This is a genomic window from Saccharopolyspora terrae (assembly GCF_004348435.1).
Lineage (GTDB): Bacteria > Actinomycetota > Actinomycetes > Mycobacteriales > Pseudonocardiaceae > Saccharopolyspora > Saccharopolyspora endophytica.
Genome location: NZ_SMKS01000043.1, coordinates 1 through 52,050 on the forward strand (window position 1 = coordinate 1; position 52,050 = coordinate 52,050).

A 52,050-nucleotide genomic window follows, 5' to 3' on the forward strand; every position below is an offset into this window, starting at 1 on the left:
CTGGGGCAGCCTGACCCTCTACAAGATCATCCGCGAGCTACAAACCCTGCTCGCCACCTGGTCCGGCACCTGCCCCACCTGCCATCAACACATCCACCGATTACCGACCTAACAAAGCACTACTAGGCCTGCGCGGCCTGCTTGATCGCGGCTCGGATCCGTCCGTAAGTGCCGCAGCGGCAGACGTTCTCGATGCCGTCGATGTCCGCGTCGGTCACCTCGTCGCCCTTGTCGTTGATCAGCGCGACGGCGGCCATGATCTGGCCGGGCTGGCAGAACCCGCACTGCGCGACGTCCTGGTCCATCCACGCCTGCTGCACCGGGTGCGGCTCGTCGCCGTCGGCCAGGCCCTCGATGGTGGTGACCTCGGTGCCGTCGGCGTCGGCGGCCTTGACCACGCAGGTCTGGACTTCCTCGTCGTCCATCAGGCAGGTGCAGGCGCGGCACACGCCGACACCGCAGCCGTACTTCGGGCCGGTGATGCGCAGCTCGTCGCGCATCACCCACAGCAGGGGCATGTCCGCGGGGACGTCGACCTCGACGTCCTCCCCGTTGACCGTGATCGAGTACTGGGGCATGCGAGCTCTCCTCTAGTTGTTGATCGGGAACTGGCGGGGGACGGTTCCGGTGGCGCGGCCGTAGGCGTTGGCGACCGCGGCGGCCGAGGCGGGAACGGCGATCTCGCCGACACCACCGGGCTCACCGGTGGGCGGCATGATGAAGACCTCGGTCCGCAACGGCGCCTGCGCTTGCCGGGCCACCCGGAAGTCGGCGAAGCTGCCTTCGCGCACCGCGCCGCCGTCGATGTGCAGGCCCGCGTAGAGGACGGTGTTGATGCCGTCCATCAGCCCGCCCTGCATCTGGGCCTCCACCCCGCGCGGGTTGATCGCGCGGCCGGGGTCGATGGCCACGTACGCCTCGGTCACGCGCGGCTTCTTCGGGTCCGTCGCGTCGATCTCGACCAGCGTCGCGGTCGTCGACTTGTACTCCTGGTGGATGCCGACGCCCTGCGCGTGGCCCCGCGGCATCGCCCTCCCCCACCGGCCTTCGGCGGCGACCTTGCGCAGCACCGCCTTGGTGCGGTCGTCCTTGAGCGACTCCAGCCGGAACTCGACCGGGTCCTTGCCCAGGTGCTCGGCGATCTGGTCGACCGTGATCTCCTCGGCGACCCGGTAGGCCACCGAGTGCACGCCCCGCATCACACCGGTGTTGGGCAGCTTCACGTCGGTCTCGGTGCCCGAGACCGTGGCGAGGCCGAACTCGTAGGGAACGGTCTGGGTGACGCCGATGACGACGTCGGCCACCGCCTCCTTGGCGGGCTTGCCCATCTCCATCAGCGCGGTGAACACGATGTCGCCGAGACCGTGCGTGAGGTCGGTCCACGCGCCGGAGACCCGGTGGTGGAAGGAGCGCACCTTGCCCGCGCGCACGGACGCCTGAACCCGCTGGTGGGTGGCCGGGCGCATGCGCCCGTGCCGGGTGTCGTCGTCGCGGGTCCAGAAGAGCTTGACGACCTTGCCGGTCGCCCGCGAGACCTGCGCCGCCTCCAGCGGCGCGTCCATGTGGCAGTTGCGGCCGAACGACCCGCCTGCGCGCTTGACGTGCACCGTGACGTCGGCGGTGGTCAGGTTCAGCTCGTCGGCGACGAGCTTCTGCACCTCGATGGGGACGTGCGAGGAGCACCACACCTCGGCGTGGCCGACGCGCACGTCCGCGACGGCGAAACCGGTCTCCATCGGCGCGTGGCTGGTGAAGGCGAAGTCGAAGCGCTCGTCGAACTCACCGCCGTCGGGACTCACGACGTCGGCCGCGCTGCCCGCCTTCTCCTTCAGCACCGCGGCGATGTCCACATCGGACTTGGCGGCGGCCGCGCCGTCTTCCCAGGTGACCTTCACCTTCTTGGCAGCTTCCATGGCCTGCCAGGTGTTCTCCGCGCACACCGCGATGCCGGTGGGGATCTGGGCGACGGCGGCGACTCCCGGCATGGCGCGTGCTGCCGAGTCGTCGTAGGAGGCGACGGTGCCGCCGATCGTCGGCGGGCGCACCACCACGGCCACGACGGAGCCGGGGATCTTGGTGTCGGAGATGTAGGAGGCCTTGCCGGTGACGATGTCGTTGGCGTCCAAGCGGTTCAGCGGCTTGCCCACGATGTGGTAGCGCTCCGGCGGCTTCGGCGTCGCCGGGACCGCGGGGATCGCGACCTTCGCCGCTTCCTTGGACAGCTCGCCGAAGGTGAGCTTGCGCCGGTCCGGCGCGTAGACGCAGGTGTCCTTCGTGGACAGCCGACCGGCCGGGACGCCCCAGCGCTTGGCGGCAGCGGTGACCAGCCGTGCCCGGCCGGCCGCCGCCATCGAGGCCAGCGGCTTGCGCAGCACGCGCACCGAGGTGGAGAACGCGGTGACCTGCGAGTAGGACAGCTCGGGACGCGCGTCGGAGTGCGTGATGGCGATGTCGGTGGGCTTGGCGTCGAACTCCTCGGCCAGGATCATCGCGACCGCGGTGTTGATGCCCTGCCCCACCTCGGTCTTGGGCAGCTCGAACCAGACCTCGTTGTTCTCGCTGATGCCCAGGCGCAGCTGCCCGAAGGTGGGGGTGGCCAGGAGGTTGATCGCGTCACCCATGTCGAACAGGTCCGCGATCGGCGGTACCGGCAGCTGGTTCGGGGCGAACGAGGCGGCGGCCGCCTCGCCCTCGGCCAGCATCTTCCCGACGACGGTCAGCGTGGGCGCCGCCGCCAGGTAGGTGAGGAACCGACGGCGGCCCAGTCCGGGCTTCTCCTCGGTTTCCGCTTTCGTGGCAGGGCTTTCCATCCAGAGACTCCTCTCAACGTCGCCACAGGCCACGACCGCGAACTCCCTCCACGCGAGCAGCATCGATCCGCTCGGCCACTCGGTGCCGCTTTCCGGGCACGACGGATCGCACGAACATCCCCACGCCGCGTTCCAGAACGCTTGCAGGCCCAGGATGTTCGCGAATGCGCTCCGCGAGAGAAGAGTTACATCGCAGTGAAGCTGGAGACCTGTGCCGACTTCTTTCCGTGAAAACCGAACTTGCCAGGCGCGAAGGATGTTTCGAGACACCCATCCGTCCTGTTGCCGGGCGGACCATACCGGGGGCGTTTCAGGACGATGAATCGCCCGCACGACGGCGAACCACTAGTCCGAACAGTGGCGGAGAGATACCACCCGATCCTCAGCGCAATGCAAAACCGCAGCTGGGAATCAATTCGGAACCGGCAAGTCTGGAAATTCGCCGAACGGCGTTCCATTCATCTCCATTCGGAAGATCAACATTGCATCCCCACGGAGATCCGAAAGATTCTGTTCCGTGATGAACTCACGCCGTTAGTTTTCGACTGAAACACTGGTATATGCCAATCGAGAGGCTGCCACCTGCGGTGATTACAGAACTGGCATGTCCAGAAATGGGGCCCCGCACGTCCGGTTGCAGGCGTGCGGACCTGCCTGTTCTCCATTTTGGAATATTCCGAACACTGACATCCGGCACCTGCGCCGCGTGTAAGCAATTGCTTGCTTCCTTTCACCGCAGAATTCCGAGTCCCCTCAATGTCGCAACGACCATCTCTGTCCGGCGTAAAAATCGCACCAATGCGCGGTCGCCGGTTCCCGTCGCGGCGTCGGCGCTGACAAGATCATCTGGTGATGGCGACATCGGTAGTGGATTCGTTGCGGTGGTCCCGAGAGTTGTTCGACCCCGCGATGAGACAGGCGATTTCCGGCCTGCCGAACGAGATGCGGCACGTGTGCGGCTACCACCTCGGTTTCTGGGACGAGCGCGGTGAACCCGGCGACGAGGCGTCGGGCAAAGCGGTCCGCCCAGCCCTGGTGCTGCTGTCGGCCGAAGTGGTCGGCGGCACGGCAACGGCGGCGGTTCCGGCCGCGGTCGCGGTGGAGCTCGTGCACAACTTCTCGTTGCTGCACGACGACGTTCTCGACCGGGACGCCGCCAGGCGGGGACGTCCGACGGCCTGGGCTGCGTTCGGCCTCGGCCCGGCGATCATGGCCGGGGACGCGCTGCTGTCCCTGGCCTACCGGGTGCTCGCCGGATGCGGAGCCGAAGCCGTGCGCGTCCTGCACGAGGCCACGACCGCGCTCATCGAGGGCGAGACGTCGGACCTGGCGTTCGAGAACGCCACGAACGTCGCGGTGTCCGATGTGGAGGACATGGCCCGCAGCAAGACCGGCGCGCTCATCGGGGCCGCCTGCGAGTTGGGCGCGCTGCTCGGTGGAGCCTCCGCCGAGCAGCGCCACGACCTGAAGTCCTTCGGCGAGAAGTTGGGGCTGGCCTTCCAGCACGTCGACGACCTGCTGGGGATCTGGGGCGACCCGGCCGTGACCCGCAAACCGGTGCACGCCGACCTGCGCGCCCGCAAGAAGAGCCTCCCGGTCGTCGCGGCGTTGAACTCCGGGACGGACGCGGGTCAGCAGCTGGCGTCCCTGTACTCCTCCCAGCAGGAGCTGACCGACACCGAGGTCGAACAGCTGGCCCTGCTCGTGGAGAAGGCCGGCGGCCGGGAGTGGAGCCGGTCGGAGGCCGAAGGGCTGATGTCCGAGTCGCTTTCGGCCGCGCGCCGCGCCGAGCACCGCCCGGGGGCGGCGGAGCGGATCGAGGAGGTGGCCCACCTCGTGGTCAACCGGGAGTTCTGAGCTCCCCGCCCCGACGGGAGAACCCTGCCACCACGACGTGCTGGGAACCGGGAGTCAGCTCCCACACCTGGTGATCCGGGACGATGCGCTCCGGGGCGTCGGTCGCCAGGACCACCACGCCCGGGTAGTCGGCGAGCAAGGTCCGCAGCAGGTCGGTTCCTCCCGCGCCCAGTTCGTCGTCGATGTGGTCGAGGACCAGCAGCGGTGGCGTCCTGTGGCGGGCGCGGGCCAGTTGCAGCCGGGCGCGTTCGGGGATCGACAGCGGTTCACCGCCTCGGCGCAGCTTCGTCCGCTCCTCGTCGGGAAGAGCGCGGACGCGCTCGCCGAGCCCGACCGCGTCGAGGTCGGGCATCACGGCGCCCTCCTGCTCGGGTCGCCGGTACCGCACCGCCCTGGCGATCGTGCCGCGCTCCAATGCCAGTCCCCGGGCGGCGTAGCCCACGTGGCGGCGGCGCTGGACCGCCGGGAGGTCGTCGAGGTAGTGACCGGACACGCGCACCCAGCCGCGCGCGGTCGTCCCGATCCCGACCAGCAAGCCGAGGACCGCCGAGACCCGCTCCGGGCTCCCCCGCAGCACCACCCGGGCACCCGGCGCCGCGGCCAGTCCGGGTGCAGCCCCATCGACCCAGAGCTCGTGGACGTGGACCTCGGCCGGCGCGCGGACCTCCCCCACCGGGACGGCTCGCGGCTCCGGCCGGTGCCGGGCCAGGGCGGGAGCCAGGACCCGCCGCGCCGCCAGGTAGGACTGCCGGTACTCCACGACCCGGCCGAGGTCGTGCACCGGCGCGACCAGCACGCCGACGACGGTGATCGCGGTGGCGATCAGCGCGTGCGGGATCCCGACGCCGGTGCCGACGACGACCACGCCGAGCGTGGCGAACGCGGCGGCCGACACCGCCGCCCCGCGCAGGTATCCGGCCACCCGCGCGCGGCGCACGGCCGTCGCGCGCACCCTCCCGCTGAGCTTGTCGATGCGCTTGAGCTCGCGGTGCACGCCACCACCCGCGCGGATCGCCGGCTCCGCCGCGACCGCGTCGCTGACCTGCGCCGCCAGGCGTCCGCGCGCCTGGCGCACCGTCCTCGCCCGCGCGTAGGCCACCCGCGCGAGCAGCCCGAGCACGGCGCCCAGCGCGAGGATCGGCGTCACCACGGCCGCCGCCAGCGCCGGGTGCAGCGCCGCGAGCACCACGAGCACCACGAGCACGCCCGCGATCAGCGGCACTCCGCCCGCCATCGGCGCGATGCCCCAGGCGATCCAGTTGCGGACCGCCGAGAGGTCGTTGGTGGCGCGGGCGATCGTGGTCCCCAGCGAGGGTCGCCGTCCCTCGGCGAGCGCGGCGGTGAGCAGCCCGATGCGGAGTTCGTGGACGTAGTCCTGACCGAGCTTCTCGGCCAGCACCCACTCGGCCACCCGCACTCCGCCCACGCAGCCCACCGTCGCGAGCATGATCGCGAGCCAGAACCACCTCTCGCCCGGGGCCGCCTGCAGCAGGCGCGGCATGCTGATCGCGGTCGTCCCGGCCAGCGCCGCCTGACCGAATCCCGCGCACACGAGCAGCGCGAACAGCCCTCGGCGGCTTCCGGTCAGCAGCCGCGGCATCCTGTCGCTCACAGCACGCCCTTGAGCACGTCGGGCTCGGTGAGCGCGGAAGTCTCGACGACGGGAACCTCCAGCGCAGACCTCACCTCCCGCATCGCCAGCGGCGCCGAGGTCAGCACCCCGCTCACCGCGGCGACCGGCACTCCTCGGCGCCGCAGCAGCTCCACGCCGCCGATGGCCCCGGCCGCGCCGTCGGCGGCGAACACGACGTGGTCGACCACTCGCGAGAACACCGGATCGGCCACCAGTGCGGCGGTTTCGCGCTGGTGGAGGCCGTCGGCGATCTCGACGACGACCACGTCGACGTCCGGCCCGGACAGGCCGTCGACCACCGACAGCAGGAGCGCCCGGACCTGGTCGTGCTCCAGCCGGAACGTGGTGGGGAAACCGAAGTCGGTGAAGTCGAGGACCGCGGCGGCACCGGCGTCGGCGAAGCTGTTCGGATCCCCGCCAGCACCTGTTCCGGTCGCCTTCCCCGCGCACACCCGCAACCCCGATCGCACCAGGCCGCGGACGAGCGAAGCGACGGCGGTGGACTTGCCGGAGTTCATCGACGTGCCGAGCACGGCGATCACCGTCGGTCCGTCCACGCGCGGGGATGGTTCCGGGGTGAGCGCGCGAGGCGCGCAGCGGGAGAGCGTCACGACTCCGCGCGCGTCGGCGAGCAGGCCCAGCGGCTGCAGGACGGTCGCGTCGGAAATCTTGGCGTGCTTGGCGGTCACCACCGCCGCCACTCCCCCGGCCGCGACGAGGTGGACCGGCCGCAGGTCGTCGGGCACCTCGGCCTCGAACTGGTCGGGGGCGTACCGGTGGCCGTAGGCGACGAGCACCTCGTCCCCCGCGAACAGCGCCTGGCGCCGGCTCACCGGGCTCTCCAGCCGCGTGTGCATGCCGAGCCGCTCGACGCGCGCCAGCACGACATCGCCCGGACGCGGAACCACGTCGGGCCCGTCGAGCAGCGCGTATCCGCGCGGTGCGGCCTCGATGCGCGCTGCGACCGAACGAGTGGTGTAGGCCTTCTTCAGCCGGCGCAACCGATCGGGCTGCACCTCGGATGAGACCCCTTGCGCAGGAACAGGATTCGCAACGGCTGGTCCGACACCGGTGGAGACGCTCATGATGCCTTCGCTTCCTCTCGCTGAGCACGGTGCGATCACCGAGCTGCCGACGAGGAGAAAGCTAGGGACGCCACATGAGACGTCCGTGGGATTCAGATGAAGGGGTCTTCCTCCGATGTCGCACGGGGAACGCCCAGGCGAACCACCGCGGACGGCGGCACCACGCCGAGGTGAACCCGGCGGCTCAGCGCTGCAGGCGGGGGTGCGCGCCGACCGTCATCAGGGCGATGTCGACGTAGCGGGCCGCGATCTCCTCGGGGCTCAGCGGGCCGTCGGCGTGGTACCAGCGAGCGACCGACTGGCACATGCCCAGCAGAGCCCGGGAGGTCTCCACCGGGTCGGCGATGGTGAAGGTGCCCTCGCGACTGCCCGTTTCGATGACCTCGGTGAGGACGGTCTCCACGGTCTTGCGGCGGGCGCTGTAGCGGCGCCGGTTGCTCGGCGACAGGTACCGGGTCTCGCTGTCGAGCGCGGCCAGCCGGAACCGGTAGGTCATGTGCAGCACGATGGCTTCGATGACGTTCACGAACTGATCGCGCGGTGACCCCGGGGCCTCGCGCGCGGCGGCGCGCACGCGCCAGGCCACCTCGCTGGTGCCCAGTTCGAGGAGGGCGACGAGCAGCCCTTCCTTGTTCTCGTGGTGGTAGTACAGCGCGGGAACGGTCATGCCGACCCGGCGAGCGATCTGGCGCACGGTCGCGCCGTGGAACCCGCTCTCGCGGAACTCGTCCACCGCGGCGTCGAGGATGGGGGTCAGTTCGAGCGGCCCGAAATCCCGCCACCCGGACGCGGCGTCCGGCTTCGCCGCACTCGCCTGAGCCATCACGTCTCTCCCTCTCCCCGCCTGCCGGTGACCTTACCGGCCGGTGACGGGCACCGGCCGGTTCGGTCGAGCCTCATCGAGCCTGTTCCTGACCTCGTGCGTGCGTGGCGGCGCGGGTGGCGCACACGGGTCAGGAACGCGCGCTCATCGAGGTGCCATCCGGATGGCCCCGTCCAGCCGGATGGTCTCCCCGTTGAGCATGGGGTTCTCGACGACGTGGCGCACCAGGGACCCGTACTCGCTCGGCTCGCCGAGCCGCGACGGGTGCGGGACCTGCGCGCCGAGCGAGGCGACGGCCTCGTCGGGCAGCGCGGCGAACAGCGGGGTGTGGAACAGGCCCGGGGCGATGGTCGTCACCCGGATCTTCAGGCTCGCCAGGTCCCGCGCGATGGGCAGCGTCATGCCGACGATGCCGCCCTTCGAGGCGGAGTAGGCGGCCTGGCCGACCTGCCCGTCGAACGCGGCGACCGAAGCGGTGTTGACGATGACGCCGCGCTCCTCGCCGACCGGCTCGGTCCGGGACATGCGCTCGGCGGCAAGCCGGAGCACGTTGAAGGTGCCGATGAGGTTGACGTTGATGACCTTGGTGAAGTCGGCGAGCGGGAAGGCGCCCTTCTTGCCGACGGTCTTGGCGGCGTTGCCGATGCCCGCGCAGTTCACCGCGATCCGCAACGACCCCAGCCCGTCGGCGGCGTCGAGCGCCGCGGTCACCTGCTCCTCGTCGGTGACGTCGGCGGCGGCGAACACGACGCCGTCGCCGAGCTCGGCGGCCACGGCCTCGCCCTGGGAGGACGGCAGGTCGACGATGACGACCTTCGCGCCCTGGCCGTGCAGTTCCTCGACCGTCGCCAGGCCCAGCCCGGACGCACCCCCGGTCACGAGCGCGACAGCACCTTCGATGTCCACTTTCCGACTCCTCACATGTCGACCGAGCAACCGGACGGCAGCATACTGAGCGAGCGATAAGTAACCAAGCGTTCGTCGTATTGACACCCCGCGCCTGCTTAGCGACCGTTAAGTGGACTTCGGAGGAGGAGCGCCATGGACGCCGTCATCGTCGACGCGATCAGAACCCCGTCAGGCAAGGGCAAACTCGGTGGGCAGCTCTCGGGCGTCCACCCCGCCGAACTGCTCACCCGCACGCTGCGCGGACTCGTCGAGCGCACCGGCATCGACCCCGGCGCGGTCGACGACGTCATCGGCGGCTGCGTCGGACAAGCCGGTGAGCAGGCGCTCAACATCACCCGCAACGCCGTGCTGGGAGCCGGTTTCCCGGAGTCGGTGCCCGCCACGACCATCGACCGGCAGTGCGGTTCGAGTCAGCAGGCCGCGCACTTCGCCGCCCAAGGCGTCCTCGCGGGCACCTACGACGTGGTGATCGCCTGCGGCGTGGAGTCGATGAGCCGGGTGCCGATGGGTACCACGCCGATGGGCACCAACCCCAGGGGCCCGTCGATGGCGGCCCGCTACCCCGAAGGCCTGGTGAACCAAGGCGTCTCGGCGGAGCTGATCGCGGCGCGGTGGAAGTTCGGCCGCGAGGAGCTCGACGAGTTCTCCGCCCGCTCCCACGCCCGCGCCGCGCAGACCGCCGCCTCCGGCGCGTTCGACGACGAGATCCTGCCGGTGGCGGTGACCGGCGCGGACGGCACGGAGCACGTCGTGAGCACCGACGAGACCGTGCGCGCGTCGACCACCGCCGACGGGCTCGCGGGCCTGCGACCCTCGTTCGCGGACGAGGAGCTGGCAAGGCGCTTCCCCGAGATCGACTGGCGGATCACGCCGGGCAACTCCTCGCCGCTGACCGACGGCGCGTCAGCGGTGCTCATCATGAGCGAGGCCAAGGCCGCGGCCCTCGGCTTGCAACCGAAGGCCCGGTTCCACAGCTTCGCCGTCACCGGCAGCGATCCGCTGCTCATGCTCACCGGCGTCGTGCCGGCCACCCGCAAGCTGCTGGACCGCGCGGGGGTGTCGATCGACGAGATCGACGCCTACGAGGTCAACGAGGCGTTCGCGCCGGTGCCGTTGCTGTGGCAGCGCGAGTTCGACGCCGACCCGGCCCGGCTCAACCCGTGCGGTGGGGCCATCGCGCTCGGCCACCCGCTCGGCGCCTCCGGCACGAGACTGCTGACGACGCTGGTCAACCAGCTGCAGGCCACCGGCGGCCGGTACGGCCTGCAGACCATGTGCGAGGGCGGCGGCATGGCCAACGCGACCCTCGTCGAACGCCTCTGAGCGCTCGGGCGGCCTCCCCTGGGAGGCCGCTCAGCCCAGGAGGGGCTTGACCCTCTCGCCGAAGTCGCGGACCCCGCGTTCGAAGTCGTCGAAGGTGAACATCATGCCCTTCACACCGGGGATCTTGGCGACCTCGTCGAGGTGGCGGGCGACGGTCTCGTAGGAGCCGACCAGGGTCGCCATGTTGAGGTTGATGGCACCCTCGGGGAGGTTGATCGTGCGCGCGGTTCCGGTCGGGTCGGCCGAGGTGTCCTGGGCTCCCTGGTCGGACATGTATCCGAGGGCCGCCACGTCCGCGCCCGCGTGGTAGGACTCCCACTTGGCCCGGGCGGCTTCGTCGGTGTCGTCCATGATCAGCATGAACAGCGGCAAGGACCCGACGTCGCGGCCGGTCTCGGCGGCGTGCGCGGCCAACCGGCGGACCGGCTCCTCGTAGGTCCCCGGCGTGTTCACGCCCGGGTTGAGGATGAAGTTGTAGTCGCCCATCTCGGCGCAGAACCGCATGCCGCGGTCGGACTGGCCGGCGCACACGACGTCGATCGCGCCGGCGGGACGCGGCTCCAGGCGGCAGTCGTCCATCTGGAAGAAGCGGCCGTCCAGCGTCGAGGTCCCGTGCTCCCACAGATCGCGCATGACCTGGACGTACTCGGTGGCGTAGTCGTAGCGGTGGCCGAAGTAGTCGTCCCCCGGCCACAACCCCATCTGCTCGTACTCGGCCTTCGCCCAGCCGGAGACGATGTTGATGCCGAAGCGGCCCGGTGCGATGGAATCGATGGTCGTGGCCATGCGCGCCACGAGGGCGGGCGGCAGCGTCAGCACCGCTGTGGAGGCGTAGAGCTTGATGCGCTCGGTGACGGCGGCCAGGCCCGCCATCAGCGTGAACGATTCGAGGTTGTGGTCCCAGAACTCGGTCCTGCCGCCGAAACCGCGCAGTTTGATCATCGACAGCGCGAAGGCGAATCCCTGCCGCTCGGCCTCCTGCACGATCCGCTTGTTCAGCTCGAAGGAGGGCTTGTACTGGGGGGAGTTCTCGGAGATCAGCCAGCCGTTGTTGCCGATCGGGATGAACACGCCGAAGTCCATGCGATCCTCCTGGTCGATTGCACGTCCAGATGCACGAGGCCCCACAACGCGGATGAACCGGCGGCACTCCACCAACCACATCTCACGCCCGCCGCCCCAGTCTGCTGCCGGCTGATCAACGGTGGAGTCGATTCAGCACCACTGAGACTTGGATCACAACGCTTCTCGTCAGGCCACAGTGGACTGTCGCTCACCGGTCGTTCTCGCAGTCGCAGCGCCCGACAGCCGTGATGCGGTCCGCGAGATCCGATCGCTCTCCCGGGTGGGCTGGGGGCGTTTGTGAACCTAGGCTTCAGGCATGTCGATCGCGATCAACGAGGATCACCGGCTGCTGGCTGAGACCGCTTCCGACCTGCTGGCGCGGCGCGAGGCACGTGGTGCCTGCCGCGCGCTGCTGGAATCCGAATCCGAATCCCTTCCCGCGTTCTGGCAGGAGGCGGCCGACCTGGGCTGGTTGGGGCTGCACCTGCCCGAGGAGCACGGCGGCGCGGGGTTCGGGCTCGCGGAGACCGCGGTCGTCGCCGAGCAGATGGGGCGGTCGGTGGCGCCCGGACCGTTCGCGCCGACCGCGATCGCCTCCGCCGTGATCGATGCCGTCGGCGACGAGGAGACCAAGCGGCGGTTCCTGCCCGGCCTGGCCGACGGGTCGGTGCCCGCCGGTATCGCGCTCGACTCCCGGCTGGAGGTCTCCGGCGGGACCGCCTCGGGATCGGCGCCGGCCGTGCTCGGCGGCGGCCTGGCGCGGCTGCTCGTGCTGCCGTCCGGTGACGACGTCGTGGTCGTCGAGGTCGGCGACGCCGTGACCGTGGAGGTACCGGCCAACCTGGACCCGTCCCGCCGCTCGGCCCGGATCTCGCTGGACGGCGCACCGGCCGCGGTCCTGGCCGGGGGACGTCGAGCGCTGGTCGAACTGGCCCGCGTGATCCTGTCCGCCGAGGCCGTCGGCGTCGCCCGCGAGTGCACCGAGCTCGCCGCCGCCTACGCCCAGGAGCGCGAGCAGTTCGGGCGCGTCATCGGCACGTTCCAGGCCGTCAAGCACCACTGCGCCAACATGGCCGTGGCCACGGAGCTGGCCACCAGCGCCGTCTGGGACGCCGCCCGGGCCGCATCGACCGGCGGTGACCAGCTCGCCTTCGCCGCCGCGGCCGCCGCCGCGCTGGCCGCGCCCGCGGCGGACCTGTGCGCCAACCTCACCACCCAGGTGCACGGCGGCATCGCCATCACGTGGGAGCACGACGCGCACCTCTACGTGCGACGCGCGACGACGCTGCTCGCGACCCTGTCGGCCGACGACGCCGCCACCGAGGTCACCGCGCTCACCCGCCAGGGCGTCACCCGGGCCCGGACCGTCGAGCTGCCGCCCGAGGCCGAGGACCTGCGCGCGGAAGTCCGCGCCATCGCCGAAGAACTGGCCGCACTGCCCGAAGACCAGCAGAAGCAACGCCTCATCGAGACCGGCTACGTGATGCCGCACTGGCCCGAGCCCTACGGCCGGGCGGCGGGCGCCGTCGAACAGCTCGTGGTGGAGCAGGAGTTCGCGGCGGCCGGGGTCAAGCGCCCCCACTACGGGATCACCGGCTGGGTCATCCTCACGCTCATCCAGCACGGCACCGAGCAGCAGGTCAGCCGGTGGGTCGAACCCGCGCTGCGCCAGGACGTCATCTGGTGCCAGCTGTTCAGCGAACCGGCCGCCGGATCGGACGCCGCCGGGATCAAGACCCGCGCGACGCGCGTCGACGGCGGATGGCTCGTCAACGGCCAGAAGGTCTGGACGAGCGGCGCGCACAAGGCGGGCAAGGGCTTCGCGACCGTGCGGACCGATCCCGAGGTGCCCAAGCACCAGGGCATCACGATGATGGTCATCGACATGCGGGCCGACGGCGTGGACGTGCGGCCGATCAGGATGCCCTCCGGTGCCTCGGAGTTCAACGAGGTCTTCTTCCAGGACGTCTTCGTCCCCGACGAGGACGTCGTCGGCCCGATCAACGGCGGGTGGACCGTCGCGCGGGCCACGCTCGGCAACGAGAGCGTCAGCATCGGCGGCGGTCAGGGCACCATGTCCACCCCGGCCTCGGCGATGGTCCCGCACCTGGAGGAGCACCCCGACCGGCTCACCGGCGGCGCCGTCCGCATCGGCCGGTACGCCGCCGAGCACCACGCGATGGAGATGCTCAACGTGCGCTCGGCGCACCGCGCCGTCGCCGGAGGCGAACCGGGACCCGAGGGAGCCATTACCAAGCTCGTGCTCTCCGAACTGGGTCACGAGGCCGCGGCCATCATGAACGCCCTCAGCGGGCCCGAGGCGGTCTACCTGGACGGGCCCGGCGCGTTCAGCGGTGCGCTGGCCCTGCTGCACCGCGGGCTGTCCATCGCGGGCGGCACCAGCGAGATCAAGCGCAACCAGATCGGTGAGCGCATCCTCGGACTGCCCCGCGATCCGCTGATCAAGTGACCCACCCGCAGCCCCGGCGGAAACCCGGACGGGCGCAGGGGTTTCGAAGAACCCGGCCGCATCGGCCCAGCAGTCAGGCGTCGACGTGGGGACGCTCCAGCACGAGAGAGGATTCGCATGGCCAAGCAACGAGCGCAGGTCCAGATGACGCCCGAGGAGATCTCGGCGTTCATGGCCACCCGCCGCACCGCGACGCTGGCGACGCTGGGGGCCGACGGGCACCCGCACGCCGTGGCGATGTGGTTCGCGCTCATCGACGGCGTGATCTGGTTCGAGACCAAGGCCAAGGCTCAGAAGGCGGTCAACATCGGCCGCGACCCGCGCGTCACCGTCCTGATCGAGGACGGCCTCACCTACGACGTGCTGCGCGGCGTCTCCTTGGAGGGGCGCGCGGAGATCGTCGACGACCCCGACGCGCTGTGGGCCGTGGGCGTCAGCATGTGGGAGCGCTACCACGGGCCCTACAGCGAGGAGGTGAAGCCGTTCGTGGAGCACATGCTGCACAAGCGCGTCGCCGTCCGCATCGACGTCCACCGCACCCGCTCCTGGGACCACCGCAAGCTCGGCCTCGACCCCATGCCGCTCGGCGGAACCACCGCAGCGCACTACCCGGAATCGGCCGACCGGTAGGGGAATCCCCCGCCGCTGGGCCGGATCAGGGGTGGGGGTAGCGGGTCCGGCAGAAGATCTCGAGGCGTTCCGCCAGGGCGCTCAGCGACGCGGCCGCGTGGTGGCCGGGGTCCCACGCCGCGTGGAGGGTGATGCTGAGGTGATCGCCTCCGGGTTGGGTGATGCGCAGGCCGTGCAGGTCGAAGCGCGGGTCGTCCGAGACGACCGCGATGCCGCGGCCCGCGGCCGCGAGCGCTTGGGCGACCTGCGCGTTGCCGCACTCGACGGGGTCGGCCAGCGCCTGCCCGCCCTCGGCCAGGGCCTGGTCGAGCAGTTGGCGCGGCCGGAATGTCGGGTCCAGCACGACCAGCGGTTGCCCGGCGAGCTCGTCGAGGTCGACGGTCTCGTGGCCGGCCCACGGGTGGTCGCGCGGCACGTAGGCCCACAGCGGCAGGACCGCCAGCGTCCGCGTGCTCCAGAGCGCCGGTGGTTGCTGGGAGACGATCGCGAGATCCGCTCCACGCCGCAAGCGGTCGAGGGCTTCCGGCCCGCTCGACTCCTGCACGGTCGGCAGCGGGTCCTGCGGCCCGAAGGTGGCCAGGAACGGGGCGACGACGTCGGTCAGCGTGGTGGGGCTGGCCGCGATCGTCAGGTGCACCAGCCGTCCCGCCGCCAGCGACTCGGCGGCCGCGGTGGCGGCATCGGCGCGGTGCAGCACGTCGCGCACGACGGGCAGGAATCCGCGACCGGCCGCGCTGAGCTCCAGCCTGCCCTCCCGGCGGTCGAACAACGTCACCCGCAGCTCGCGTTCGAGCAGGCGGATCTGCCGGGACAACGCCGGCTGGGTCACGTGCACCCGCTTGACGGCCTCGCTCACGGTGCCCGCTTCGGCGACGGCCACGAAATACCTCATGCTGCGCAGCTCCACACCTGCGAGTATGCCTGCACGTACTAGGTGGCGTGCGAAACAGGCATTCGACGGCATGCCCTCGCGTGCCGAGGATGGGGTCCATGACCGCCATTCCCGACACGGGTCCTCACCAGAACCGCCACCTCGTGACCGAGATCCCCGGCCCCCGTTCGCGCGCGCTCATGGCGCGCAAGGAAGCCGCCATCGCCCGAGGCGTCGGCACCACGATGCCGGTGTTCGCCGCGCGCGCCGCCGGTGGTGTCGTCGAGGACGTCGACGGCAACGTGCTCATCGACCTGGGCTCCGGCATCGCCGTCACGACCGTCGGGGCGAGCGCGCCCCGCGTGATCGACGCCGTCGAGCAGCAGGTGCGGGAGTTCACCCACACCTGCTTCATGGTGACCCCCTACGAGGGCTACGTCGCCGTGGCCGAACGGCTCAACCGGCTGGCTCCCGGGACGCACGAGAAGCGCTCGGTGCTGTTCAACTCGGGTGCTGAGGCCGTCGAGAACGCCGTGAAGATCGCCCGCGCCGCCACCGGGAGGTCGGCGGTCGTGGCCTTCGACCACGCCTACCACGGCCGCACGAACCTGACGATGGCGCTCACGGCCAAGGCGATGCCCTACAAGCACGGCTTCGGCCCGTTCGCCCCCGAGGTCTACCGCGCGCCGCTGTCCTACCCGTTCCGCGACGGCCCGGACGTCGACGGCGAGGAGGCCGCGCGCCGCGCCATCGACGTCATCGACAAGCAGGTCGGTTCGGACAACCTCGCGGCGCTGATCATCGAGCCGATCCAGGGGGAGGGCGGGTTCATCGTGCCCGCCCCCGGTTTCCTGCCCGCGCTGCAGCAGTGGTGCCGCAGCCGCGGCGTGGTGCTCATCGCCGACGAGGTGCAGACCGGGTTCGCGCGCACCGGTGCGATGTTCGCCAGCGAGCACGAGGGCGTGGTCCCGGACGTGCTGGTCAGCGCCAAGGGCATCGCCGACGGTCTGCCGCTGGCGGCGGTCACCGGGCGCGCCGAGATCATGGACGCCGCGCACGCGGGCGGACTCGGCGGAACCTACGGCGGCAACCCGCTGGCCTGCGCGGCGGCGCTGGCCACGATCGACACGATCACCGAGGACGGGCTGATCCAGCGCGCCCGCGACATCGAAGCGCTCGCCCTGCCCCGGCTCTCCCGCATGCGCGACGCCGACCCGCGCATCGGCGACGTGCGGGGCCGGGGCGCGATGCTGGCCGTGGAGCTCGTCGATCCGACGACGGCGGCACCCGACCCCGAGCTCGCCCGCGCGGTCGCGTCCGCCGCGCACGCCCAGGGCGTGATCGTCCTGGTGTGCGGAACCCACGGCAACGTCCTGCGCTTCCTGCCGCCGCTGACCATCAGCGACGAACTGCTCCACGAGGCGTTCGACGTGCTCTCCGCCGCGTTCGCCGACCTCCGATCCTGAAAGGACGATCACGTGCTCTCCCCCGACACCCTCGACACCGACCGCGCGCTCCACATCGCGGGGCGGTGGCAGGCCGGTCGCGCGGGCCGGTTCGACGTCGTCGACCCCGCCACCACCGACGTCCTGGCCACCGTCGCCAACGGCTCGGCCGACGATGCCACCGCCGCCGTCGACGCCGCCTCCGCCGCTGCCGCGTCCTGGGCGGCGACGCCACCCCGGGAGCGCTCCGACGTGCTGCGACGCACCTACGAGCTCATGCACCGCGACCACGAGGCGCTCGCCCGGCTGATCACCGCGGAGAACGGCAAGTCCGTGGCCGACGCGCGCGCCGAGGTCACCTACGCCGCCGAGTTCTTCCGCTGGTTCGCCGAGGAAGCCGTGCGCGCGGAGGGCCGCTACTCGACCGCGCCCGCCGGAGGCGCCCGCACCCTGGTGACCTACCGGCCGGTGGGCGTGGCCGCGCTGGTCACGCCGTGGAACTTCCCCGCCGCCATGGCGACCCGCAAGATCGGGCCCGCGCTGGCCGCCGGGTGCACCGTGGTGCTCAAGCCCGCTGCGGAGACGCCGCTGACCGCGCTGGCGATCACCCGGCTGCTCGCCGAGGCCGGTGTCCCGGACGGGGTCGTCAACCTCGTCCCGACCGATGACGCCGCCGCGGTCGTCGGCACGTGGCTGGCGGACTCGCGGGTCCGCAAGCTGTCCTTCACCGGCTCGACCCGGGTCGGCCGACTGCTGCTGCACCAGGCCGCGGACCGGGTCGTCAACACCTCGATGGAGCTCGGCGGGAACGCACCGTTCGTCGTCACCGCCGACGCCGACCTCGACGCGGCCGTGGAGGCCGCGATGGTCGCGAAGTTCCGGGGCGGCGGGCAGGCCTGCGTGTCCGCCAACCGGTTCTACGTGCACGCCGACGTCGTCGAGGAGTTCACCGCGCGACTTGGCAAAGAGGTCGAAGCCCTGCGCGTCGGCCCCGCCGACGACCCGGGCAACCAGATCGGCCCGCTGATCAGCTCGAAGGCCGTCGCCGACATCACCGCGCTGGTCGACGACGCGCTCGCGCGCGGTGCCCGCGTCGCCGCTCGCTCCGACGTCCCGGACGGCCCGGGGTTCTTCCTGGCCCCGACCGTGCTCACCGACGTGCCCGCCGACGCGCGCGTCGTGCGCGAGGAGATCTTCGGTCCCGTGGCGCCCGTCGTCACCTGGCACGACGAGGACGAGCTGCTGCGGTCCGTCAACGACACCGAAATGGGTTTGGCCGCCTACGTCTTCGCCGGTGAGCTCCAGCGTGCCGTGGACCTGGCCGAGCACATCGACGCCGGGATGGTCGGCATCAACCGGGGCGTCGTCTCCGACCCCTCCGCCCCGTTCGGCGGCACCAAGCAGAGCGGGCTCGGCCGGGAGGGGAGCCACGAAGGCCTCCACGAGTTCACCGAGACCCAGTACCTCAGCCTCGCCTGGTAGAGCCCGCTGAGCCCTGGCCGGATCTCCGCGGAGGTCCGGCCAGGGCCGGTTCCGGTGAGGTGGGGCCGGTTCGAGGTATAACCGGCGGGTCGGCGCTCGTCTTGGGAGCCCGGTCGGTCGGAGTTGCGGAGGTTGCCGGTTGCGAGTCGACGATCTGCTGCGCACCCCCGAACTCGCGCTGGAGGTGCGGGTGCGCGGTCAGGTGGACCGGCCCATCCGCTGGGTCCACACGATCGAGGTGCGCGCCCCGGGGAGGTTCCTGCGCGGCGGCGAGGTCGTGCTCACCGCCGGCGTGTGGCGTTCGGCCGGGATCACCGCCGAGGCGTTCGTCGACGACCTCGTCGAGGCCGACGTCGCCGCTGTCGGGTTCGGGATCGTGCCGCCGGAGACCGCGGTGCCCGAGGACTTCATCGACGCCGCCCGGGAACGCGGTCTGACCTGCTTCGTCGTCCCGGTCGACGTCGCCTTCCTGCAGATCGTCGAAGCGTTCGTCAACACCAAGCGGGCGGAGTGGGAGCGCCCGCTGCGGCGCCACCTCGGCCAGCACGACGCGATCGTCGCCGCGCTGCGCGTCCAGCGCGGCGTCGAGACGGTGCTGCGCACCCTGGCCGGTCAGCTCGGGCAACCGGTGGCGGTGCGCGGAGGTGGCGGGCTGATCGAGGGCGAGGAGCCCCACCCCAGCCATCCGCTGCCCCTCGTCGGAGAGGGACTGGCCGACGCGGAGCTCCTGCTGCCCCGACCGATGGACGAGCTGGACGTCGAGCAGCACGCGGCCGTGGTGCAGGCGATGCCGTTCATCGCCATGGAGATCGAACGCGTGCGGGCGGTGCGCGCCACCGAGGTCCGGTACTGCTGGGAGCTGTTCGAGTGGGTCCACAGCGCCACCGTCGACACCGCTGCCGTGCGCACCCGGCTGCACTCGCTGGGGCTGCCGCCGGACGGGCCGCTCGCGGCGGTCGTGCTGCGCAGCCGGGATCCGGCCGCGCACTCGGTGCGGTTGGGCGAGCTGCTGGCCACCGACGGCATCGCGGTGCAGCGGGGCCGCGAGGTGGCCGCCTTCGCGCACGTGCGCGGTACCGAGACCGAGCTCGCCCGCCGCGTCCACGACGCGTTCGCCGAGTCCGGCGAGGTGGTGCACGTCGGTGTCGGCAAGCCGGGCGGAGCCGGTGAGCTGCGGGTGAGCCTGCTGCAGGCCGCCCACGCCGCCGAGGCGACCTCCTCGCGCGCCGACGGCGGCTGGATGACGCACGACCAGCTGAGCAGTCCGGCGCTGCTGCTGTCGGTGCAGGACCCGGAACTGCTGACGGCCACGGCGAGGGCACTGCTCGGCCCGGTGCTCGACCACGACGAGAGCCGCGGCGGAGACCTGCTGCCCTCGCTGGCGGTGTTCCTCGACGCCGGGGGCCGCTGGCAGGAGGCCGCGCAGCGCCTGCACGTGCACATCAACACGCTCCGGCACCGGATGAGCCGGGTCGAGGAGCTGACCGGTCGCAGCTTGTCGCGCACCTCGGACCGCGTGGACCTCTACCTGGCCCTGCGCGGCCTGCACCAGGGCTGACCCGCGAATCGCACACCGGCGTTGTGCGATCGTCCAACGACACCTCTCGACTTCGGAGGATCGGTCACTATCCGATCCCGGGTGAGGTCGACCACTCTGTGCGGGAGCCACGGCCAACGACGGCCGAGGGGAGCCCTCACAGGAGGTCATGCGCTGATGCATCCGGAGACGCGGCGCGACTCGGGTATCGAGAAGCACGGGGTCGACACCATCCCGGAATCCGACCGCACCGGCCGACCGCGCGACGTCGCGGGAATCCTGCTCGGTTCCAACATGTGTCTCGGCGTGGTCATCTTCGGCTGGTTGCCCGCGTCGTTCGGGCTGGAGTTCTGGCCGGCGATCGCCTCGATGGTCGCCGGAACGCTGCTGGGGACCGTGCTGGTCGCACCGCTGGCCCTGGTGTCGTTCCGCACCGCCACCAACCTCTCGACGAGCAGCGGCGGCACGTTCGGCGTCCGGGGCCGGCTCATCGGCTCGATGATCGGGCTGCTGCTGTCGCTGGGTTACGCGGCCCTGACGGTGTGGACGGGCGGAGCGGCGATCGTCGGCCCGCTGCACCGGCTGTTCGGCTTTCCCGACGGGGGCGCCAGCTTCTCCGCCGCCTACGCGGTGCTGGCGGTGCTGTCGGTGCTCATCGCGATCTTCGGGTACCGGCTGCTCACGCGGATGAGCAAGTGGGTGGCGGCCGGGACGCTGGCGCTCATGGCGCTGGGCATCGTCGCCTACGCCGGGAAGTTCAGCACGGCACCGGTCACCGACGCCGGGTACGCGATGGGCGATTTCTGGACCACGTGGGCGCTTTCGGCGGTCGCGGCGGGGCTCAGCGGTCCGATGGCCTTCATCACGCTGCTCGGCGACTACAGCCGCTACGTCTCGCCCAGGCGCTACTCGGGCCCGTCGGTGTTCGTCGCCTCGGCGGTGGGCATGGTCCTGGGTCTGCTCGTGCCGCAGCTGTTCGGCACGTTCACCGCGTTCGCCTCCGGCGCCGCCGACGACTACGTCGGGCCGCTGGTGGCGGCAGCACCGGTGTGGTTCCTGATCCCGCTGCTGCTCAACGGCGTGTTCGGCACGATCGGCAACGCCGGTGCGCTGATCTACAGCATGGGCTTGGACCTCGACGCGATCCTGCCGCCGCTGTCCCGGGTCCAGGCCACGATCCTGACCTCGGTGGCCTCGACGGCCCTGGTGTTCCTCGGCTACTTCGTGTGGGACGCCGAGGACGCGGTCACCGCCTTCGTGCTGCTGCTGACCGCCATCGGCGCCCCGTGGGCGGTGATCACGCTGATCGGCTTCCACCGCTGCCGAGGCCGCTACGACCCGGACGCGCTGCAGGTCTACAACCGGCGTTCCCGGGGCGGGCTCTACTGGTTCACGGGTGGCTGGAACCTGCGAGCCGTGGCGGCGTGGGCGATCGGCTCGACGATCGGCCTGCTGTCGGTCGACACCGCCCTGTTCCGCGGGCCGCTGACCGAGTGGACGTTCGGCCTCGACCTGAGCTTCGCGCTGGCTGCGGTGACCACCGCCGCGGCCTACCTGCTGCTGACGATCGGTTCCCCGCAACCGGTTCCGGACGCGGCGACGCCAGAAGTCCCGGCCCAGGCCGCATCCGCCTAAGGCACCTGAAAGATGAGGAAGCAAGCGATGGACCACTACGACGTCATCGTCGTCGGCGCCGGGTTCTCCGGGCTCACCGCCGCCCGCGATCTGCGGGAAGCCGGGAAGAGCGTGCTGATCCTGGAGGCCAGGGACCGCATCGGCGGATCGACCTGGTACCGGCCGGACGCGCTCGGCGGGTTCGGCCTGGAGATGGGCGGCACGTGGATCGTCCCGCAGCAGACCCACGTGTGGGGCGAGGTGCAGCGCTACGGCGTCCCGGTCGTCGACAGCGAACTTCCCGGCCGCATGACCTGGTCGGACCACGGCCGGGTGCTCGACTCGCTGCTGCCCGTACCGCCCGAGCAGTACGGCGCGCTGGAGCACGCGCTGCGCGCTCTCGTCGAAGCCGGCTCCCGGCTCGACCCGCAACAACCGCTGTCCGAGCAGGGTCTCGCCGATCTGGACGTGCCGATCCGGCAGTGGGCCGACGACGCCGGCCTGACCGGCAACGCCCGGGAACTGCTCATCTCGTGGTTCTGCGGTTGCGCCAACGCCAGCGAGGAAACCGGGTCGGCGCTGGACATCCTGCGGTGGCTGTCCTCGATGGACAACTCGCTGTGGGGCATGGTGCGGGCCAGCGTGCTCGGCCACACCTTCGCCGAGGGAACGGTGTCGCTGGCCGAGGCGATCCGCGCCGACGGCGCCGCCGAGCTGCGGCTGTCCAGCCCGGTCCGCAAGATCAGCGCCGACGCCGACGGCGTGACCGTCGAGCACGACGGCGGCTCCGCGAGGGCCGACCGGGTGCTGATGACCACTCCGGTCGGCGTCTGGCGCGACATCGAGTTCGCCCCACCGCTCACCCCCGCGAAGCAGGCGATCAGCGAGGAGAACCACGCCGGGCAGGGCCAGAAGGTGTGGGCGCTGGCCCGCGGCGTCGATCCCGAGATCAGCGGCTTCGGCTGGGGAACCAGCTTCGACTACGTCGGCGCGATGGGCACCACCGAGGACGGTGTGGTGCTGGTCTGCTTCGCCCCGGAGCACGACCGGGTCGACGCCGACGATCTCGGCGACGTGCAGCGCGCGGTGCGCGAGTTCGCGCCGGAGGCCGAGGTGATCGCATCGGAATCGCACGACTGGGTCAACGACGAGTTCAACAGGGGGACCTGGGCGACGTTCCGGGCCGGTCAGTTCGCGCGGTACGAGATCGCCGTCGGCGAGCCGGAAGGCAGGGTGCACTTCGGCGGTTCGCACACCGCGCGCCGGTGGCGGGCGTTCATCGACGGTGCGATCGAGTCCGGAAAGCGCGCCGCCGCGGAGATCGTGGCCGCTCAGTCCGAAGGAGGCCGGAAGTGACCGAACCCATCGGCCCGGTGGACGCCACCCGCGTCCCCCGATACGGCGGAGACACCACGTTCGCCCGACTCCCCCGGCTCAGCGAGGTCGGTGACGCCGACGCGCTGGTGTGGGGCGTGCCGTTCGACACCGGCGTCAGCTACCGGCCGGGCGCCCGGTTCGGCCCGAACCACGTCCGGCAGAGCTCCCGGCTGCTGCGGCCCTACAACCCGGCGCTGGACGCCGAGCCGTTCGCGGTGCGCCAGGTCGCCGACGCCGGTGACGTGGGGATCAACCCGTTCGACATCGACGAGGCGATCAACACCATCGAGACCGCCGCCCGGGACCTGTCGGGCACGCGGCGAACCCTGCTCACCGTGGGCGGTGACCACACCATCGCCCTGCCGCTGCTGCGCGTGCAGCACGAGCGGCACGGTCCCGTCGCGGTGCTGCACTTCGACGCGCACCTGGACACCTGGGACACCTACTTCGGCGCTCCGCACACGCACGGCACGCCGTTCCGCAGGGCCTCCGACGAGGGGCTCATCGACTTCGACCACTCGATGCACGTGGGCATCCGGGGGCCGCTGTACTCGCGGCTGGACCTCGACGAGAGCGAGCGGATGGGCTTCGCAGCGGTGCACTGCCGCGACTTCGCCAGGACTCCGCTGGACACGATCATCGACCGGATCCGAGCCCGGCTGGGCACGCGCCCGGTGTACGTGTCGATCGACATCGACGTGCTCGACCCCGGTTTCGCGCCGGGCACCGGCACTCCCGAGGCGGGCGGGTTGTCCAGCCGCGAACTGCTGGAGATCGTGCGCGGTCTCGACGGCCTCAACCTCGTCGGCGCCGACCTCGTCGAGGTGGCGCCCGCCTACGACCACGCCGAGATCACCGGGATCGCTGCTGCTCACCTCGCCTACGAGCTGCTCAGCGTGCTGCCCGACGGAGGTGCCTGATGCGCGCGGTTCACAACGTCATCGACGGCAAGCCGGTCCCGGCCGAAGGCGGGCGGACCACCGACCTGATCGCCCCGGCGACCGGCGAAGTCTTCGGCACGGCCCCGCTGTCCTCGGAATCCGATGTCGACGCCGCCTACCGGTCCGCGTCGCGGGCGTTCCAGGACTGGAAGCTCACCACTCCGGCCGAGCGGCAGCGGCTGCTGCTGCGGTTGGCCGACGAGCTGGAGCGGCGGTCCGAGGAGTTCGTCGCCGCCGAGACCGAGACCACTGGAAAGCCCGTGGAGACCACCCGGACCGAGGAGGTCGCGGCCTCGGTCGACCAGATCCGCTTCTTCGCCGGCGCGGCACGCGTCCTGGACGGAGCAGCGGCGGCGGAGTACTCGCCCGGGCGCACCTCGTACGTGCGGCGCGAACCGGTCGGCGTCGTCGGCCAGGTCGCGCCGTGGAACTACCCGCTGATGATGGCCGTGTGGAAGGCGGCTCCCGCCCTGGCGGCGGGAAACGCCGTGGTGCTCAAGCCCGCCGACACGACACCGGTCACCGCCGCGCTGCTCGGCGAGCTGGCCGCCGAGATCCTGCCTCCGGGCGTGCTCAACGTGGTCTGCGGCGACCGCGACACCGGCCGCGCGGTGGTGGCCCACCCGGTGTCGGCGATGGTGTCGATCACCGGCTCGACGCGAGCGGGACAGCAGGTGGCACGCGCCGCCGCGCAGGACGTCAAGCGGGTGCACCTGGAGCTCGGCGGCAAGGCTCCCGCGCTGGTCTTCGCCGATGCCGACCTCGCAGCCGCGGCCGAGGGCATCGCCGATGCCGCGTTCTTCAACGCGGGCCAGGACTGCACCGCCGCGACCCGCGTGCTCGTCGAGGAATCGGTGGCCGCGGAGTTCACCACCGAGCTCGTCGAGCGGGCGGCCGCGCGGCGCTGCGGACCTCCGTCCGATGTGGACGCGATGTTCGGCCCGCTGAACAACGCCGCGCAGCTGGACCGGGTGCGGGCCATCGTGGACGGGCTGCCCGACCACGCCCGGGTGCTCACCGGAGGCCACCGCGTCGGCGACACCGGGTTCTTCTTCGCGCCCACCGTGATCGGCGGCGTGCGCCAGCACGACGAGGTCGTGCAGGAGGAGATCTTCGGGCCGGTGCTGACCGTGCAGACCTTCCGCGACGAGCGGGAGGCGCTGAACCTGGCCAACGACGTCGACTACGCGCTGGCCTCCAGCGTGTGGACGACCGATCACGGCCGAGCCCAGCGCCTCACGGCCGGCCTGGACTTCGGGTGCGTGTGGGTCAACACGCACATGGTCCTGGTCGCCGAGATGCCGCACGGGGGTTTCAAGCACTCCGGCTACGGCAAGGACCTCTCGAAGTACGGCCTCGACGACTACACCCGGATCAAGCACGTCATGCACGAGTTCGCCTGAGGCGCTACTCCGCTCGGGTCGGGCCGGGGTCGAGGAGTTGGGCGAGGTGCAGGCCGGGCCTGCTCGGGGCGAGCTGGGCGACCTGCCGAGCGCACGAGAAGCCGTCGGTGAGCACTGCGACGTCGCTGCCCGTGTCCCGGAGCGCCGGTGCGAGGGCGTTCTCGGCGACGCGCATGCTCACGTCGTAGTGCTCGGCTTCGAAGCCGAAGTTGCCCGCGACGCCGCAACATCCGGTCGCGTCGACGACCTCGCCGACCCCGGCCGCCTCGAGAGCTCTCCGCTGCGCCGCGGCTCCGAACACGGAGTGCTCGTGGCAGTGCGTCTGGAGCACGGCCCGCTGCGGCGCGGGCCGTGCCGGGGACGGCACCCAGCCTCCCGACACCCGGTCGGCGACGTGCGCGGCGAAGCTGCGCACGCGCGAGGCGACGCGCCTCGCCTGCTCGGTGTGGACGAGTTCCGGCAGGTCCTTGCGCAGCGCGGCGGCGCAGCTCGGTTCGACGACGACGATCGGCCGGTCCGTGCCGTCGTCGAGCGCGGCGGCCGTCTTGGCCAGCAGCCGCTTGGCGGCGTCGAGCTGGCCGGTGGAGATCCAGGTCAGGCCGCAGCAGGCGTCCGCCGAGCACGCGACGGTCTCACCGGCGTCGCCGAGGACGCGGGCGGCGGCACCGGCGACCTCGGGCCGGAACCCCCGGGTGAAGGTGTCGACGAACAGCACCGCCGAACCCCGTGCTCCCGCGTCGGTGATCTCGCGGCGCCACTCCCCCGCGCGGGCGAACCGGGGCAGGGCGCGCTGGGTGGTGAGCCCGCCCGCTGCCGCCGCGGCCTTGGCCAGCGGTGTCGCCAGGACGGCGTTGACCAGACCGGAGACGCGGCCGGTCAGCTTCAGCCAGCGCGGGAGCCAGCCCAGCGAGTAGTGGGACCGCGGCCTGCGGCGGCCCCGGTAGTAGTGGTCGAAGAACTCCGACTTGTAGGTGGCCATGTCCACGCCCGCCGGGCAGTCGGTCGCGCACGCCTTGCACGACAGGCACAGGTCCAGCACCTCTCGGGCCTCCTCCGACCGCCAGCCCTCCTCCACCGTGCGGGCGCCCCGGACGACCTCCTGCAGCACGCGGCCGCGGCCGCGCGTCGAGTCCTTCTCGTCCCGCGTGGCGCGGAAGCTCGGGCACATCACGCCCCCGGTATCAGCGCGGCACCGGCCCACGCCGATGCACCCCTGCACGGCGTGGACCCACGGGTCCCGCCCCGCCGACGCCGGGCTCAACTCGAAGCTGGTGCGCCACTCGCGGTCCGGCACACCGGCGAGCGCCAGGTGGCCGTCCATCGGGTCGGGATCGGTCACCGAGCCGGGGTTGAGGATGCCCGCGGAATCCCACAGCTTCCGGCACTCGGCGAAGGCGGCCATCACCTCCGGTGAGTACATGATGGACAGCAGCTCGGACCGGGCGCGGCCGTCACCGTGCTCGCCGGAGAGCGAACCACCGTGCCGAACGACGAGTTCCGCCGCCTGCCGGGTGAACTCGCGGAAGACCCGGCGCCCCTCGTCGGTGCGCAGGTCGTAGGTGATGCGGATGTGCATGCAGCCGGCGCCGAAGTGGCCGTACATCACCCCGGTGAGCTCGTGCTCGGCCAGGAGTTCGCGGAGGTCGGCGAGGTAGTCGGCGAGCCTTTCCGGGGCGACGGCGGCGTCCTCCCAACCGGGCCAGGACTCACCGCCCGACGCCAGCCGGGACGACAGGCCCGCGCCGTCCTCGCGGACCCGCCACAGCGACGCGCGCTCGGCGGGGTCGGCGGCCTTGCGGCCCTGCACGAGCCGGCCGTTCTCACCGAGCCGGTCGAGCAGCCGGTCCGCCTGGGCTCGCACAGATTCGGGGTCGTCGCCGTCGAGGTCCACGAACAGCCACGCCTGCCCCTCGGGCAGCCCCAGCACGGAGTCGGGGCCTCGGCGGTGCCGCATCGTGGCGACGATGGCCTCATCGGTGCCCTCGACCGCGGCCGGGGAGAACTCCAGGATCGTCGGGACGTCGCGGGCGGCGTCGACCACGTCCTGGTAACCGAGGCAGACCAGCAGCGCACTGGCCGGTTTCGGCACCAGCTTCATGCGCGCGCCCACCACCACGGCCCACGTCCCCTCGGAGCCGACGACCGCGCGGGCGACGTTGAACTTCTCCGGCAGCAGTTTCTCCAGGTGGTATCCGGAGACCTGCCGGGGAATGCGGCCGAGTTCGAGCCGGAACGCGCTCAGGTGCTCCTGCGCGAGCCCGGCCAGCGAGGCCACGAGGGCGTCCGCTCGCGCCGCGGCGGCGGAGTCAGCGGGATCGGTGGCGCGCAGACCCGCTTCGGTCGCCGTCAGCCGCGCGCCGTCGGAGGTCACGAGGTCGATCTCGGCGACGTGGTCGGACGTGCGGCCGTAGCGCACGGAGTGGTTGCCGCAGGCGTCGTTGCCGATCGCCCCGCCCACCGTGGCGCGGTTCTTCGACGAGGGGTCCGGCGCGAAGGTGCGGCGGCCACCGGTAGCGCGCTCGACCTCGCGCGTCAGCGTCGCGAGGACGACGCCGGGCTGCACGTCGACCGCTCCGGCGTCCTCGTCGATGGCGCCGACCTGGTCCATGTGCCGGGAGAAGTCGAGGACCAGCCCTGGACCGACGGCGTTGCCCGCCATCGAGGTCCCGCCACCTCGGGCGATGATCGGAGTCCGGGTGGCCCGGCACGCCGCGACGGCTGCCACCACGTCGTCGGTGGCGCGCGGGAACACGACCGCCAGCGGTTCGACGCGGTAGTTGGAGGCGTCGTAGGCGTACTCGGCACGTCGGCGGGGTGAGGCGTCCGCCGGCACACCGGCATCCGCGAGCGCCCGAAGCAGCGTCGACTCCGGATCGCTCCCGCTGCTGGCATCACCCCGGTGCGACGTCGCGGTGGGCACCGGCCGGCCGGCGGAATCGGTCATGCGTCGAGTCCCTTCGCGCGGACGAGAAGCGGTCGCGGGTGGCTCCCGTGCTGCACGGTACCGACTCCCCCGCACACCACCGGAGAAATCACCGCGGAGCGTGTCGACATCAGCCCTCCACAGTGGACGATACCGGCACCGCGCGAGCGCACGCCCAGGACTTTTGACCCTGGTGGGATCGCAACCGCGGGGTGCTCCCGGTGGCCGGGGACCAACCTCGGAGGATCTCGGCGCGCCCACCGATTTTTACGCCGATGGCTCCGCCCGCGCCTGACGCGCGGATCAGGCCTCGGCCACCGCGCGTCCCAACACCGTCACCGGGCGTGCGCGCACCGCATCCACCCCGATCTCCGGCGGTTTCGACGCGGTAGCCGGGGGCCGCCCCGCGCACCCGGGGGTTCGTCCCGGCGGGTAAACTTCCTTCCCGCTCCGGCGAGCTTGACCAGCGCGAACGTTGTCGCCGATGTTGCGAGCAACCGCAACACCCCCAAAACCGCAGCGCACGCGTCCGCCGGTGATCCCCCGCGCAGCGGCCCAACCCCGTCCCCACGCCGCCGACCCAGTCACGGAGACCTCTTCCGAAGCACGAGCGTCATGTCGGTCCCGGCGTCACGGTCTTCCCCGCGACGGCATCACGCGTGCCCACAACAGGTCGCCCCACCGTCGTTTCCCCAGCTCACGGAGTCACCGATTGTCTGAACCACCCACCGCGCCGTCCGATCAGCGGAGGCCCGGACCGGTCCTGTACGTCTCGCTCGCCCTGGCGCTGGCGATCGCCGTGTGGGGCGCCGCCGCCGGCGACTCGCTGTCGCGGGTCGGCTCCGCCGCGCTCGACGGCATCACGCGCGGCTTCGGCTGGGCGTACCTTCTGGTCTCGCTCGGGTTCCTCGCCTTCCTGGCCTTCCTCGCGTGCAGCAGGTACGGCAGCCTGCGCCTCGGCCGCGACGACGAGCGTCCCGCGTTCCGCCGCGTCACCTGGTACGCGATGATCCTCTCGGCCGTGATGGGGATCGGCCTGATCTCCTACGGCGTCACGGAGCCGATCTCCCACCTCGCGGAGCCACCGCACGGCCTGGCGCAGCCGATGACGCCGGGCTCGGCGGTCACCGCGATGCAGTTCTCGTTCTTCGACTGGGGCTTGCACGCCTGGGGCATCTTCGCGGTCGTCGGGCTCGCGATGTCCTGGTCGATGTTCCGCCGAGGTCGTCCCGGCCTGGTCAGCGCCCTGTTCCGGCCGCTGCTCGGCAAGCGCGTCGACGGAGTCGCGGGCGGCGCGATCGACGTGTTCGCGGTCCTGGCCACGCTGTTCGGCACCACCACCTCGCTCGGGCTGGGAGCCCTGCAGATCAACGGCGGGTTCACCGCCCTGTTCGGCATCCCCACCTCCCGGCCGGTGCAGTTCGCGATCATCGCCGCCATCACGTTGCTGTTCACCGCCTCGGCGCTGACCGGCGTCGCGCGCGGGATCCGGTTCCTGTCCGAGACCAGCATGGGCCTGGGGGCGCTGCTGTTCGTGTTCGTCCTGGTCGTCGGACCCACCATCTACCTGGTCGACCTCTACGTGCAGTCGATCGGCCGCTACGTCAGCGAGCTGGTGTCGACGAGCCTGATCACCCCGGCCAACGGCGACCTCGACTTCATGCAGTCGTGGACCTACTTCATGCTCGCCTGGTGGCTGTCCTGGGCGGCCTTCGTGGGCGTGTTCCTGGCCCGGATCTCGCGGGGTCGCACGATCCGCGAGTTCGTCGTGGGCGTGCTGCTGGTGCCCAGCGTCGTGTTCTCGCTCTGGTTCACCGCCTTCGGCGGCACCGCGATCCACAGCGACCTGATCGGCAGCACCAAGATCGCGGTGGCCGCGGCCGGGGACGAGAACTCGGCGTTCTTCGCCACCCTCCAGTCGCTGCCGCTGTCCACGGTCACCTCGCTCGTGACGATCGTGCTCGTCGTGCTGTTCTTCGTCTCCGGTGCCGACGCCAACACCTTCGTGCTCAGCATGCTGACCAGCCGGGGCACCGAGAACCCGCCCTCGTGGATCCTCGCCCTGTGGGGCGCGGTGACCGGTGCGGCCGCGATCGCGCTGCTGGCCGCGGGCGGCCTGGACTCGCTGCAGCAGATGGTGATCGTCAGCTCGGCACCGTTCCTGCTCATCCTCATCGGCGTCGCCGTCGGCTTCTGGAAGGACCTGACCACGGAGTTCGTTCCGCGCCAAGTCCCCGTGCCCGCCGAACCGGAACCGGCCGAGGAGCGAACTCCGCAAACGCTGCACTAGGTCGTGCCCAGGTGTGGCGCACCGCCTCAGGTTCTTCAGCGGCGTCGTGGCGAGCACGCCGCGACGCCGCTGAGGTTCTCCCCGCAACGCCTCAACAACACCCCCAGGTCCTTGCCGACTGATCGACGGCGACGCATGCTCGGGTGCGGTACAGCAGCAGCGAAGGAGACACCGCTATGACCGACAGCGTCCTGACGGAGTTCGCCGACGGGGTAGCCCTGATCACCATCAACCGCCCCGAGGCCCGCAACGCCGTCGATCGCTCGGTCGCGGACGGCATCGCCGCCGCCATCGACGAGTTCGAAGCCCGCTCGGACCTGACCATCGCCATCCTCACCGGGGCCGGTGGCACGTTCTCCGCGGGCATGGACCTCAAGGCCTTCACCCGCGGCGAACGACCCAGCATCCCCGGCCGGGGGTTCGGCGGCCTCACCGAGAAGCCACCGACGAAGCCGCTGATCGCGGCGGTCGAGGGCTGGGCGCTGGCCGGCGGCTGCGAGCTCGCCCTCAGCGCGGACCTCATCGTGGCGTCCCGCGACGCCAAGTTCGGGCTGCCCGAGGTCAAGCGCAGCCTGGTCGCCGCCGCGGGCGGGCTGCTGCGGCTGCCCAAGACGCTGCCCTACCAGCTGGCGATGCAGGTCGCGCTCACCGGTGACCCGCTCACCGCCGAGGTCGCCCACCAGCACGGCATGGTCAACGCCCTGACCGAACCGGGACAGGCCCTCGACGAGGCCCGCGCGCTGGCAGCCCGGATCGCCGAGAACGGACCGCTCGCGGTGCGCGCCACCAAGCAGGTCGTCGCCGGCGCCGTCGACTGGACCGACGCGGAAGCGTTCAGCCGCCAGTCCGAAATCGCGTCTCCGGTCTTCCGCTCCGCCGACGCCCAAGAGGGCGCCCGCGCCTTCGCCGAGAAGCGCCCCCCGGTCTGGCGCGGCGCCTGACCAGGCACACCCCCGAGGCCAGCTGATCAGCACGAGCGCCGATCAGCTGGCCTTCTCGTTCTCCGCTCCGCATGGCCATCCGCCGCGAGAACCCTTGCACCACGGGGAATCCGCGTTCAGCCATCGGGAACTGATCTCCTGCCACCGAGAGCTCCACCCCACTTTTGGGGGGCTGGTGCCCACCCTCTTCTGGGCTTCCGGGGTTCACGTCGATGGGTCATTTTCGGACCACGCGATGTTTCCGGGGGGAAGCAGCGACGAGCACTCTCATGGCGCCGAGGAGGATTCAGATGTTGCAGAAGATGAAGACGCGGAGGAGGAGGCAGCGTGCGGTCGCGGCGATGGCGTCCCTCGGTCTGGCTGCGGCGTTGATCGGTGTCGGGAGCGGGGTCGCACCCGCCGCCGGCGTCTGCGGGGAGGGACCGGCAGTCCCGGTGAGCCACGCCCCGCCACGGATCCCGCGGAGAACTTTTGGGAGTTCGAGGGCAAGATCTCGGATGTCGACGAAGCGGCCCGGACCATGACCGTGAACGGTGCGACGTTGCACATCCCTGACGAGCTCCTGGTCAAGACCCAGAACCTGGACCAGGAGACGGGCAACATCACGTTGACCGACCTCATGAACCCCGCGCTGCCCACGATCGAAAGCGCCGCGACCGGCATCGCGCACGGCACCGCCACGTACACCCCTGCTCCGAACGATCCGACGCAGTCCTGCGTGACCTTCGAGGCGGAATCGGTGTACGTCGAGTTCGCCGAGAACGTTCTGGTCGGATCTTTCATGGGCGTGGCACCCGACGAGCAGAGCATCACCGTCGCAGGAGCGAAGGTCGAGCTGAACAGCGACCCGCGCTGGCCGGCGAGGATCGTCGACGGCGCCGGCGACGAGAAGACCTTCGCCGATCTCAAGGGGCACGAGGGACTTCTCCTGGAAGCCGAGGGCTACTACAGCACCGAGCGCGGCGCGCTCCAGGCGACCATCGTCGAAACCGAGCAGATCTTGGGGGCTCCCGCGGAGGGCACCGATGTCGTGGCCATCACGCGAGCCCAGTGGAAGCCCAACGAGCTGCGGGTCAACGGAGCGGTCTCGCCCGCCGGAACCGGGAAGACGGTGAGCGTCTACCGAGGTGGCGTCGTCGGAACCACCTGCGACACCAGTGCGGCCCCGCTGGGCACCGCCACCGTCGCCGCCGATGGCTCCTGGACCGTCCGCAACCGCAACGTCCGCGCCTACCCGCCCGAGGTGTGCGCCCAGTCCAGCGATGGAGGCGTTCCGCTGATGCTCGATGCAGGTCTGCGGCAACCGCAACGAGGCCCGCACCTTCGCCAGCCGCAACCGCCCGTCTCAGGGGCGCAGGGCGTAGGTCACGTGAGTGACCCGGCTCGCGCCTCGGGCGGTCACCTGCTCCAGCTTCAGCGGTGGCACGCCTTCGAACACCCGCGTGCCCGCGCCGAGGGTGAGCGGCACGATGTGCAGCCGCAGCTCGTCGAGCAGGCCCGCGGCGAGGTACTGGTTGATGGTGGTTGCGCCGCCCTGGACCGCCACGTCGCGGTCGCCTGCGGCGGCGCGCGCCTGGGCGAGCGCCGACTCGATCCCGTCGGTGACGAAGTGGTAGGTGGTGCCGCCGTCCATCGGCTGCGGCTCGCGCGCGTGGTGGGTGAGGACGAAAACGGGCGCGTGGAACGGAGGATCGTCACCCCACCAGCCGCTCCACGGGCGGTCCCACTCGCCGCGCACCGGGCCGAACATGTTGCGACCCATGATGAACGCACCTGCGGCGGCCACCTGGTCGATCTCGGCGCGGTTCTCGTCGGCGCCGTCGAACATCCACGCGTGCAACTCGCTGCCCCAGCCGTCACCACCGTCCTCGCCGAACGGCCGCTGCTCGCTCTGGTTCGGCCCGGCGGAGTACCCGTCGGCCGAGACCGTGATGTCGCTGATCACCCTGCCCATGCGTCGCTCTCCACTCCGGACGGCACTCCCCCGAGTCTGCGCCACCCCGGACCGCACCGCACGGACGACGCGCACACCTTGACGCAACCGCCTGGTTGCCATACTGTCGCAACCAGTTGATTGCTACTCGCGGGAGGCGACCATGGGGTTCCCCGATCGGATCGAACGGACCGTGGACCTGGCCCACCCGCCGAGCGCGGTGTGGGCGGCGTTGACCACGGCCGAAGGGCTCAGCGGTTGGTTCGGCAACAGCGCCACGATCGACCTGCGCCCGGGCGGGGCCGCGCAGATGAGCTGGCCCGAAGGACCGGTTGCCGACATCCGCGTCGAACGGGTCGAGGAGCCCAGGGTTTTCGGCTTCACGTGGCGGGTCGACGGCGTGCCCGCTGACGACCCGCGGCGGACCTACGTCGAATTCACGCTCGAACCGACATCGCACGGCACCCGGCTGACCGTGGTCGAGACCGGCTTCGCGCAGTTGCCGGACGAATACCACCGGACTGGGTACGACTCGCACGTCGAAGGATGGCCGCGCGAGCTGGGCGAGTTGATCGACTACCTCGACGCGGCCTAGAACAATGCCCCAGGACCAGGAAGCCGTCGCCGAGCTGGTCTTCACCGCTCTGGCCGACCCGACCCGCCGCAAGATCCTCGCCGAACTGGCCGCGAACGGACCGGCCACCGCCACAGACCTGGCCGCCCGCCTGCCGATCACCCGGCAAGCGATCGCCAAGCACCTGGCGCTGCTGACCGAGGCCGGGCTGGCCGTCGCCGAGCCCGGTGAGCGAAGGCGGGTGCGCTACCGGCACCGCTCCGAACCGATGCGCGTGGCGCAGGGTTTCCTGGCCGCCCTCTCCCGCGACTGGGACGGTCAGCTCGACGCGCTCAAGCAGCACCTGGAACACGACAGCACGACCAGGAAGCCGAGGTGAGCACGATGGACGACTCAACGAACGCGGCCATGCCCGCGGTGGTCAGCCGCGCCGACTGGCAGGCCGAGCTGGACGCGCTGCGGGTTAGGGAGAAGGCCCACACCCGCGAGGGTGACGCGATCGCAGCAGCGCGGCGCCGACTGCCGATGGTGGAGGTGGACGGCACCATCCCGCTGATCGGTCCGAACGGTCCGGTCAGCCTCCTGGACGCCTTCGAGGGCCGCGCACAGCTGATCGCCTACTTCCACATGTGGCACGAGGATCAGCCAGCCGCCGGGCAGTGCGAAGGATGCACGTTCTACAACGGGCAGGCCGTTCGCGAGCACTCCCACCTGCACACCCGCGACGTCACCTACGCGACCTTCTGCTACGGGCCGTACGAGCAGAGCGTGCGCTACCGCGACTTCATGGGATGGGACGTGCCCTGGTACTCGGTGCGGGACAGCGCCGAAGCGCTGCTGCCCGGCCGCCAGGTCGGGATGTTCCACCTGGTGTGCTACCTGCGCGAGGGCGAGCGGGTCTTCGAGACCTACTGGACCACCGGCCGCGGCGCCGAAACCATGGACACCAACTACGCCCTGCTGGACCTCACCGTCTACGGGCGGCAGGAAACCTGGGAGGACTCACCCGCCGGCTGGCCGCAGCACTGGGAAGTCGATCGGGACACGCTGCGCGTGGGTGGGCGGCCCACCGCGCAGTGGGCCCGGCTGCGAGCGGGCCACTCCGACGAGCTCTGATCACCTCCTCAGGCGGGGTCGTCGTCCAGCTCTGCCAGCACGGCGTCGGTGTGCTCACCGACGTCGGGAATGCGGTCCATGCGGGGTGCGCGGCCGGCGAGGGTCACCGGCGGTTGCAGGGCTCGCAGGGGCCCCACGGGCGAATCGACCTCGTGCCAGCGGTTCCGGTCCGCGAGCTGCGGGTGATCGGCGAACTCCTCCACGGTGCGCATCCGGGCGTTGGCGATCTGCGCGCGGTCCAGGCGTGCGACGACCTCGTCCGCCGCGAGTTCGGCGAACGCGGTCTCGATCGCCGTGGTGAGCTCCCGCTCGTTGTCGACGCGATCGGGGTTGGTCGCGAACCTCGGGTCCTCGACGAGCTCGGGGAGCGCCAGCACCTCCTCGCACAGCTTCCGCCACTCGCGGTCGTTCTGGACCGCGAGGAACACCTGCGCTCCGCCTCCCGCGCGGAACGGGCCGTAGGGGGCGATCGCGGCGTGCCGCGCACCGGTGCGCGAAGGGGACTTGCCGCCGTAGACCGTGTAGTAGTAGGGAAAACCCATCCACTCCGCGAGGGCGTCCAGCAGCGAAACCTCGAAAGCGCTTCCCTCGCCGGTGCGTTCGCGCTCGTAGAGGGCGGTGAGCACGCCGGTGTAGGCGTACATCCCGCCCGCGATGTCGGCCACCGAGATGCCGGACTTCGCGGGTTCGTCGCGGCCGCCGGTGATGGAGACCAGCCCGGCTTCGCACTGGACGAGCAGGTCGTAGGCCTTCTTGTCGCGGTACGGGCCGTCGCTGCCGTAGCCGGACAGGTCGCCGACGATCAGCCTCGGGTGGCGGGAGCGCAGCTCCTCGGCGCCGAAGCCCAGCCTCGCCGCCGCGCCGGGTGCGAGGTTCTGCAGGAACACGTCGGCCCTGGCGAGCAGCTTGTCCATCGTCCGCCGCCCCTCGTCGGACTTGAGGTCCAGGACGACGCTCTCCTTGTTGCGGTTGAGCCACACGAAGTGGCTGGCCATCCCGTTGACCGTGGTGTCGTAGTCGCGGGCGAAATCGCCTCCGGCCCGTTCGACCTTGATCACCCGCGCGCCGAGGTCGGCCAGCTGGCGGGTCGCGAACGGTGCGGCCACGGCCTGTTCCAGGGCGACCACGACGATGCCCTCCAGCGGCAGCATGGGCTTTCCTCCCGATGTCGAACGACGCAGCTAAGAGCTGTCCAGTAATTGCTTTGCGTGGCGGTGCGGGTGGCGGAACCTGACCGCCTCCGTGGTCTCCGTGCGCCGCTCCTTGAGTATGTCAATACGCGGCGTCCCGGCGTACTCGCCACGAAGGCGCTGAAGAACCCGCGGCGGTGCGGGTTTCTCGGGTGGTGGAAGAGGATGCGGCTCCGCCGCACTCCCGAACACCTCCTAGTGGGTGCTGCGGCGGAGTTTCACGCGATACGAGTACTGCTCGGGCAAGAAGTGGTTGATGGCCAGCTCGACCGGCTGCTGATCGGTGGTGAGGTAGATCCGGTCCACGCGCAGCAGCGGATCACCGACGGTGCACCCGAGCGCGTCCGCGAGCGTCTGATCCGCGGAGGCGGCCGTGATGCTCTGCTCGGCCTCGGCGATCGGCGTCGGCAACCGCGTGTCGAGCAGGCCGATGATCGTGGCGTCGCTGACGGCCCCGGCCTCCCCCAGCTCCGGCACGTCGCCGAGCGCGGCAGCTGCCGCCGGGTGCAGGTGCACCGTCGTGTGGCAGAAGGAGTCGCCCTCGTGGGTTCGGCGGAAGACCACGGTGTGCACGACGTCGCTGTCCAAGCGCAGCCGGCTGGCCGCGTCGATGTCGACCTTGCGCCGCAGCGGCCGGAGCACTTCGAGCTGGGTGTCCAGCGACAGCCCCATGAGGTCCTCGATGGAACCGAACTGGCGCAGGTACTGACCGTCGCGGGGCGCGGCGAACGTCCCCCGGCCGGGCACGCGGTAGACCATGCCCTCGGCCACGAGGTCGTGGAAGGCGCGGCGCACCGTCTGGCGGCTGACCTCGTACTCGTCGGCCAGCTCCGCCTCGGTGGGCAGCCGCGTGCCGTCGACGTAGCGGCGCTGCAGGATCGCCTGCCGCAGTTCGCGGGCGAGGACCTTGTACGCCGCTTCGCCGCCGTGCTCCTTGGTGCTCATGCCCGAAGGCCCGTCTGTCGTCCCGGATTCGCGGTGGCCATGGGGTGATCATCCATCGAGTCCCCCGCGCGCGACCAGTTGGGAGGCGATGACGTTGCGCTGGATCTCGTTGGTGCCCTCGCCGACGATCATCAGCGGCGCGTCGCGGAAGTAGCGCTCCACGTCGAACTCGGTGGAGTAGCCGTAGCCGCCGTGCACGCGGACCGCGTTGAGGGCGATCTCCATCGCGGCTTCGGAGGCGAACAGCTTGGCCATGCCCGCTTCCATGTCGCACCGCTGGCCGCTGTCGTAGCGGTCGGCCGCGTGCAGCACCAGCTGGCGCGCCGCGGTGTACTGCGTGGCCATGTCGGCGAGGTGGTTGCCGACGGACTGGTGCTTCCAGATCGGTTTGCCGAAGCTCTCCCGCTCCTGCGAGTAGCGCAGCGCGTCGTCGAGCGCGGCCCGCGCCACGCCCAGAGCCCGGGAGGCGACCTGGATGCGGCCGATCTCCAAGCCCTTCATCATCTGGGCGAAACCGCGCCCCTCCTCCCCACCGAGCAGCGCGTCGACGGGTGCGCGGTGGTCGTCGAAGGACAGCTCGCAGCTCTCCACGCCCTTGTAGCCGAGCTTGGGCAGGTCCTTGGAGACCGTGAACCCCTCGCCGTGCTCGACGAGGAGGATGCTGATCCCCCGGTGCCGCGGCTCGGCCCCCGGATCGGTCTTGCACAGCAGAGCGACCAGCTGCGATCGGCGGGCGTTGGTGATCCAGGTCTTCGAACCGTTGATCACGTAGTGATCGCCGTCGCGGCGCGCGCTGGTGGTCAGCGCCTGCAGGTCGGAGCCTCCGCCGGGTTCGGTCAGCGCCATGGTCGCCCGGATCTCGCCGGTGGCCATCTTCGGCAGGTAGCGCTGCTTCTGCTCCTCGGTGCCGAAGGTGTGGATCAGCTTGGAGACCACGGTGTGCCCGCCCATGGCCCCCGCCAGGCTCATCCAGCCGCGCGCGAGCTGCTCGGTGACCTGCACGTAGCACGGCGTGGACACCGCGACCTCCCCGTACGGCTCGGGGATGGCGAGGCCGAAGATGCCGAGCCGCTTCATCTGCTCGATCAGCTTCTCGGGGTAGTCGTTGGCGTGCTCCAGCTCGCGAGCCACCGGGCGCACGTCGCGGTCGACGAAGTCGCGGACGGTGTCGACGATGGCCTGCTCTTGTTCGTTGAGGCTGTTCACGCGGGTTCCTTCTCCTGGTCGTGGACGACTTCCCCGGGAAGATGCTCGGCCAGGACCTCCGCAGCCCGCCTCCAGTCCACATCGGACAGCAGGGCTGGGACGTCCTCGCCGCAGTCGGCGATCTTGGCCGTCATGTCCTGTTCGGACGGTGGGCGTCCGGGTGATCCCGGGGGGAGCTGCAGGGCGACGTCGTGCCGCGTCCCGTCCGCCAGCGTCACGGTGATGTCGACCTGGCCGGCGAGAAGCCAGTCACCACCCGCTGCTTCGGTCACCTTCACGAGCTTCAGCAGGCGCTGGGCCTCGGGGCGGTTGACCGCCCGGTCCGTGAAGCTGCCGAAGCCGGGATGGGGGTCCAGCAACGCGGTGGCCACGGCGTACTCCATGCTGAACTTGCCCTGCAGACCGGTGTTCGGGCGGTGGTGGATCAGCGGCTGCACGGTGCAGGCCGGGGTGCGCACCTCGATCTCGGCCACCTCAGCCGGGGCGATCGGCGCGGGGAGCTGTTCGCGCAGCGCGCTGATCGGCCGTTGCAGCGCGTAGCAGCAGGGGAACACCTTGATCGCCAGACCGCCGGGAACCGCGGGTCCGGTCACGTCGATCCGCTCGGGTTCACCTCCGACCAGGCGCAACCAGGCGTCCAACGCGGTCGGGTCGGCCGTGGCCCCAGCGGCCGCCAGCCGGGCCGCGCGAACACCGGCATCCGCGGCGAACCCGACCTGCAACGACTTGCCCGAAGACCCGAACGCGCGCTGCACTCCCCCGGCGGCCGGAACCGCCAGGGCCATCGCCGTCGCGATCTGCTCGCGCGACAACCCGAGGGCCACGGCGGCGCAGGCGGCGGCAGCGGGCGCACCGGCGGTGCAGGTCGCGTGCCACCCGCTCGCGTAGTGCGACCAGCCCAGCGCCATCCCGATCCGCGCCATGACACCCGCACCGGCCAGGTAGGCGCGCGCATCGCCGCCCGCCGCGAGCGTCGCGGGCACGCACACCACGCTGATGTGGGCGGTGGACTCCATGTGCAGGTCGTCGAAGTCCAGGACGTGCCCCACCGCAGCCCAGCGCGCGGCGTCGGGTAACCCGGCGGAGATCCGCACCAGGTCGTCATCGCGGGCGGCGAGGGTGACCGCGAGGGTGTCGACCAAGGAGCGCTGCGCGAGCGCCAGATCCTCGGCATCGGGGACGAGTTCGTGCGCCCATCGCGCCAGCGCCTCAGCGGCCGAGTCCATCCGCGCTCCCGATCGCGCACGGCCCGTGCCACGCGAGCCCGGAACCGGGATCGCCGCAGAGCACCGCGCAGGTCGATGACAATGTACGGCCAATCCTGCAAGCACGAACACGGGCTGTCAACGCCCACATCCAGCGACAACGTCCGCGACGTGCACTCAGCTCTCCCCTTTTCGGTTTGACACCCTCCAAGACCGGCGAGACACTGTCGAAGCTTTGGCCGTACATATCTGAGTACCGGTTCCCGGCAGTCGGCCGGTGTCAACTCCGGCACGAATCGCAGACTCCGCCAGCACCGACGTCACCGCAGGGACGAGGGCCGCGCACCACCCGGCCCGCCACCAGCGTCCTCGCACTTCCACAACGCCCGCAGAGGTGATCGATGAAGACCCGCGCTGCAGTCCTGGAAGAGGGAAGCAAGGAATTCGAGATCGTCGAACTCGACGTCGACGAACCACGCGTCGGGGAGGTGCAGATCAAGTTCACCGCCTCCGGGTTGTGCCACTCCGATCTCCACCTCACCGACGGCGTCTACGGCGATTCGCCCCGGTATCCCATCGTCGGTGGCCACGAGGGCGCCGGGATCATCGAGGCGGTCGGGCCCGGCGTGACCCACGTCGAACCCGGCGACCACGTGGTGTGCAGCTTCATGCCCAGCTGCGGCGTCTGCCGGTACTGCGCCTCCGGGCATTCGAACCTGTGCGACCTGGGCGCGAACATCCTCAAGGGCCACATGCCCGACGGCACCTTCCGCTACCACCGCGACGGCCGCGACCTGGGCGGGATGTGCATGCTCGGCACGTTCTCCGAACGCGCCACGATCCCGGCCCGCTCGGCGGTGAAGGTCGACCCGTGGCTTCCGCTGGAGGTGGCGGTTCTCGCCGGCTGCGGTGTTCCGACCGGCTGGGGCTCCGCGGTCAACGCAGGCGGCGTGAAAGTGGGTGACACCGCGGTCATCTACGGATCGGGCGGTGTCGGCATCAACTCCGTGCAGGGCGCGGCCTACGCCGGCGCCAAGTACGTGGTGGTCGTCGACCCGGTGGAGTTCAAGCGCGAGACCGCGCTGAAGCTCGGCGCGAGCCACGCCTTCGCCGACGCCGACGAAGCCGCCGCCAAGGTCAACGAGCTGACCTGGGGCGAAGGTGCCGACCAAGCGATCCTGACGGTCGGCGTCATGGACGAGATCGTCGTCCGCCAGGCCTTCGACATCGTCGGCAAGGGCGGCACGATCGTCGTGGTCGGGCAGGCGAACCCGGAGAAGCTGACGATCCAGCTGCCCAGCGCGATGTTCACCCGCAACGAGAAGGTCATCAGGGGCGCGCAGTTCGGCTCGTGCAACCCGCAGTACGACATCGTCAAGCTGCTGCGGTTGTGGAACGCCGGTCGTCTCAAGCTCGACGAGCTCGTCACCAAGACCTACGCGCTCGACCAGGTCAACGAGGGCTACCAGGACCTCAAGGACGGAAAGCTCATCCGCGGGGTCATCGTGCACCAGTGAGGGAGGCTCGACATGTCCGACAACGACAAGATCAAGGTCACGATCATCCCGACCGGAACGATGCACGCCGATCTCACCTGGCTGCTGATCGACCCGTCCCGGATGGCGACCCAGAAGCAGCCGGACAAGCAGCGCGACTGGGTCGAGGTACCCACGCACGTCGTCTACCTGGAACACCCCAACGGTCAGAAGCTGATGTGGGACGCGGGGGTCCCGCGGGACTGGGAGGACCGCTGGGGTCCGACCGGGCTCGACCAGTTCTTCCCGGTCGACGCAGCGCCCGAGGAGGAGTGGCTCGACTCCAGGTTGAAGCAGCTGGACCTGGCACCCGACGACATCGACTACCTGGTGCTGTCGCACCTGCACATGGACCACGCGGCGAACGCGAAGTTCTGGCAGCGGGCCGGCACGACGATCATCGTCGACGAGAAGGAGAAGGAGGGCGCGTTCTCCTTCGACGGCTACAACAAGGGCGCGCACATCAAGTCCGACTACGACGGGCTGGAGATGAGCACGATCAACGAGGACACCGAGCTGCTGCCCGGCGTCACGCTGCTGCGCACCCCCGGCCACACGTGGGGAACGATGAGCCTGCAGGTCGACCTCGCCGACGCGGGAACCATGCTCTTCGCCTCGGACTCGTTGTACCGCAAGGAGTCCTACGGTCCGCCGGCCGTCGGCGCAGGCATCGTCTACGACTCGGTGGCCTGGCTGGAATCCGTGGAGAAGATTCGCGGCATCCAGGAGCGGACGAACGCGCAGGTGATCTACGGGCACGACCCGGAGCAGATCACCCGGCTCCGAACCGGCCCGGGCAACTACTACACGTGATCCCCCGCCCGGCCCGCTCGCGGGCCGGGCGCTGCACTCGGAGGTGAGCTGGTCATGCCGATGTACGACTACGCCTGCACCTGCGGGACCAGGTTCGAGCGCATGGTCCCCTCGTGGTCTTCGCCGGCGCCCGATTGCCCGGACTGCGGAGCGACGACCAGACGCCGCCCGCCCTCCCCCTCGATGCACGGGCTCGCCGCACCCCCTGCGCCGATGACGTCGGCCCCGCGGTCCTGGGAAGGCCTCAACAACGGGGATCGGGACACCGTCACGCACTGGCGCCGGGCGGTGGAGGCGCGCAGGGAGTTCGAAGCGCGCCACCCCGAGCACCGGCAACGGCGCGACGCCATCGCCGCTCACGAGGGCCGCTTCGAGCGCACCCCGCTCACCTACCGAGAACTGGCCTCGCGGGCGGCGACCAGCGGAGACGCCAACCAAGCAGCAGCCGAGGCCAGCCGCGACAGGCGGACCGACCCGAGGCCGCGCGACGAGCTCTAGGCGCTGGGGCTGGGGTCCGAGGCGGGTGCGCTGCGTCGGGGGCGGACCGGGTGGCCGGAGAGGATCGAGACCCGGTTGAAGGCGTTGATGGTGATGGCCGCCCAGGTCACCACGGATGCCTCGTCGTCGGACAGGACCGTCCGGACCCGGGCCAGGGTGGCGTCGTCCGGGTGCTGGTCGGCGACCAGCGTCACCGCCTCGGTCAACTCCAGGGCCGCTCGTTCCTTGTCGCTGAACAGGTCGGTCTCCCGCCAGGCCGGCAGCACGCCCAGGCGCTGCGCGGTGTCCCCAGCGTCGAGCGCGAGCTGCGTGTGCCGGTCCAGGCAGAAGGCGCACCCGTTGAGCTGGGACGCCCGGACGTTGACCAGTTCCATCAGGACGCGGTCCAGCCCGATCTCGCGCGCCTTCGCGCGGATCTCGGTCGCGGTCGAGGTCAGCGCCTTGAACGCGGTCGGTGTCTGCTTGTCCAGGAAAATCCGGTCCGGCATCGGGCCCTCCGCCTTCGTTCGCGCACCGCGGCCGGCGCACCAGTGGTCCTGCTGCCGTGGAAGCTACCCGAACGGTGCGCGCGGGAGACCGCGGGACGATCAGCCGACCGGAGGCAGCGGGCCCAGCAGCCGCGCGGCGTTGCCGCCTCGGATCGCTTCGGTGGTGGTGGCGTCCAGGTCGGCTTCCAGCAACCGGTGCACCGGGTCCTCGACACCCATGTCGAACGGGTAGTCGCTGCCCAGCGTCACCTGCCCGGCGCCCATCGCGTCGACCAGGTGGCGCAGCTGCTGCGGGGTGTAGACGAGGGAATCCACGAAGGTGCGGCGCAGCAGCTCGCTGGGCGGTGCTTCGGTGGTGCGGGCGTCGCCCCGGACCTGCCAGGCGTGATCGGCTCGCACGAGGTAGCTGCCGAGGTAGCCGCCGCCGTGCGCCGACCAGATCCGCAGACCCGGGTGGCGTTCGAGCAGACCGGAGAAGGCGAGCCGCGACAGCGCCAGGGCCGTTTCCACCGGGTTGCCGACGGTGTTGAACAGGTAGTAGGCGTTGAGCCGTTCGCCCAGCGTGCAGCCCCAGGGGTGGATCAGCACGGCGGCGCCGAGCTCGTCCGCCGCAGCCCAGAACTCCGCCAGGGACGGGTCGTCGAGCTCCACCCCGGGCGCGGCCGAGGTGGAGATCTGCACGCCGCGCAGCCCCAGCTCCCGCACGGCGGTCCGCAGCTGCTCCACCGCCAGGTCCGGGTGCTGCAGCGCGACGGCGCCGATGCCGACCAGCCGGTCCGGCCGCCGCGAGCAGCACTCCGCGACGGCCTCGTTGGTGAGCGCGGTGATGCGCTCGGCGAGCCCGCGCTCCGCCCAGGCGTGCGGCAGCGGCACCGGGCTCACGGCCTGGACGTCCACGCCGGCGCGGTCCATCGCGGCGATGCGCACGTCCACGTCGGTGAGCTTCACCGCGAGGGAGCGGATCTGCTCGACGTTGTAGGATGCCGACTCCGGTCCGAGCGCGGCCGCGTCGGCGGCGCGCTGCCCCGCCAGGCCCGGTTCGTCGGCGATCAGCTCGTCGACGGCGGGCACTCCGAGGTGGGCGTGCACATCGACACTGGGCATCGTCTTTCCTCCAAGCTCAGTCACAGCGGGGCCATCGCCGCCATGGTGACCTCGTAGGCCGCGGCGTCGGGGTCGATGTCGAGGCTGTGGTCCTGCTCCCAGCGGCCGATGCGCTCGGAACCCTCGACGACGGTCTTGCAGCGCTCGAAGCGCCGCCGCATGAACCCGTCGAGGACCTGCTCGACGGATTCGTGCGCGGTGACCTCCTCGGCGAGCACGACACCGTCTTCGATGGCCTGCGCGCCGCCTTGTCCGCAGTGCGGGGAGGTTCCGTGCGCCGCGTCGCCGATCAGCAGGACGCGGCCCCGGTACCACGGCTCGGGCAGCAGGATGTTGTCCACCGGGCGGTAGACGATTTCGGCGTCGTCGCGCACCAACTCGCGGTGCTCGGCGACCGCTCCCCCGTACTCGGCGAGCCGGTTGCGGTACTCCGCGGCCAGCCCCTCCTGCGGGAGCTGCACGGGGGCGCCGTCGGGCACCTTCTCGATGGTGAGCATGTACATCAGGTCCGGGGCCAGCGGGACGAATCCCGCCGTCCCCCGCGAACCCCGGTACACCCACAGCCGGTCGAGCTCGGGGATCCGCGGCAGGTTGATGCGCCAGGCGACCTGCCCGGTGAACTTGGCCTTGAGGTGCGAGCCGAACAGCTGCTCGCGGAGCCGCGAGTACAGGCCGTCGGCGCCCACCACGAGGTCGTAGGAGCCCTGCCGCCCGTCGCTGAACCCGACGTGCACCTCATCCGGCGTCTGGTCCACTGTGGATGCGGTGACGCCGGCCCGGATGTCCGTGCCGACCTCCCGCGCGGCCGAGACCAGGATGTCGTGCAGCCTGCGGCGGGTGATGCCGTTGTTGGGCGGCAGACCCGGGATGACGGAAGGCAGGGTGTCGTCCCGGAGCACCGTCTCGCCGTCGGCGGTCAGGCTGCGCACGCCGCACATAGGATATCCCTGCGCCGCGCACTGCTCGGCCAGTCCGAGCTGGTCCAGCGCGCGCAGCGCGTTGCCGGGCTGGATGATCCCGACGCCGTAGACCGTCCACTCGGCGCTCTTCTCGATCAGCTCGACCTCGACGCCGGTGCGGCGCAGCGCGATGGCCGCCGAGAGGCCGCCGATCCCGCCGCCGACGATGAGCACGCGTCGCACGCTCATCGCGATCCGCCCGCCTGCTCACCGAAGAAGTCGCGCACGTTCTCGCCCGCGACGGCCGCGTCCTGCTTCTCGGCGGCCTCGCCCGCGGGCAGCGGCCAGGACTCGTGGAAGCCCTCGGGCGCTTCGACGTTGCGCCAGATGCTCTGCCCCGGGTTGCCGCCCGCGGCCTGGTAGGTGGTGGTCTCCCAGTCGGGCATGGTGTTGACCCAGCCGCCGGCGTTGATCTCCATGCGGAACCCGCCGGGCTCCCGGACGTAGAGGTAGGTGATCTCGTCGATGCCGTGCACGCCCGGCCCGAACTCGATCGGGGTGTCGTTGGCCAGGAAGACCTCGGCCGCGCGCTCCACGTCCAGGCGCTGGTCGACCCGGAAGGCGATGTGGTGGGCGCGTCCGGTCATGCCGCTGAAGTCGGGGACCAGCGCGAGGTCGTGCGTGGAGCGAATGCCGTTGCAGGTCAACGTGGAGAACACCTCGAAGCCCGGTTCGACCTCGGTCTGCGCGGTGTGGCGGGCGCCGAGCCGCTTGTAGAAGTCGATGTCGCCGCGCATGTTCTGGGTCGGCATGGTGACGTGGTCGAGGTAGCGGGCCCCGATCCCCTTGCCGGAGAAGCGCTGCGGCCGGTTCTTGATCACCGGGTCCTGCTGCTCCGGCGGGGCCTGGTAGCGGTCGACGTCCCAGAACACCTCGTGCAGGTGCCTGCCGTGCGGGGCGCGGTACTGGTAGGTGGCGCCGTGCCCGGCCCAGTCATCGACCCAGCCCACCGCTTCCTCGGTGTCGGCCAGCCGCTTGGCGACGATCTCCGGGTCCTCCGGGCCGTAGGTGCGCCAGCCGATCCGGCCGACACCGGGTTCGCGGCCCTCGGTGATGATGAGGCTCGAGTGCAGCCACTCCGCCCAGCCGCGCAGGTAGACCGACTGCCCCTCGCGGGTGGTCTCCTCCAGGCCGAAGACCTCCTTCATCCACTCGACGGTCTCGGCGGGCTTCGGGCTGATCAGCTCGACGTGGGCGAGCTGGGACAACAAGATCTCGGACATGCGGCACTCCTCGGTGCGTGGGAAGGTCTTTCAGGCGAGGCAGGTCAGGGGACGGCCGCCGTTGTAGGCGACCATGTCGCGCAGCGCGGCTCCGGCGTCGAGCGGCTGCCCGGACTCCTCGGCGTAGGCGCTGTGCAGGTTGCCGACGATGCGCTCGCCGTCGGTCCAGTCGGCGAACCGGCCGAGGTCGGTCTCCTGGGCCAGTTCCAGCGGGCTCACCCCGGCTTCCCGGCCGCGGGCGGCGAGGTCGAGGACGAAGCGCAGGTAGCCCAGCACCTCGTCGACGACCTCCGGGCCGCACACCGGACCGTGGCCGGGCACGATCGTGGTGGCCCCCAGCGGCGCCAGGAAGTGCTCGAGGACGTCGATGGAGCCCCGCACCGATCCCGAGAGCAGGAACGGGGTTCCGCCGTTGAACAGCAGGTCGCCGGCGAAGAGCACGGAGCGCTCCGGGATCCACACCACGACGTCGTTGGTGGTGTGCGCGGTCCGTCCGGGGTGGATCAGCTCGCAGCGCAGGTCGTCGACCCACACCGCGATCCGGTCGGTGAAGGTCAGGAACGGCAGCTGGAGTTCGAGATCTCCGTAGTCCACATCGGACCAGATGCCGTCGTTCCCGGGCAGGCCGAGCGCCCGCATCTCCGGGCGGGCCTGCTCGTGCGCGACGATCGTGGCGTTCGGGAAGAACCCGTTGCCCGCCGTGTGATCGGGGTGGTGGTGGGTGTTGACCAGCGTCCGCACGGGCGCTGCCGTCACCTCGGCGACGGCGGCGAGCAGGTCTCGGGTGCGGCGTTCGGTCGCGCACGCGTCCACGCACAGCACCCCGGAGGACCCGACGACGAAACCGCTGTTGTTGATCATCCAGCTTCCGTCGGGCTGCACGAAGGCGTGGATCCCGTCGGAGACCTCCTGCGCCCGTCCCGGGCCCGGCCGGCTCATCGGGGCTCCGGAACGCAGGTGTTGCGCTGCACGCCGATGCCCGAGATCCCCGCCTCCAGCACGTCGCCCGGCTGCAACCAGCGCTGCCACTTGCCGCCGTTGCCCGCGGGGCTGCCGGTGAGGATCAGATCGCCCGGGCGCAGCGTGGTGGCCGTGGACACGGCCGACACCAGCGCTTCGACGTCGAAGAGCAGGTTCGCCGCGACGTCGGACTGCTTGCGCTCCCCGTTGAGGTCGAGGGTGATCTCCAGTTCCCGGTAGTCCGCCAGCTGCTCGGTCGGGACGATGAACGGCCCGGTCGGCAGGAAGGTGGGCCGGTTCTTCGCCCGGATCCAGTCACCGCCCAGCGGCCGGTGCTCAGCGGGGAACTGGAGGTCGCGGGCGCTGACGTCGTTGCAGACGGTGAAGCCGGCGACGTGCTCCATGGCGCGTTCGCGCGGCACCCGGTGCGCGGTCTTGCCGATGACGGCCGTCAGCTCGACCTCCCAGTCGACCTGCGAGGACTCGGCCGGCAGCAGCACGTCGTCGTCCGGTCCGCAGATCGCGGCGGGCAGGCCGCTGAAGAAGAACGGGCTTCCCGTTCGGGCCTTGTCGTCCATCATGCGCTCGGCGTCGCGGCGCAGCTCCTCATCGCTGCGGGTGTCGTCGACGTCCCGGCTGGACAGGACGATCTCGGCGACGTGGCTACGGTAGTTGGCGCCCGCCTGGATGATCTGGCGCGGCTCCACCGGGGCCTGAACGGTCAGCTCCGCCAGCGGAATCCCGCCGCCGTTCGACAGCGCCGCCGCGAGCTCCGGCAGCTCGTCCCGCTTCGCCTCCCAGTCGTCCAGCAGGTCCCGAACGGTCCCCGCACCGTCCAGCCGCAGCACCCGGTCGCCCGCGACGAGACCGGCGAAACTGCCGGAACCGTCGGAGAAAGTGCCCAGGGCGTAGCCGTCCACCCGTCGTGTCATCGCGTCCTCCTTCGACGCGTTCGACGCTAAGGCGGACGGGGTGAGCGCGGAAATGCGCGGCGTGAATACCAGCTATGGCAGGACGGCCAGCAGCTGCTCGCGCAACCAGCGGTGCGCGGGGTCGGCGTCCCGGCGGCTGTGCCAGTAGGCGGATTCGCGCACCGGGCGCAGCGGGAACTCCGGTTCCAGCAGTGCGATCCCGGCGGCGGGCGCGAGCTGCCTGCCGAGGCTCTCCGGGATGATCGTCACCAGGTCGGTGCCCGCCATCAGGAACGGCATGGTGATGAAGTTGACCGAGGTGACCTCCACCCTCGGGGTGACTCCGGCCCGTTCGATGTCCTCGTCCATCAGGCTGCACCCGTTCGGCGGCGCGTAGGCCAGGTACGGGTACCGGTCGAGCGCCTCCAGCGGGAGCGATCCGCCCGCCAGCGGGTGCTGCGACCAGACCGCTCCGACGTACCGGTCGCGGACCACCGGCGCGCTCGAGCAGGATGAGGACACCATGCTCTCGGCGAGCACCTCCGGCAGGATGACCAGGTCGATCTCGTCGCGCTCGATCATGCGCGCGGCGTCGCCGGACAGCGCACCCATCTCCAGCCGGACGTTGGGCATCAGCCCGTTCACCCGTTCCAGCAGCGGGCGCATGATCACGACGCCGACGTAGTCGCTGGAGGCCAGGTTGAAGGTCCGCTCGTCGTGGGCGGGGTCGAAGTCCGGGGGTGCGACGATGTGCTGCTCGATCGTCCCGAGCACCTCCCGCACCGGCTCGATGAGCGCTTCACCGCGCGGTGTCAACCGCAGGTAGCGCCCCTGCTTGACCAGCAGCGGGTCGCCCAGGAGCTTGCGCAGCCGAGCCAGGGCGGTGCTCGTGGCGGGCTGGGACATGTGCAGCCGCTCGGCGGCGCGGGTGACGTTCTGCTCGCGCAGCAGCGCGTCGAGCACGACCAGCAGGTTGAGATCGACCTGTCCCAGATTCACGCCCGTACCTCCCGCATCGTCACCGCCGCGATCCTACGAGCCATCCACCGCGCGAATACCAGCCAGCCGATCCGCGCATTTCCGCCGAGGCGCTCCGGCTGCCTAGCATCGCCGTGGATCTTCGAGGAGGCATCATGCGCATCGTCCGGCACCGGTCGGATCAGGGCCCGCGGCTCGCCGTGCTCGACGACGAGGACGTCCTGATCGACCTGCCCGCAGGACTCGACCTTCCGACGCTGCTGGCCGACGACGGCAGGCTGGCCGACACCGCCGACACCTCGCTGCGCACCGCCGCCCGGGGGCCGGCTCTCGACGAGGCCGACCTCATGGCGCCGCTGGACCCACCGACAGTGCGGGACTTCTCCACCTTCCCCGAGCACACCGCGGGCATCGCCAGGAACCTGGATTCGAACGCCGTGGTCCCGGAGGAGTTCTGGGAGATCCCCGCGTTCTACTTCTCCAACCCCTACGCCACCGTCGGCCCGCACGACGACGTGCCCGTGCCGCCCGGTTGCGAGCGCTTCGACTTCGAGCTGGAGGTCGCGGCCGTCGTCGGCCGCGCGGGCAGCGACCTCACCGTGGCAGAAGCCGCCGAGCACATCGCGGGTTTCGTGGTGTTCAACGACTTCTCGGCGCGCGACGTGCAGTTCCACGAGATGCGGCTGAGGCTCGGCCCGGCCAAGGGCAAGGACACCGCCACGTCGCTGGGCACCATGTTCGTGACCGCCGACGAACTGCGCGACCGCGCCTCGGGCACCTCCTACGACCTGACCATGCGGGTGCTGGTCAACGACGAGGAGATCGGCACCGACACGGTGGACAACATGGCCTGGAGCTTCCCCGCGCTGGCCGCCTACGCCTCGCGCGGGACCTCGATCCGGCCCGGTGACCTGCTGGGATCGGGCACCTGCCGCAACGGGTGCCTGGCGGAGCTGTGGGGCCGGTACGGCCAGGACTTCCGCCCGCCGCTGCGGCCCGGTGACGTGGTCACCACCGAGGTGGAGCTGCTCGGCGGCACCCGCAACCGGATCGTGCCGGGAACCCCACCCCACGAGATCCGGCCCGGGGCCTGACCAACGCCCTGTCAGGAGTCCGGGAACTGAACGCCGATCAGGTCCTGCGAGACCTTCCACATCCGCTGTGCGTCGTCGGTGCTGCGCAGGCGGGAGTACAGCTCCTGCTCCCCCGGCGGGCCGGAGAGGTGGCGAAAACCGCTGGGCCCGTACAGCCGACCACCGGCGTCGGGTGCGGTCGCAGCGAGAAGCGCTGGCAGCAGCGCCGTTTCGACCTTCCCCACCAGGACTCCGCGAGCCGACAGCGCTCGGATGACCCGCACCGCCGCGGTGTCGCGCCCGCGGCCGACCTCCGGGCGCGCGGCGAGGAGGTTGGTGGGCGTCACGCCGGGGTGGGAGAGGTTGCTCGTGATGCCCCAGCCGTTCTCCCGGCTGCGGCGTTCGAGCTCCAGCCCGAACAGCCCGAACGCGATCTTCGACTGGCTGTAGGCCTGGTTGCCGTTGTAGCGCCGCTCCCACTGGAGATCGCCCCAGTTGATGGAGTGCCGGTCGGCGGCGATGCTGATCTGCGAGGTCACCCGCGCCTGGCCCGCGCGCAGGAGCGGCAGCAGCCGGGCCACCAGGGCGACGTGCCCGAGGTGGTTGGTCCCGAACTGGAGCTCGAAACCGTCCTCGGTGACCTGCCGCTCGGGCGGCGTCATGACGCCGGCGTTGTTGACCAGGACGTGGATCGGCCTGCCCTCCGCGGTGAGCTGGTCGGCCAGCTCGGCGACCGATGCCAGCGAGGACAGGTCCAGGTCCCGCAGCGACACCGAGGCCTGCGGGTGCCCGCGTCGGATCTCCGCGAGCGCGGCCTCGCCCTTGCGCCGGTTGCGGACCGGCATGACGACCTCGGCACCCGCCGCCGCGAGCCGGGCGGCCAGCCCCAGACCGACGCCGTCGCTGGCGCCGGTGACCAGAGCGAGCCGGCCGGTGAGATCGGGAACCCGGATGTCCGGTGCGTTGTGCGCCATGAGCTCTTCCTCCCCAACACGAGATGACACCTGTCAGATTAGACGTATTCTGACAGGCGTCAAGTAGGGTCCGGGAGCGAGCACGCGCACAGCCACGGGGAGAATGAGCGCATGACGGCAGAGGAGTCGGTGACCACGCGCGGCCCGGGGCGACCTTCAGCGGCCACGCCTCCGGCACCCGCCGAAGCCGAGGTGCTCCGCCTCGGCATGGAGGCGTTCGCCGAGCTCGGCTACGACCGCACCTCGGCCAGGGAGCTGGCGCGACGGCTCGGCGTCAGCCACAACTTCATCAACGACCGCTACGGCTCCAAGGCCAACTTCTGGCGCGCCGTGGTCGATTCGGCGTTGGCCGACGACCAGCGGGAACGACGGCAGCTCCTCGACGCCGACCTGGACGACGCCGAGCTCGTCCGGGCCGTGATCACCCACTTCTACCAGGCCGCCGTGGAGGCTCCGCTGCTCGGACGGGTGCTGGCCGACGAGTTCGCCCACGAGTCCGAGCGCCTCGACTACCTCTACGACAACTACGTCAACCCCACGTTGGCACCGCTCGTCCCGGCCGTCGAACGGCTCATGGCCGAGGGGCGCATGCCCAGCGTGCCAGTGGACGTGCTCTTCTTCGCCGTCATCAGCCCCGTCGCGGCGCTGGTGCAGCTCCCGCTCGCGCACCGACTCGGCCGCGCCCGGCCGGTGACCCGGGCAAGCCAGGAGAGAACTGCGGACCAACTGGCCGATCTCATCACAGGCGGTCTCCTCGACCGGGCCTGAGGAATCCCCTAGCTGTAGTGCCTTGGGAGGTTGTGAACGGGTGACACGGGGTCGGATGATCTTGGAATGAGTGAGGACCTCCGGGTTCGGTGTGGATCACCACAATCTGCACCGATCACCAGGAGGTCCTCGTGTGTCACCGTAACGCTCCGCTGACCGAGACGGGCA

At 71.0% G+C, this 52,050-nt stretch carries 44 protein-coding genes and 1 pseudogene; 22 read left to right on the forward strand and 23 right to left on the reverse strand.

The window, feature by feature from the left end:
• Nucleotides 1–122: 122 nt before the first annotated feature.
• On the reverse strand, nt 123–578 hold the full coding sequence (locus E1181_RS21410; RefSeq protein ID WP_132677432.1) for a (2Fe-2S)-binding protein: 456 nt from the start codon (nt 576–578) through the stop codon (nt 123–125).
• Between the two features lie 12 nt (nt 579–590).
• A complete protein-coding gene (locus tag E1181_RS21415; protein WP_132677433.1) occupies nt 591–2,810 on the reverse strand; it encodes a xanthine dehydrogenase family protein molybdopterin-binding subunit in 2,220 nt (739 codons plus the stop codon).
• A gap of 909 nt (nt 2,811–3,719) precedes the next feature.
• On the opposite strand from E1181_RS21415, the gene E1181_RS21420 reads away from it, so the two are divergent.
• Nucleotides 3,720–4,667, forward strand: a complete 948-nt coding sequence (locus E1181_RS21420) for a polyprenyl synthetase family protein (RefSeq protein WP_235876931.1) — start codon at nt 3,720–3,722, stop codon at nt 4,665–4,667.
• On the opposite strand, the gene E1181_RS21425 is transcribed toward E1181_RS21420, so the two are convergent.
• From E1181_RS21425 to E1181_RS21440, 4 genes are all read right to left on the reverse strand, one after another.
• Nucleotides 4,651–6,279, reverse strand: a complete 1,629-nt coding sequence (locus E1181_RS21425) for an ABC transporter ATP-binding protein (RefSeq protein ID WP_132677435.1) — start codon at nt 6,277–6,279, stop codon at nt 4,651–4,653. The genes E1181_RS21420 and E1181_RS21425 overlap by 17 nt on opposite strands.
• The gene (locus tag E1181_RS21430) at nt 6,276–7,316 is read right to left on the reverse strand and encodes a DUF1611 domain-containing protein (RefSeq protein ID WP_132677436.1); all 1,041 of its coding nucleotides are present in this window, start codon (nt 7,314–7,316) and stop codon (nt 6,276–6,278) included. The genes E1181_RS21425 and E1181_RS21430 overlap by 4 nt, the downstream gene beginning before the upstream one ends.
• A 253-nt stretch (nt 7,317–7,569) precedes the next feature.
• Entirely contained in the window at nt 7,570–8,208 is a 639-nt protein-coding gene (locus E1181_RS21435; RefSeq protein ID WP_132677437.1) for a TetR/AcrR family transcriptional regulator, read from the reverse strand.
• Between the two features lie 144 nt (nt 8,209–8,352).
• On the reverse strand, nt 8,353–9,114 hold the full coding sequence (locus E1181_RS21440) for a 3-hydroxyacyl-CoA dehydrogenase (RefSeq protein WP_132677438.1): 762 nt from the start codon (nt 9,112–9,114) through the stop codon (nt 8,353–8,355).
• Nucleotides 9,115–9,249: 135 nt separating this feature from the next.
• Here E1181_RS21440 and E1181_RS21445 point away from each other — a divergent pair, with 135 nt between their 5' ends.
• On the forward strand, nt 9,250–10,440 hold the full coding sequence (locus E1181_RS21445) for a thiolase family protein (protein WP_132677439.1): 1,191 nt from the start codon (nt 9,250–9,252) through the stop codon (nt 10,438–10,440).
• Nucleotides 10,441–10,470: 30 nt separating this feature from the next.
• On the opposite strand, the gene rutA is transcribed toward E1181_RS21445, so the two are convergent.
• The gene (gene rutA, locus E1181_RS21450) at nt 10,471–11,523 is read right to left on the reverse strand and encodes a pyrimidine utilization protein A (RefSeq protein WP_132677440.1); all 1,053 of its coding nucleotides are present in this window, start codon (nt 11,521–11,523) and stop codon (nt 10,471–10,473) included.
• A gap of 298 nt (nt 11,524–11,821) precedes the next feature.
• Here rutA and E1181_RS21455 point away from each other — a divergent pair, with 298 nt between their 5' ends.
• Both E1181_RS21455 and E1181_RS21460 read left to right on the forward strand, forming a co-directional pair.
• Complete coding sequence (locus tag E1181_RS21455) at nt 11,822–13,975, forward strand: acyl-CoA dehydrogenase (protein ID WP_132677441.1); 2,154 nt, start codon at nt 11,822–11,824, stop codon at nt 13,973–13,975.
• A 117-nt stretch (nt 13,976–14,092) separates the two neighbouring features.
• Nucleotides 14,093–14,605, forward strand: coding sequence for a pyridoxamine 5'-phosphate oxidase family protein (locus E1181_RS21460; RefSeq protein WP_165944708.1), 513 nt, complete (start codon nt 14,093–14,095; stop codon nt 14,603–14,605).
• Between the two features lie 25 nt (nt 14,606–14,630).
• On the opposite strand, the gene E1181_RS21465 is transcribed toward E1181_RS21460, so the two are convergent.
• Nucleotides 14,631–15,497 carry a LysR family transcriptional regulator gene (locus tag E1181_RS21465; RefSeq protein ID WP_235876932.1) on the reverse strand — a complete coding sequence of 289 codons (867 nt, stop codon included), beginning with the start codon at nt 15,495–15,497 and terminating at the stop codon, nt 14,631–14,633.
• Between the two features lie 98 nt (nt 15,498–15,595).
• On the opposite strand from E1181_RS21465, the gene gabT reads away from it, so the two are divergent.
• The 7 genes from gabT (at nt 15,596) to E1181_RS21500 (ending at nt 25,275) form a co-directional block, all read left to right on the forward strand.
• Nucleotides 15,596–16,942, forward strand: coding sequence for a 4-aminobutyrate--2-oxoglutarate transaminase (gabT, locus tag E1181_RS21470; RefSeq protein WP_132677443.1), 1,347 nt, complete (start codon nt 15,596–15,598; stop codon nt 16,940–16,942).
• A 12-nt stretch (nt 16,943–16,954) separates the two neighbouring features.
• Entirely contained in the window at nt 16,955–18,403 is a 1,449-nt protein-coding gene (locus E1181_RS21475) for an NAD-dependent succinate-semialdehyde dehydrogenase (protein WP_132677444.1), read from the forward strand.
• A gap of 139 nt (nt 18,404–18,542) precedes the next feature.
• On the forward strand, nt 18,543–19,961 hold the full coding sequence (locus tag E1181_RS21480) for a PucR family transcriptional regulator (protein ID WP_132677445.1): 1,419 nt from the start codon (nt 18,543–18,545) through the stop codon (nt 19,959–19,961).
• A gap of 156 nt (nt 19,962–20,117) precedes the next feature.
• Nucleotides 20,118–21,575, forward strand: coding sequence for a purine-cytosine permease family protein (locus E1181_RS21485; RefSeq protein WP_132677446.1), 1,458 nt, complete (start codon nt 20,118–20,120; stop codon nt 21,573–21,575).
• Nucleotides 21,576–21,587: 12 nt separating this feature from the next.
• Nucleotides 21,588–22,910, forward strand: a complete 1,323-nt coding sequence (locus E1181_RS21490; RefSeq protein ID WP_235876933.1) for a flavin monoamine oxidase family protein — start codon at nt 21,588–21,590, stop codon at nt 22,908–22,910.
• On the forward strand, nt 22,907–23,851 hold the full coding sequence (gene speB, locus E1181_RS21495; protein WP_132677448.1) for an agmatinase: 945 nt from the start codon (nt 22,907–22,909) through the stop codon (nt 23,849–23,851). Before E1181_RS21490 ends, speB begins: the two co-directional genes overlap by 4 nt.
• Nucleotides 23,851–25,275: an aminobutyraldehyde dehydrogenase gene (locus E1181_RS21500; protein WP_132677449.1), complete on the forward strand. Its 1,425-nt coding sequence runs from the start codon at nt 23,851–23,853 to the stop codon at nt 25,273–25,275. The genes speB and E1181_RS21500 overlap by 1 nt, the downstream gene beginning before the upstream one ends.
• 4 nt (nt 25,276–25,279) lie before the next feature.
• On the opposite strand, the gene E1181_RS21505 is transcribed toward E1181_RS21500, so the two are convergent.
• A complete protein-coding gene (locus E1181_RS21505; protein WP_132677450.1) occupies nt 25,280–28,219 on the reverse strand; it encodes an FAD-binding and (Fe-S)-binding domain-containing protein in 2,940 nt (979 codons plus the stop codon).
• Between the two features lie 691 nt (nt 28,220–28,910).
• Between E1181_RS21505 and E1181_RS21510 the strand changes: the two genes are divergently transcribed.
• Both E1181_RS21510 and E1181_RS21515 read left to right on the forward strand, forming a co-directional pair.
• Entirely contained in the window at nt 28,911–30,488 is a 1,578-nt protein-coding gene (locus E1181_RS21510) for a BCCT family transporter (RefSeq protein WP_132677451.1), read from the forward strand.
• A 176-nt stretch (nt 30,489–30,664) separates the two neighbouring features.
• The gene (locus E1181_RS21515; RefSeq protein ID WP_132677452.1) at nt 30,665–31,429 is read left to right on the forward strand and encodes a crotonase/enoyl-CoA hydratase family protein; all 765 of its coding nucleotides are present in this window, start codon (nt 30,665–30,667) and stop codon (nt 31,427–31,429) included.
• A gap of 286 nt (nt 31,430–31,715) precedes the next feature.
• Here E1181_RS21515 and E1181_RS21520 read toward each other — a convergent pair whose 3' ends face one another.
• Both E1181_RS21520 and E1181_RS21525 read right to left on the reverse strand, forming a co-directional pair.
• The gene (locus tag E1181_RS21520; protein ID WP_132677453.1) at nt 31,716–32,738 is read right to left on the reverse strand and encodes a hypothetical protein; all 1,023 of its coding nucleotides are present in this window, start codon (nt 32,736–32,738) and stop codon (nt 31,716–31,718) included.
• 36 nt (nt 32,739–32,774) lie between these two features.
• On the reverse strand, nt 32,775–33,383 hold the full coding sequence (locus E1181_RS21525; protein WP_132677454.1) for a dihydrofolate reductase family protein: 609 nt from the start codon (nt 33,381–33,383) through the stop codon (nt 32,775–32,777).
• 142 nt (nt 33,384–33,525) lie between these two features.
• Between E1181_RS21525 and E1181_RS21530 the strand changes: the two genes are divergently transcribed.
• The 3 genes from E1181_RS21530 to E1181_RS21540 are packed head-to-tail and all read left to right on the forward strand — an operon-like array spanning nt 33,526 to nt 35,052.
• Entirely contained in the window at nt 33,526–33,957 is a 432-nt protein-coding gene (locus tag E1181_RS21530; protein ID WP_132677455.1) for an SRPBCC domain-containing protein, read from the forward strand.
• Between the two features lie 4 nt (nt 33,958–33,961).
• Nucleotides 33,962–34,315 carry an ArsR/SmtB family transcription factor gene (locus E1181_RS21535; protein ID WP_132677456.1) on the forward strand — a complete coding sequence of 118 codons (354 nt, stop codon included), beginning with the start codon at nt 33,962–33,964 and terminating at the stop codon, nt 34,313–34,315.
• 5 nt (nt 34,316–34,320) lie between these two features.
• Nucleotides 34,321–35,052, forward strand: coding sequence for a DUF899 family protein (locus E1181_RS21540; protein ID WP_132677457.1), 732 nt, complete (start codon nt 34,321–34,323; stop codon nt 35,050–35,052).
• Nucleotides 35,053–35,060: 8 nt separating this feature from the next.
• Here E1181_RS21540 and E1181_RS21545 read toward each other — a convergent pair whose 3' ends face one another.
• From E1181_RS21545 to E1181_RS21560, 4 genes are all read right to left on the reverse strand, one after another.
• Nucleotides 35,061–36,203: a CaiB/BaiF CoA transferase family protein gene (locus E1181_RS21545; protein WP_132677458.1), complete on the reverse strand. Its 1,143-nt coding sequence runs from the start codon at nt 36,201–36,203 to the stop codon at nt 35,061–35,063.
• A 234-nt stretch (nt 36,204–36,437) separates the two neighbouring features.
• Nucleotides 36,438–37,187: a GntR family transcriptional regulator gene (locus E1181_RS21550; protein WP_132677459.1), complete on the reverse strand. Its 750-nt coding sequence runs from the start codon at nt 37,185–37,187 to the stop codon at nt 36,438–36,440.
• 48 nt (nt 37,188–37,235) lie between these two features.
• The gene (locus tag E1181_RS21555; protein WP_132677460.1) at nt 37,236–38,393 is read right to left on the reverse strand and encodes an acyl-CoA dehydrogenase family protein; all 1,158 of its coding nucleotides are present in this window, start codon (nt 38,391–38,393) and stop codon (nt 37,236–37,238) included.
• Nucleotides 38,390–39,619, reverse strand: a complete 1,230-nt coding sequence (locus E1181_RS21560) for an MmgE/PrpD family protein (RefSeq protein WP_132677461.1) — start codon at nt 39,617–39,619, stop codon at nt 38,390–38,392. Before E1181_RS21560 ends, E1181_RS21555 begins: the two co-directional genes overlap by 4 nt.
• A 380-nt stretch (nt 39,620–39,999) precedes the next feature.
• Between E1181_RS21560 and E1181_RS21565 the strand changes: the two genes are divergently transcribed.
• From E1181_RS21565 to E1181_RS32245, 4 genes and pseudogenes are all read left to right on the forward strand, one after another.
• Nucleotides 40,000–41,115, forward strand: coding sequence for an NDMA-dependent alcohol dehydrogenase (locus E1181_RS21565; RefSeq protein WP_132677462.1), 1,116 nt, complete (start codon nt 40,000–40,002; stop codon nt 41,113–41,115).
• A gap of 12 nt (nt 41,116–41,127) precedes the next feature.
• Nucleotides 41,128–41,946 (forward strand): N-acyl homoserine lactonase family protein, encoded by an 819-nt coding sequence (locus E1181_RS21570; protein WP_132677463.1) that lies wholly within the window; start codon nt 41,128–41,130, stop codon nt 41,944–41,946.
• 60 nt (nt 41,947–42,006) lie between these two features.
• A pseudogene (locus E1181_RS32610) lies at nt 42,007–42,102 on the forward strand (FmdB family zinc ribbon protein); the annotation flags it as partial.
• A gap of 57 nt (nt 42,103–42,159) precedes the next feature.
• The gene (locus E1181_RS32245) at nt 42,160–42,444 is read left to right on the forward strand and encodes a hypothetical protein (protein WP_235876934.1); all 285 of its coding nucleotides are present in this window, start codon (nt 42,160–42,162) and stop codon (nt 42,442–42,444) included.
• On the opposite strand, the gene E1181_RS21580 is transcribed toward E1181_RS32245, so the two are convergent.
• The 7 genes from E1181_RS21580 to E1181_RS21610 all read right to left on the reverse strand — a co-directional run bounded on the left by E1181_RS21580 (nt 42,441) and on the right by E1181_RS21610 (nt 49,088).
• Nucleotides 42,441–42,932: a carboxymuconolactone decarboxylase family protein gene (locus tag E1181_RS21580; protein WP_132677465.1), complete on the reverse strand. Its 492-nt coding sequence runs from the start codon at nt 42,930–42,932 to the stop codon at nt 42,441–42,443. The genes E1181_RS32245 and E1181_RS21580 overlap by 4 nt on opposite strands.
• Nucleotides 42,933–43,031: 99 nt before the next feature.
• Nucleotides 43,032–44,036: an amidohydrolase family protein gene (locus E1181_RS21585; RefSeq protein ID WP_132677466.1), complete on the reverse strand. Its 1,005-nt coding sequence runs from the start codon at nt 44,034–44,036 to the stop codon at nt 43,032–43,034.
• 20 nt (nt 44,037–44,056) lie between these two features.
• Nucleotides 44,057–45,184, reverse strand: coding sequence for an FAD-dependent monooxygenase (locus E1181_RS21590; RefSeq protein ID WP_132677467.1), 1,128 nt, complete (start codon nt 45,182–45,184; stop codon nt 44,057–44,059).
• Nucleotides 45,181–46,218, reverse strand: coding sequence for a VOC family protein (locus E1181_RS21595; RefSeq protein ID WP_132677468.1), 1,038 nt, complete (start codon nt 46,216–46,218; stop codon nt 45,181–45,183). Before E1181_RS21595 ends, E1181_RS21590 begins: the two co-directional genes overlap by 4 nt.
• Before the next feature lie 30 nt (nt 46,219–46,248).
• Nucleotides 46,249–47,157: an MBL fold metallo-hydrolase gene (locus E1181_RS21600; protein WP_132677469.1), complete on the reverse strand. Its 909-nt coding sequence runs from the start codon at nt 47,155–47,157 to the stop codon at nt 46,249–46,251.
• Complete coding sequence (locus E1181_RS21605) at nt 47,154–48,110, reverse strand: fumarylacetoacetate hydrolase family protein (RefSeq protein ID WP_132677470.1); 957 nt, start codon at nt 48,108–48,110, stop codon at nt 47,154–47,156. The genes E1181_RS21600 and E1181_RS21605 overlap by 4 nt, the downstream gene beginning before the upstream one ends.
• 72 nt (nt 48,111–48,182) lie before the next feature.
• Nucleotides 48,183–49,088, reverse strand: coding sequence for a LysR family transcriptional regulator (locus E1181_RS21610; protein ID WP_132677471.1), 906 nt, complete (start codon nt 49,086–49,088; stop codon nt 48,183–48,185).
• Nucleotides 49,089–49,222: 134 nt separating this feature from the next.
• Here E1181_RS21610 and E1181_RS21615 point away from each other — a divergent pair, with 134 nt between their 5' ends.
• Nucleotides 49,223–50,161: a fumarylacetoacetate hydrolase family protein gene (locus E1181_RS21615; protein WP_132677472.1), complete on the forward strand. Its 939-nt coding sequence runs from the start codon at nt 49,223–49,225 to the stop codon at nt 50,159–50,161.
• Nucleotides 50,162–50,172: 11 nt separating this feature from the next.
• On the opposite strand, the gene E1181_RS21620 is transcribed toward E1181_RS21615, so the two are convergent.
• The gene (locus E1181_RS21620) at nt 50,173–51,114 is read right to left on the reverse strand and encodes an SDR family oxidoreductase (protein ID WP_132677473.1); all 942 of its coding nucleotides are present in this window, start codon (nt 51,112–51,114) and stop codon (nt 50,173–50,175) included.
• 111 nt (nt 51,115–51,225) lie between these two features.
• Here E1181_RS21620 and E1181_RS21625 point away from each other — a divergent pair, with 111 nt between their 5' ends.
• Nucleotides 51,226–51,882 carry a TetR/AcrR family transcriptional regulator gene (locus tag E1181_RS21625; RefSeq protein ID WP_132677474.1) on the forward strand — a complete coding sequence of 219 codons (657 nt, stop codon included), beginning with the start codon at nt 51,226–51,228 and terminating at the stop codon, nt 51,880–51,882.
• The last annotated feature ends 168 nt before the right edge of the window (nt 51,883–52,050 follow it).

What these genes read in the sequence shown, in the direction of transcription:
- E1181_RS21535 (WP_132677456.1), top strand. Translation starts at nt 33,962, where the DNA reads ATGCCCCAGGACCAGGAAGCCGTCGCCGAGCTGGTCTTCACCGCTCTG.
- E1181_RS21505 (WP_132677450.1), bottom strand. Translation starts at nt 28,219, where the DNA reads ATGACCGATTCCGCCGGCCGGCCGGTGCCCACCGCGACGTCGCACCGG.
- E1181_RS21605 (WP_132677470.1), bottom strand. Translation starts at nt 48,110, where the DNA reads ATGACACGACGGGTGGACGGCTACGCCCTGGGCACTTTCTCCGACGGT.
- E1181_RS21565 (WP_132677462.1), top strand. Translation starts at nt 40,000, where the DNA reads ATGAAGACCCGCGCTGCAGTCCTGGAAGAGGGAAGCAAGGAATTCGAG.
- E1181_RS21545 (WP_132677458.1), bottom strand. Translation starts at nt 36,203, where the DNA reads ATGCTGCCGCTGGAGGGCATCGTCGTGGTCGCCCTGGAACAGGCCGTG.
- E1181_RS21570 (WP_132677463.1), top strand. Translation starts at nt 41,128, where the DNA reads ATGTCCGACAACGACAAGATCAAGGTCACGATCATCCCGACCGGAACG.
- E1181_RS21415 (WP_132677433.1), bottom strand. Translation starts at nt 2,810, where the DNA reads ATGGAAAGCCCTGCCACGAAAGCGGAAACCGAGGAGAAGCCCGGACTG.
- E1181_RS21420 (WP_235876931.1), top strand. Translation starts at nt 3,720, where the DNA reads ATGAGACAGGCGATTTCCGGCCTGCCGAACGAGATGCGGCACGTGTGC.
- E1181_RS21625 (WP_132677474.1), top strand. Translation starts at nt 51,226, where the DNA reads ATGACGGCAGAGGAGTCGGTGACCACGCGCGGCCCGGGGCGACCTTCA.
- E1181_RS21465 (WP_235876932.1), bottom strand. Translation starts at nt 15,497, where the DNA reads ATGAGGTATTTCGTGGCCGTCGCCGAAGCGGGCACCGTGAGCGAGGCC.
- E1181_RS21460 (WP_165944708.1), top strand. Translation starts at nt 14,093, where the DNA reads ATGGCCAAGCAACGAGCGCAGGTCCAGATGACGCCCGAGGAGATCTCG.
- E1181_RS21515 (WP_132677452.1), top strand. Translation starts at nt 30,665, where the DNA reads ATGACCGACAGCGTCCTGACGGAGTTCGCCGACGGGGTAGCCCTGATC.
- E1181_RS21580 (WP_132677465.1), bottom strand. Translation starts at nt 42,932, where the DNA reads ATGCCGGACCGGATTTTCCTGGACAAGCAGACACCGACCGCGTTCAAG.
- E1181_RS21485 (WP_132677446.1), top strand. Translation starts at nt 20,118, where the DNA reads ATGCATCCGGAGACGCGGCGCGACTCGGGTATCGAGAAGCACGGGGTC.
- E1181_RS21410 (WP_132677432.1), bottom strand. Translation starts at nt 578, where the DNA reads ATGCCCCAGTACTCGATCACGGTCAACGGGGAGGACGTCGAGGTCGAC.
- E1181_RS21530 (WP_132677455.1), top strand. Translation starts at nt 33,526, where the DNA reads ATGGGGTTCCCCGATCGGATCGAACGGACCGTGGACCTGGCCCACCCG.
- E1181_RS21560 (WP_132677461.1), bottom strand. Translation starts at nt 39,619, where the DNA reads ATGGACTCGGCCGCTGAGGCGCTGGCGCGATGGGCGCACGAACTCGTC.
- E1181_RS21540 (WP_132677457.1), top strand. Translation starts at nt 34,321, where the DNA reads ATGGACGACTCAACGAACGCGGCCATGCCCGCGGTGGTCAGCCGCGCC.
- E1181_RS21435 (WP_132677437.1), bottom strand. Translation starts at nt 8,208, where the DNA reads ATGGCTCAGGCGAGTGCGGCGAAGCCGGACGCCGCGTCCGGGTGGCGG.
- E1181_RS21595 (WP_132677468.1), bottom strand. Translation starts at nt 46,218, where the DNA reads ATGTCCGAGATCTTGTTGTCCCAGCTCGCCCACGTCGAGCTGATCAGC.
- E1181_RS32245 (WP_235876934.1), top strand. Translation starts at nt 42,160, where the DNA reads ATGACGTCGGCCCCGCGGTCCTGGGAAGGCCTCAACAACGGGGATCGG.
- E1181_RS21490 (WP_235876933.1), top strand. Translation starts at nt 21,588, where the DNA reads ATGAGGAAGCAAGCGATGGACCACTACGACGTCATCGTCGTCGGCGCC.
- E1181_RS21615 (WP_132677472.1), top strand. Translation starts at nt 49,223, where the DNA reads ATGCGCATCGTCCGGCACCGGTCGGATCAGGGCCCGCGGCTCGCCGTG.
- E1181_RS21600 (WP_132677469.1), bottom strand. Translation starts at nt 47,157, where the DNA reads ATGAGCCGGCCGGGCCCGGGACGGGCGCAGGAGGTCTCCGACGGGATC.
- rutA (WP_132677440.1), bottom strand. Translation starts at nt 11,523, where the DNA reads ATGGACTTCGGCGTGTTCATCCCGATCGGCAACAACGGCTGGCTGATC.
- E1181_RS21500 (WP_132677449.1), top strand. Translation starts at nt 23,851, where the DNA reads ATGCGCGCGGTTCACAACGTCATCGACGGCAAGCCGGTCCCGGCCGAA.
- gabT (WP_132677443.1), top strand. Translation starts at nt 15,596, where the DNA reads ATGACCGCCATTCCCGACACGGGTCCTCACCAGAACCGCCACCTCGTG.
- E1181_RS21590 (WP_132677467.1), bottom strand. Translation starts at nt 45,184, where the DNA reads ATGAGCGTGCGACGCGTGCTCATCGTCGGCGGCGGGATCGGCGGCCTC.
- E1181_RS21585 (WP_132677466.1), bottom strand. Translation starts at nt 44,036, where the DNA reads ATGCCCAGTGTCGATGTGCACGCCCACCTCGGAGTGCCCGCCGTCGAC.
- E1181_RS21455 (WP_132677441.1), top strand. Translation starts at nt 11,822, where the DNA reads ATGTCGATCGCGATCAACGAGGATCACCGGCTGCTGGCTGAGACCGCT.
- E1181_RS21525 (WP_132677454.1), bottom strand. Translation starts at nt 33,383, where the DNA reads ATGGGCAGGGTGATCAGCGACATCACGGTCTCGGCCGACGGGTACTCC.
- E1181_RS21620 (WP_132677473.1), bottom strand. Translation starts at nt 51,114, where the DNA reads ATGGCGCACAACGCACCGGACATCCGGGTTCCCGATCTCACCGGCCGG.
- E1181_RS21445 (WP_132677439.1), top strand. Translation starts at nt 9,250, where the DNA reads ATGGACGCCGTCATCGTCGACGCGATCAGAACCCCGTCAGGCAAGGGC.
- E1181_RS21550 (WP_132677459.1), bottom strand. Translation starts at nt 37,187, where the DNA reads ATGAGCACCAAGGAGCACGGCGGCGAAGCGGCGTACAAGGTCCTCGCC.